Here is a 55,389-nt window from a genome sequence, read left to right as displayed (position 1 = left end):
AGGCGGCCAGCGCGATGGCGATGTCCGCGGCCACGCGGACGTTGTTGCGGGCCAGGTCGAGGTTGACCTCCAGCGAGACGCCGCCCGACGCGCGCACGATGTACCCCAGCAGGAACGGGGTGACCGCCTTGCCGCGCACGCCCGCCTCCGCCGCCGCGGCGAAGGCCTGCTCGAGCACTCTGTCGTGCTCAGCAGGATCCCACTGCTGCTCCACCGGGATCGGATTCGCGACGAGCAGCCCGGGACGATCGAGGCGCCCATCCGCGGCGGCCTCCTGGGCCCGGAGGATCGCGGCGACCTCCTCGGGGGAGTCCACTCGCCAGTCGAGCGGCAGGTCGCTGGCCGCGAGCCAGAACAGCGGGAACACGTCGGTGCGGTAGCCGACCACCGGCACGCTCAGCGTCTCGAGACGCTCGAGGGTGGCCGGCACGTCGAGCACCGACTTGACCCCCGCGGACACGACCGCGACCGGGCAGCCGGCCAGGGTGCTGAGGTCGGCTGACTCGTCGAAGGTGGAGCTGGCGCCGCGGTGCACACCGCCGAGGCCACCCGTTGCGAACACCCGGATCCCGGCGCGGGCCGCGAGGAAGGCGGTCGCGGCGACGGTCGTGGCGCCGCTGGAGTGGCGGGCCGCGAGGATCGGCAGGTCGCGCACGCTCGCCTTGGCGAGGTCCTCCTCGGCGATGCGGCGCACCCCCTCGGCGTCCAGGCCGACGCGGGGCACTCCGTCGAGGACCGCGATGGTGGCGGGCGTGACGCCCCGGGAGCGGAGGATCTCCTCGAACTCGACGGCGGCCTCGTGGTTGCGGGGCCGGGGGAGGCCGTGGGAGATGATCGTCGACTCGAGGGCGACCACCGGCCTGCCCTCCTGGAGGGCGGCGGCAACCTCGGGGGAGGGCTCGAAGGGGGACATCCGCTCACCCTACCGAGCGGACCTCCCCGCCCGAAGTGCCCGTTCCGGCGCGAAGTGCCCGCTGCAAGGGGCACTTCGCGCCGGAACGGGCACGTGGGCGAGGGAAGGGTGTCAGTCAGATCTTGACGTCACCTGCGAGGTGGACGTGCACGCCGAGCTCGGCGAAGACCGCCGCCTTCGCGAGCAGCGCCTTGTCCGCGGTCTCGGAGTCCGGCGCGTAGACGACCTGGGCGTGGTTGGCCTTGTGGCGCGACATCAGCTGGTCGCGGGTCACGCCGTGCAGCACCGCGTGCTGGATGGGCCACTCCGGGTTCGTGGCCTGCAGCCGGCGGTTCGTCTCCTCCTCGGGCAGCTCCACCGCGGTGCCGCGACCGATGTCGAGGTGCAGGGCGCCATCCATCACGTAGACCCGGGACCAGACGATCTCGCCGGGCTTCGCGACGCCGGAGATGGTGCTGCCGCCGAGCGGGAAGAACACCGGGCTCTGCCGCTTGCCCACCGCGCCCTGGTAGCCGTCGGCGAAGTGCGAGGGCGGAACGGAGCCGGAGATCTCGAAGACCCAGACGAACTGGCCGTCGTAGTCCTCGCCCCAGCGCACGTCGTGCAGCGTGTTCGCCGGGTCCAGTCCCATGGCGGTCCAGACCCGGTCGGTGATGAGGGTGTCCACCGCAACGCCCTCGTCCACCTCGTTGAAGTGGGGGAGCGCGCGTCCTTCCCAGAGCACTCGGGAGCCGTCCCGGCTTGTCACCGGCGGCCGGTCCACGTTGTTGAGCAGGCCCTCGGCCAGGTCGCTGGCGGGCGAGAGGTCCTTGAGGCCCTGCTGGTACTGGATGCCGATCGCGTCGACGCCGAAGTCGTCGGCGATGCGCAGGGCGGCGATGTACATCTTGTACTGCCAGTCGAGCTGCGCCTGCGTGAGCTCGGTCTTCTCGTCCGAGCCCAGCTCGAACGTCATCCCCTTGGCGAGCAGCCACTCGCCCACCGCGGCGGCCTCCTCGTCGGTCACCTTCTGCATCTCGGCCCAGAGCGCGCTCTGCGAGAGCCGCTCCTTGTAGATGCCCGTCGTGTTGAGCAGCTCGTCGTCGATGATCGCGTTGTACATCCCCATGCAGCCCTCGTCGAACACCCCGATGATGGCCTTGTCGCGCAGGAGCTGGTCGGCGATCGCCTGGCCGAGCTCCTTCTCGGGGGAGTCGGGCAGCTCGGGCAGGTCGCGCACGTGTGAAGCGTCGTGCGCGATGGTGCCGGTCTCGATCCAGCTGCGGATGCCCTGCTTGAACCAGTCGTCGGTGAAGTCGACGCTCCAGATGGTCGAGTAGGCCACGCCCATCTTGGTGAGTCCACCGTTGAGGTTGAGGAGACCCACGAGGCCGGGCCAGTCGCCCGCGAAGTTGGCGACGGTGAGGATCGGTCCCTGGTGGGTGCGCAGACCGCTCAGCACGTGGTGGCTGTACTGCCACACCGCCTCCGCCACGATCAGCGGGGCGTCGACGGGGATGCCCTTGAACGTCTCGATGCCCATGCGCTGGCTGCTGATGAAGCCGTGTCCGGTCTTGGGGTCGATCGGGTTGGCGCGGACGATGCTCCAGCCGAGCTCGCCGAAGGCCGTGCCGAGGGAGTCCTCCATCGCCTTCTGGGTGGGCCAGCCGGCGGTGTTGGCGCTCTCGCGGAGGTCGCCGCTCGCGATCAGGTACGCGGTCCTGGGGGCCGCGGTGGGCCGCGTCGCCGGTGCGGGAAGGGTGTACGTGGACATGCCGTTCCTTTCGTTGTCGTTCAGGAGGGAAGGACGGTGAGCCGCCGGTCAGCCAGCGGATGCGCGAGCGGCGGGGCCGAGGAGTGCTCGTCGTGCCGCCGGTCCGAGAGGGCGTCGGGGAGCGTGCCGGGAGGCCGCCGGACGGGACGGGCGAGGTGGGCGGGCGCCGGAGCGGCTTGCCAGCGGCGGAACCTGAGGGGCCTGCCGATGGCGGAACCGAGGCGCTCGCCGGAGCGGCAGGCGAGGATCGTCCCGCGGCGGACGCCTCTGGCGCCCCCGAGCACTGCCGGAACGCTCACCCATCCTCCTTGATCGACAGCGGAGTTTCAGCGTGCCAGAAATCGATTTCCCGGGCAAGCACTCAGCCGGGGATCGGCGCGCGCAGCGACGAGGCCACGCCGTCGAGGACGACCCGCCGAGGTGGCGAGGCGTCTCCGCCGATCCGGGCGAGGAGCAGGCGCGCGGCCTCCTCGCCGAGCTCCCGTGCAGGCAGGGAGACGATGGCGACGCCGGCGGGGACGAGGGCCGAGTAGGGGAGGTCGCCGATGATGGCGATCCCCTCGGCGGACAGCGACCCGGGGGCGGCCGTGACGGCGGCGAGAGCCCCGGCTCCCATCAGGTTGTTGGTGACGACGATCCCGTCCACGCGGGGCAGGGAGCGCAGCAGCCGCCCCGCTTCCTCCCGACCGCCGTCGAAGCGGAAGTCCGCGTGGCGCAGGAGGGACGGATCGGGCGTTCTGCCGGTCGCCGCCTCGATGGCGTCCCGCCAGCCCTGCGCGCGGTCCTCCGAGGTGTCGACCCCGGCCGGTCCGGTGATGCAGGCGATCCGGGTGCGGCCACGCTCCAGGAGTGCCGCCGTGGCCGCCCGGCCTGCACCGATGCTGTCCGCGGTGACCGTGTCGATGTCGTGACCATGGGGGCTCCGATCGACGGCCACCACCGGGCGACCGGCGAGACTGCCCAGGTCGCTGGTCTCGCCGGCGGGAGCGAGGATGACCCCCGCCATCTGCTCTGCCGCCGCGATCCGGAGGTAGGTGGACTCTCGGTCGGTGTCCTCGTCCGTGTTGCACAGCACCACCGAGTAGCCGGCAGCGCGGGCGGTGTCCTCGACGCCGCGGGCGAGGGCGGTGAAGAAGGGGTTCTCGATGTCGGGGATCACGAGGGCGATCAGCTCCGAGTGCCGCCGGCGCAGGGAGCGGGCGGTGCGGCTGGGCGTGAAGTCCAGTTCCTCCGCCGCAGCGCGCACCCGGCCGGCGAGATCCTCGGCCACTCTCGTGCCGTTCAGCACCCGCGAAACCGTGGCAGGCGAGACCCCGGCGAGCGCCGCGACCTCGTAGATGGTTGCCATGGTGAGGCCACCCTAGTGCGGCTAGCGTGAGCGGATGACGTCGCTGTGGCTCGACCGGAACACCCCTCTCGCCGAGCACGGAGCCACCTATCCCGCGTCGGACTTCGCCCCCGGCGCCGAGTACGACGCGGTCGTCGTCGGGGCCGGCCTCACCGGGCTGGTGACCGCCCTGCTGCTCGTCCGGGCGGGCAAGCGGGTGGCCGTGATCGACGCGATCGGAGTCGGCGGGCTCGCCACCGGCAACACCACGGCCAAGCTCAGCCTGCTGCAGGGCGCCCGGTATTCGGCGATGCTCGCGAAGACCGCCCGGAAGAACGCCGCCGCCTACGTGGAGTCCAACCGGGAGGGCTTCGAGTGGCTGCTGCGCTACCTCGACGACCACTCGGTGCCGTACCAGCGCCGTGACGCCTATACCTATGCCGGAACGCCCGAAGGGGCGGCCGACGTGGACCGCGAGCACCTGGCCGCGCGTCGGCTCGGGCTCCCCGTGGAGAAGGTCACCGCGCTGGAGCTGCCCTTTCCCGCCTTCGGGGCGGTCCGGCTCAGCGACCAGGCCCAGTTCGATCCGATGGACGTGCTGCGCGCGATGGCGGCCGACGTCCGCTCCCGCGGCGGCACCCTGGTCGAGGGCGTCCGCGTCACGCGGGTGCGCGCGGGCGGTTCGGATCGTCCCAGCGTTGTGGTCACCACCGAGGGCGACGTCCTGGCCGCGCAGGTCGTCCTCGCGACGGGCATGCCCTTCCTCGATCGCGGCCTCTACTTCGCCAAGCTGGAGCCGTCGCGCTCCTACGCCCTCGCGTTCCGGGTGCCCGCCGGGGAGGTCGCGCCAGACTTCGGCATGTACCTCTCCCTCGACGCGCCCGGCCGGAGCCTCCGCACGACGCCGGTCGTCCCGGCCGACCTGCCGAGCGCGCTGCACGGCGCGGACATCCTGATCGTCGGAGGCAACGGACACCGGGTGGGGGCCCATCCGCATCCCCGGGATCTCGTGACCGACCTCGAGACCTGGACGCTCGCGCACTTCCCCGGTGCGGAGCGCACGCACGCCTGGTCGGCGCAGGACTACCGGTCCGCCGACCGGATCCCCTTCATCGGCCGGCTGCCCCGATCCCGACGGCGCGTCTACCTGGCGACGGGCTTCGACAAGTGGGGGATGGCCAACGCGGTCGCGGCCGGCATCCGGATCTCCGCGGAGATCCTCGGCGGGCACCTGCCCTGGGCGAAGGTGATCGGGCGGCGGGTCACGCGGCCCGGCGGCTTCGCGACCGGCGCCCGGGTCAACCTCGAGGTGGGCGCCCTGGCGGTCACGGGCTGGGCGCGAGCGGAGGCGGCCCGCGAGCCTGCCCCGCCCTCCGAGGGGCGAGGGGTCGTCGGCAGTGCGGGAGCGAAGCCGGTCGGCGTGTGCACCGTGGGCGGGGTCTCCCGGCGGGTCAGCGCCGTCTGCCCCCACCTCGGCGGGGTCGTCACCTGGAACGACCAGGAGCTGTCCTGGGACTGCCCGCTGCACGGCTCGCGGTTCCGTGCCGACGGGACCCGCATCGAGGGTCCCGCCACCGAGGATCTCGCCCCGGCCTGAGCCGCGCCGCGCCTGTGCCGCCGGGAGCGGTCCGGCGCGCTAGAATAGACCCCGGAATCCCGCAATCTGCACGAACCGACCCCGGCTTTCGGGTTGCTCGGCTCGACAGGGAGATCCTCGATCGGCGCGTCCTGAAGATGAGGACCGACCGCTCGACCCGAACCCCGCCCTGTGCGGACCTATTCGAGGAGGACCATGGCTCGATCGAGCCAGGCGCAGGCGACGCGTGCGCGAGGCGGCAAGACCGCTGACAACGAGGGGATCATCCCCGTCCTGGCGCGCGCCGTGCGCGAGATCGAGGGCGCCGCACAGCGGGGCCCGGTGAGTCCCGCGAACCGCACCAAGTTCCAGGTGATCGCGCTGCTGATGCGTGAGGAGCGCCAGCGGGCGAAGGCCGACACCGAGGTCACCGAGCCGGAGCGCGCCGAGCTGCTGAAGCGGCTGGACGGCGTCGCGACGATCCTCGCCAAGACGGCGGCCCGCGACACCTCCCTCATCGCCCTGCTGGAGAGCGACAAGGCGCCGAGCGACGCCGCAAGGTCGCTGCGCCGGCGGATGCTCGAGGACGCCGGCATCGAGGTCGCCGAGGAGGAGCCGGAGCAGGGGCCGGCCGCGTCCGGCGAGGCAGCCGAGCGCCAGGTGATCCCCGGATCGGTGCGCGCCCGCCAGCTCGCCAACCCGTTCCTGGCCCCCGACCTCGATGCCGCATACGTGCCGCCGGTGCCCGCGCGGCGCCTGGCGAACTGGGAGCTCATCGGCCCGCTCTTCAAGAGCTTCGAGTACGGCTCCGGCGGCAACGCGGCGACGATGGTGCTGCCCGACCCGACCGATCGCGATCGCTTCGCGCCCGCCGGCCTGCAGCTGATGGACCACCAGTCCCGCTTCCTCGAAGGCGTGCAGCGCGGTCACCGCACCTTCCTGCTCGCGGACGAGCCGGGCCTCGGCAAGACCGCTCAGAGCCTCATCGCGGCCTCCGTCGCCGACGCCTATCCGCTGCTCGCCGTCGTGCCGAACGTCGTCAAGATGAACTGGGCGCGCGAGGTGGAGCAGTGGACGCCCACCCGCCGCGCCACCGTGATCCACGGCGACGGCGAGGATCTGGACGCGTTCGCCGATGTCGTCGTCATCAACTACGAGGTGCTCGACCGGCACATGAGCTGGCTCCGCACCCTCGGCTTCAAGGGCATGGTCGTCGACGAGGCGCACTTCATCAAGAACCTCACCTCGCAGCGCTCGCGCAACGTGCTGTCGCTCGCGGCGAGCCTCCGCGAGCGCAACCGCGACCCGCTGATGATCGCCCTCACCGGAACGCCGCTCATCAACAGCGTCGAGGACTTCCGCGCCATCTGGCAGTTCCTCGGCTGGATCGACGACAAGGGACCGCGGCCGACGCTGCTGTCGCGGCTCGAGGAGACCGGGCTCACGCCCGCCGACTTCGGCTTCTTCCCGGAGGCGCGCAAGGCCGTGATCGACATGGGGATCGTGCGCCGCCGCAAGATCGACGTCGCAGCAGACCTGCCCGCCAAGCGCGTGGTCGACCTGCCGGTCGAGCTCGACGACGACCTGGGCCGCTCCATCCGGCAGGCCGAGCGGGAGCTCGGCTCGCGCCTGCTGACCCGGTACCGGGCGGTGCTCGGCAACCGGGGCACCGACCCGGCCTCCGTCAGCCGCACCGAGCGCGCCGAGGTCGTCCGTCTCGTCGCGCAGGCCGAGCTCGACGAGTCGAAGGCGGCCAAGACCGGCGAGAACGTGTTCACGATGGTGCGGAAGATCGGCCAGGCGAAGGCGGCTCTCGCGGCCGACTACGCCGCCCAACTGGCGCGCTCGGTGGGCAAGGTGGTCTTCTTCGCCAAGCACATCGACGTGATGGACCAGGCGGAGCAGATCCTGGCCCGCCGCGACATCCGAACCGTGTCGATCCGGGGGGACCAGACGGCCCTCGCCCGGCAGAAGGAGATCGACGCCTTCCAGAACGATCCGGACGTGCGGGCCGCGGTCTGCTCGCTCACCGCGGCCGGCGTCGGCCTCAACCTGCAGGCCGCGTCCGACGTGGTCCTCGCCGAGCTGTCCTGGACGGCCGCCGAACAGCAGCAGGCGATCGACCGGGTGCACCGCATCGGCCAGGCGGTCCCCGTGACCGCGTGGCGCATCATCGCTGCGCACACGATCGACTCGAAGATCGCCGAGCTCATCGACAGCAAGGCCGGCCTCGCGGCCCGCGCCCTCGACGGCGACGACTCCGACGTGACTGCGGAGAGCTCCATCCAGCTGCAGGCCCTGATGCTTCTCCTCGACGAGGCCATCGACTCGGGCCGCCGCCGCTAGTCGAGAAGTGCCCGTTGCGGCGGCAAGTGCCCGCTATAGGGGCCACTTCCCGCCGCAACGGGCACTTCGTCGCGCGCTAGTCGGCGAGGTGCAGGACGTCCAGGATCCAGGCGAGCTCGAACGCCCGCTCGCGCCAGGCGCTGTAGCGGCCGCTGACGCCGCCGTGGCCGGCGCTCATCTCCGTCTTGAGGAGCACCGGAGCGCCCACCTCGCGCAGCTTCGCGACCCACTTGGCCGGCTCCACGTAGAGCACCCGGGTGTCGTTGAGGCTGGTCATCGCCAGGATCCGCGGGTACGGCAGCTCCGCCACGTTCTCGTACGGCGAGTACGACTTCATGTACTCGTACACCTCGGGATCCTCGAGCGGATTGCCCCACTCGTCCCACTCGATCACGGTGAGCGGAAGCGACGGGTCGAGGATCGAGGTCAGCGGATCCACGAACGGGACGCTGGCGAGGATCCCCGCGAACCGGTCCGGCGCGAGGTTCGCGACGGCGCCCATCAGGAGGCCGCCCGCGCTGCCGCCCTCGGCGACCAGTCGGCTCGGGGTCGCATATCCTTCCCGGATCAGGTGGTCCGCCGCCGCGATGAAGTCCGTGAAGGTGGTGCGCTTCGCGAGCAGCCGCCCCTGCTCGTACCACTCGCGGCCCAGCTCCCCGCCGCCGCGGACGTGGGCGAGGGCGAAGACGACACCGCGGTCGAGCAGCGAGAGCCGTGAGGGGGAGAACGAGGGATCCATGCTCGCCTCATAGGACCCGTAGCCGTACAGCAGCACCGGCGGCGGGCCCGCCGTCTCCGGCCGGTCGAAGGCCTCGCGGCGCGCGACGAGCGAGATCGGAACCATCGCCCCGTCCTCCGCACGGGCCCAGACCCTGCGCTGGTCGTAGTCGGTCGGGTCGTAGCCGCCGAGCACCTCCTGCCGCTTGAGCAGCCGGAGGCGGCCGGTGCGCACATCGAAGTCGAAGACCGTCGACGGCGTGACGAAGGATCCGTAGCCGAGCCGCAGGGTGGGCTGGCTCCACTCCGGGTTGGCGCCGAGATGCGCGGTGAAGAGCGGCTCGTCGAAGTCGATCTCGTGCAGCAGGCCAGGCCCCACGGAGGAGGGAGCCGCGAGGCCGGGCAGGGCGAGGAGCCCCACCCGCGCGAGCCCCGCCCGCCGGAAGGAGACGGCCACGTGGTGCTCGAACGAGCTGACGTCCTCGAGTCGCGTCTGCGGGTCGTGGGCGAGCACGACGGCCCGTTCGCCCTGAGGATCCGCCGCCGGGACGGAGACGAGCTCGAAGTTCGTCGCGCCGTCGTTGTGCAGGATCAGCAGGCGGTCCTCGCCCTCGAGCACCGCATGCGAGATGGAGTACTCCACGCCCTCCCGGCGCGGCCACACCACCCGGAACTCGCCGGTCGGCTGGTCCGCGGGCAGCAGCCACGCCTCGCTGGTGACCTTCGAATCCAGCTCGATCGTGAGGAACCGGCGGGACCGGGACATGCCGACGCCGACCCAGAACCGCTCGTCGGGCTCGTGGAAGACGGCGGTGTCCTCGCCCCCTGCGCCCACGTCGTGCCGCCACACGGTGTCGGGCCGCCACGCCTCGTCGACGGTCGTGTAGAAGATGTGCCGGGCGTCGAGGGAGAGGAGCGCGCCGGGCGCGGTGTCCTCGATCACGTCCGGCAGATCCGCGCCGGTCTCGAGGTCCCGGAGGCGCAGCGTGTACCGCTCGTGGCCGACCAGGTCCACCGCATAGGCCAGCAGGCGGCCGTCCGCCGACACGTCGAAGCTGCCGAGCGAGAAGAAGTCGTGCCCCTCCGCCTCGAGGTTCGAGTCGAGGAGCACCTGCTCGCCCTCGACCGGCACCCCCGGCTCGAGGGTCGGCGGCGTCCAGTCGTCGGGGGTCGTCACGGGCGCACGGCAGGCGATGCCGTACTGCTTCCCCTCCTCGCTGCGGGTGTAGTACCACCAGGCCCCCTCGCGAGAGGGCACGGAGAGGTCGGTCTGCCGGACGCGGCCCTTGATCTCCTCGAAGATCCGCTCACGCAGCGGCTCGAGCCCCGCCAGCGACTCCTCCGTGTAGGCGTTCTCCGCCTCGAGGTGCGCGAGCACCTCCGGGTCGTCCTTGTTCCTCAGCCATTCGTAGTCGTCGACGACGGTGTCGCCGTGGTGGCTCCGAGAGGTGGGGACGCGCTTGGCGACGGGAGGAACGCTCACGCCCCCAGGCTAACCAGTCGCTCGATGGCCGCCGTCGGGATGGGGAGCCAGTCCGGCCGGTTGCGCGCCTCGTAGACCGCCTCGTAGAGCGCCTTGTCCAGTTCGAGCGCCGCGAGGAGGCGACGATGCGCGTCGAGGGACGCGCCGATGCCCTCCTGGTAGCCCGACAGGAACCCCTCGCGGGCGGAGGCCGCCCATTCCTCGGTGGCCCGCGCGTGCTGCACGCCCGGATCGCCCTCGCGGGAGGCGCCTGCGGCGTAGTCGAAGGAGCGCAGCATGCCCGCCACGTCCCGGAAGGCCAGGTCGGGCTGCGACCGCTCCGCCATCGGACGCAGCGGTTCGCCTTCGAAGTCGAGCAGCACCCAGCCCCGATCGGGGACCAGCAGGACCTGGCCGAGGTGGTAGTCGCCGTGCACCCGCTGCAGCAGCGGCCACGGCTCCGCCGCAGCCTCCGCGAAGACGGCGTCCATCGCCGGGGCGCGCTCGGCGAGGCTCGGCACGACCTCGAGGGCCGCCTGGAGCCGGGACCGCATGCTGGCGAGCAGGGCGGAGACCCGCGCGGCGTCTGGCTCGGCGGTCGGCAGCGCCGATGCCAGCACCCGGTGGACTTCCGCGGTCGCCTGCCCGAGCGCCCGCGCCCGCGCGGCGAAGTCCTCGCCTGCGTCGACGGCTCGCGTGGCGACCCGCCAGGCGTCCTCGGTGCCGGGCAGGAACTCCTGGGCGAACGCCAGGTGCCCCGTGGCGCCGTCTCCCCATGAGCCCCGAAGGGACCCGATCGACCGGGGCACGCGGTCGGATCCGGCGGCCGCGATGGCGGTCTGCAGCACCACGTCGGGGTTGTCGCCGGGGTGCAGCACCCGGAAGAGCTTGATCATCACCGGTTCGGCGTCGGCGCCCGTGTCGTCGGCGGTCCGCACGATGATCGAGGTGTTGGACTGCTCGCCGCGGAGGACCTGGGAGGAGCGATAGGTGAGGGGAGGGCCGCCCGCGGGCTCGCCTTCGGCGCTGGCGCCCGTTCCGCCCGCATAGCCGCCGGCCGACACGAGGGTGAGCAGTGCGGCCGCGAAGGCCTCGTCGTGCGGCCCGTCGTAGACCGCCCCGTCCTGCACGGTGAGGATCGGCTCGCGACCGGGGACGGCGGGACGCGTGACGAGCGGCACCTGGTAGAGGGCGCCGCCACGCCGGTCGTGCACGAGGAGCACCTCCACGCCGGCGGCGCCGTCGGGCCTCCATCGCCCGACCTGGGCGAGCTCGGGCGTGCCGCCCTTGCCCGAGAACCACCGCTGCTCGGCGATCCAGGTTGCGAGGTCCGGGTGGAGGGAGCCGCCCGGGGAGGAGAGCCGGGAGCTGTCGCTGGTCACGCGGCGCTCAAGCGGCGGGCGCAGGGCCGTCGGCTGGGCCGGTCCCGGTGGGCAGCGGGGGCAGGTCGTTCGACTCGAGCTCGCCGTTGACGAGCTCCTCGTCGAGCTCGCCGGAGTCGCCGGGGCCGCCCTCCGGGTGCTGGTCGGGAACGCGCTCGTCGCTGATGTCGTCCATGCCCCGAGCCTAGGACGACGCCAGAGGGAGCGCCCCCTCTTGACTTGCGCAGCGAAGGGGGCACACGGTGGGCGACCCTGCTGGGCGCTCCAGGCGCCGCTAGGCGAGGGTCGACTGGATGCCGGCGACGACCATGCCGAGCCCGTCCAGCAGCAGGGCGATCGACGTGAGGCCTCTGCGGGGATGGGGCCTCGCCGGCCACGCCAGCCCGCCGGCCAGCGTGAGCAGCCCGAGCCCGCCCGCGGCGATGAACGCGGCGAGCGTCGCCGTCAAGGCGGGGGGAGTCTTGCCCGCCCCGGTCGCCTCGAGCAGGCCGATCTCGGGAGAGACGACGATGGCCACGATCGCGAGGACCACCATGCCGATGGCGAGGAGCAGCTGCACCGGCGCGAGCCAGCGCATCCGGCCGGGGCGCTTCACTCGAACGCGGGCGTCGAGGGTCACGAGCAGCCCGATCGCGAACATCGCGAGGAACGGCACATAGCGCAGGGCGAGCGACCCGAGTTCCACGCTCACACCTCTCCTCGGACAGGATCCCGACGCTAACCCGGGCGCCTCCCGGGTTGCTGGACGTCCGCTGAGGAGGTGCTCAGGCGATCGGCATGCCGCCGATCGGATCGTTGTAGGCGGAGTCCGCGCGGGCGTCCGCCTCCTCCGCGAGCTGCTGCTCGTGGGCGGGCGTGGTGTCCTCGCCGTCCTGCTCGGGGGAGTGCTTCGCCTCGAACGCGTCGGCGGCCCCGACGCCCTCCGGGCCGCCCGTGCTGTCCTTCTCGTCCATGCGTGCGACGCTACGCCCGCGACCCGCCGCGGCATAGCGGCCGCCGGTTCGGGCGCTGGGCGCCCCACTCGATAGAGTCGTGCCGTGTTTCTCCACTCTGGCGGCGGATATCGCGGGGTTCCCCGATGGATCTGACCCTCATCGTCGTCCTCGTGATCGCGCTGGCCCTCTTCTTCGACTTCACCAACGGCTTCCACGACACGGCGAACGCCATGGCGACCCCGATCGCCACGGGCGCCCTGAAGCCGAAGGTGGCGGTGGCGCTCGCCGCCGTCCTCAACCTGGTGGGCGCATTCCTCTCGACCGAGGTCTCCAAGACGATCTCGGGCGGCATCATCCGCGAAGGCGGCGGCGGAGTGCAGATCACACCGGAGTTCATCTTCGCCGGCCTGATCGGCGCGATCGTCTGGAACCTCGTCACCTGGTTCTTCGGGCTGCCCTCGTCGTCCAGCCACGCGCTCTTCGGCGGCCTGATCGGCGCGGCGCTCGTGGGAGCGGGCGTCGGCGCCATCGACTTCGGCGTCGTGGCCTCCAAGGTGCTCCTCCCCGCACTGTTCGCTCCGCTGATCGCGGGCCTCACGGCCTTCACGGCCACCCGCATCGCCTACGCGATCACCCGCCGGCACGATGGCAGGCCGGACGGCCGCGGCGTGTACCGGTACGGCCAGATCTTCTCCTCGTCCCTGGTCGCGCTCGCGCACGGCACCAACGACGCACAGAAGACGATGGGAGTGATCACGCTCACCCTCATCGCCGCCGGCATGCAGGAAGCGGGGGAGGGGCCGCAGTTCTGGGTCGTCGCCTCGTGCGCCGTCGCCATCGCCATCGGCACCTACTCGGGCGGCTGGCGCATCATCCTCACCATGGGCACCGGCCTCACCTCGGTGAAGCCCGCACAGGGCTTCGCCGCGGAGACGAGCACGGCGGCCACGATCCTCGCCTCGAGTCACCTCGGGTTCGCCCTCTCCACCACCCAGGTGGCCTCGGGCTCCGTGATCGGCTCGGGCCTGGGGCGCCGGGGCTCGTCGGTGCGCTGGGCGACCGCGCGCCGGATCGTCGTGGGCTGGCTGTTCACGCTCCCCGCCGCCGGCGTCGTCGGAGCGCTGGCCGCCTTCATCACGCAGCTCGGGTTCGTCGGCATCGTGATCGACGCGATCCTCGGTCTCGCCTTCATCGTGGCGATCTTCGTGCTCTCGAGGAACGATCGCGTGGACAGCGCGAGCCTCGAGAAGGAGGTCAACGCGGCGGGTCAGATGGTCAAGATCAAGAAGGTCAAGCCGAAGAAGCCACCGAGGAGCCAGACCGCATGACCATCGACTGGAGTGCACTCCTTCTCGTCGGCCTCGTGGCGATCGGCTCGGCGGCGGTCGTCGTCACGCTGTTCTCGATCGGAATCAAGCTGCTGGCGGTGCCGCCGGCGGACCAGGCGGTGGTCGTCGGCAAGCCCAGGGACGACGAGACCGACGACGTGAGCGATCCCACCCGTCCCCGCTCGGCGACCCTCGGCGGCATCGTCTTCTTCGTGCTCAGCGCGATCGGGGTCCTCTTCGGGGTGTATCTCATCATCCCGGCGCTGCACGGCTGAGCGGCGCATGAGCTCCTCGCGTGCGGTGCGCTTCTCGCGCTTCGGCGGACCCGAGGTGCTCGAGCTGGTGGAGGTCCCGGTCCCCGACGTGCCGCCGGGGCGGGTACGGGTCCGGGTGGAAGCCGCCGGGCTGAATCCGTTCGACACCAAGCGCCGCCGCGGGCTGACCGGGGAGGTGCGCTTTCCGGCGGGCAACGGCAGCGACTTCGCGGGCACCGTCGATGCGGTCGGCGAGGAAGTCGACGGATTCGCCTTGGGCGACGCCGTCCTCGGCCGGGCGCCGTTCTCCGCGCAGGCGGACCACGTCCTCGCCAAGCCGGATGCCCTCGTGCGCCGGCCCGCGACCCTCCCGGTCGAGGTGGCCGCCGCACTGGACACGGCGGGCCGCACCGCCTGGGACACCGTCGCATTCGCCGGGGTGGGCCGCGGTGACACGGTGCTCGTCAGCGCGGCCGCGGGCGGGGTCGGGGTGCTCGCGGCCCAGCTGGCGCGACGTGCGGGCGCGATCGTGATCGGGACGGCAGGCACCTCCAACGCGGCCTTCCTCACCTCCCTCGGCATCGTTCCCGTGCGCTATGGGAAGGGCCTGGTGGACCGTGTGCGGGCCGTCGCGCCCCAGGGCGTGACGGTGGTGCTGGACAACTCCGGCCGGGAGACGATCGAGGCAGGGCTGGCTCTCGGGACGGCCCCGGAGCGGATCGTCACGATCGCCGACCGGGACGCCGCGGCCGAGCTCGGCACCGCCGACCTGCCGAGGACACCGGCCGACTCCGGCACTCTCGCGGCCGTCGCGGCGCTGATCGCCGACGGGGAGCTTCGGCTCCCGATCGATCGCGTGTTCCCGGTGGAGGAGGTCGTGGCCGCCTACGAGCACCTGGAGCGCGGCCACCTGCGCGGCAAGGTGGTCCTGCGCTTCTGACGCCCTAGATGGGGTTGGCGGTATTGTCCTGGTCCTCGTCGACCGGGAGGTCCATCGAGGGCTGTCTCGTGAGCGCGACGCCCGCGGGATCGATCGAGGGAGTGCCGAGGCCGCCCGCGCCGCTCTCGCTCGGCACGTCGGTGCCCGAATCCTCGCTGAGGGAGTCGCTGATCCTGTCGTCCATCGCCACAGCGTAGCTCTGCACGGTGAACGGGGGCGTCCATGGGTAGGGTCGCATCGTGAACAACGACGTTGCACCTCCCGATGCCCCCGCGACCCGGACGGAGCGCGACTCGCTCGGCTCTCTGCAGATCCCGGCGGAGGCCTACTGGGGGATCCACACCGCCCGCGCCCTGAGCAACTTCCCCATCTCCCGCCGGCCGATCTCGGTGTATCCGCACTTCGTGCGCGCATTCGGCTCGGTCAAGCTCGCTGCAGCCCGCGCCAATGCGGAGCTCGGCGTGCTGACCGCCGAGAAGGCGCAGCTCATCGAGGCGGCGTGCGAGGACGTTCGCGCAGGACTCCTCGACGACCAGTTCGTGGTGGGCGTCGTCCAGGGCGGTGCGGGGACGAGCACCAACATGAACGCCAACGAGGTGATCGCGAACCGTGCGCTCGAGCTCGCGGGGCACCCGAAGGGCGCCTATGAGTTCCTGCATCCGCTCGATGACGTGAACCGCAGCCAGTCCACCAACGACGTGTACCCGACCGCGCTCAAGGTGGCGCTCTGCACGGGGCTCGATCAGCTCCTCGACGAGCTGGACCTGCTCCGGCTCGCCTTCGCGTACAAGGGCCGGGAGTTCGCGCACGTGCTCAAGGTGGGGCGCACGCAGCTGCAGGACGCGGTGCCGATGACGCTGGGGCAGGAGTTCCGCAGCTTCGCCGTGACGCTGGGGGAGGACCACTCCCGGCTGCGGGAGACGTCACCGCTGCTGTACGAGCACAACCTCGGGGCGACCGCGATCGGCACCGGGATCACGGCCGATCCCCGGTATGCCGCGGCGGTGAACCACCAGCTGAGGGCGATCACCGGCTACGACCACGTGACCGCGCAGGACCTCGTCGAGGCCACCTCGGACGCCGGGGTGTTCATGACCCTGTCCAGCACCCTCAAGCGGTCGGCCATCAAGCTGTCCAAGATCTGCAACGACCTGCGGCTCCTCTCGTCGGGGCCTCAGGCCGGCTTCGGCGAGATCAACCTGCCGCCGCGCCAGGCGGGGTCGTCCATCATGCCGGGCAAGGTGAACCCGGTGATCCCCGAGGTGGTCAACCAGATCGCGTTCTCGGTTGCGGGGGCCGACGTCACCGTCACCATGGCGGCGGAGGCGGGCCAGCTCCAGCTCAACGCGTTCGAGCCGATCATCGCCCACTCGCTGCTGCAGAGCCTGACCTGGCTGGAGAACGGGTGCCGCACGCTGCGGGTCAACTGTGTTGACGGCATCACCGCGAACGAGCGCAGGCTCAGCCAGATGGTGGGGTCCTCGGTCGGGATCGTCACGGCGCTCACGCCCTACATCGGCTACACCGCGGCGGCGGCCCTCGCCAAGCAGGCTCTCGCCGGGCAGCGGGACGTGGCCGACCTCGTGGTCGAGTCGGGACTGCTCACCCGCGAGGAGGTCACCGGACTGCTCGCACTCGAGCGCCTCGCGGGGCAGCCGACCACGACAGCGCCGATCCCGGTGCTGCCGCCCGTGCAGCAGTTCCCTGCGCCCGCCGAGCGCTGACGGGTGCCGCGCTAGCGGGTGCTCCCGGCCGGGCCCTCCGGGTCCGCTGCGACGTCGCCGGCGCCGAACGACACGGGTGCCTGCTCGTCGGCCGTGACGCTCGCGTCGTCCTCGGGTCCCGGCACGTCCTCGAGCGGAGGCGCGACGACCGTGGTCGCCGTCTCCTCGACGGACGTGGTGGGACCGGACGTCACGACGGTCTCCTCGAACACCTGGGTCACGGCCCCGGTGTCGGTGGACTCGTCCTCGTCGTCGAGCGACGCGAGGGCGTCGTCGCGTGCCTCGGCGGCGCTGCGGATGGCACGATCACTGCGCTCCTTGAGCTCGTCCGCACGGTCGCCCACGCGCTTCTGCACGTCGTTCGCCGTGCCGGAGACTCGGCCGCGCGCGTCGGTGGCGGCACCGGTGACCCGTGACGCGGCGCCCTTCGCGGCGCCCGAGGTGCGGTCGGCGAGGTCCTTCGCCGCGCCCGAGGTGCGGTCGGCGAGGTCCCTGGCGGAGTGGCTCGTGCGGTCGGCGAGGTCTCGTGCTGTTGTCACGGTGCGGTCGGCGACGTCCCTGGCGGTCGTGACCGTCTTCTCGGCCAGATCCTTGGCGGTCGTCGCGGTCCGGCCCGCGAGATCTCTGGTGACCTCAGCGGTGCGCGCGGCGGCGTCCACGGCGGCCTCCCGGAGGACCGGCGCCTGCTCCTTGGCGTAGCGGAGGGAGTCCTCCCGCGCCTTGGTCACGCGCGGGTCGTTCCAGACCCCGTCCGCCTTCTGCTTGAGCTGGAAGTACCGATCACGGCCGGCTCGGCTGCCGAGCACGTAGCCGAGTCCGGCGCCGACGGCGAAGAGGATGCGAAGGCGCATCGGTCATTCCTCCTTGAGGGGGTTGCCGGGGGTGGCGGAGCCGGAGCCGGATCCGCCGTCGAACTGGAGCGGCTCGCCGGGGGTCGCGTTCTGGCGGCTCTCGGCGGCGGTGTGCGCCGCGTCGGGGTGCAGCGGGTCGCCCGGCGTGGCCGCGAGGCGGCTCTCCTCCGCCGTGCGGCCGTCGTCCTCGAGCGGATCGCCCGGGGTGGTGAAGTCGGCGTCCTCGGGAATCGAGAAGTCCGCCTCCACGCTCGATCCGTCCGGGTTCTCGCGTGTCTCGTCCATGGCGCCAGCCTACGCCGGGGCGCTCCCGGTCGCCGGTGAGGTTCCCGGGGTTGCATCCGCGGACCGCTTCCGCCCCTGCTCGGCCTCCTCGCGGAGCGCTCGTCCCTCTGCCTCGTCCCGGGCGAGCGAGCGGGCGATGACCAGGTTGCGGGCGGTGTCGCGCATCGGAACGCGGATCGTCGACTCCGATTCGATGCCCATCCGCAGCTGGCCCACCCGCACGAGTTCGGCGTCGAGTCCCGCGCCGAGCACCAGCATCAGGTTGCTGAGATAGAGCCACAGCAGCACCACCAGGCCCCCGCCCACCCAGCCGTAGAGCTCGTCGTAGTGGGCGATGCTCGTGACGTAGAGCCACAGGCCGCCGGTCCCCGCGGCCCAGCCCGCGAGGGCGAGGAGAGCGCCCGTCGAGAACCAGGGGACCGTCTGCCGGTCCACCGTGGGCGTCCAGTAGAAGAGCAGGGCGATGAGGGCGGAGGCGAGGGCGACGAGCGCCGGCCAGCGCGCCACGTTCCAGACCGTGACGAACGGTTCGCCGATCCCGGCGACCTCGGCGACGGCGTCGACCACTCGGGGCGTGCCGAGCAGCAGGAGCAGCGCGGCCGAGAGCCCCAGGGTGAGCAGGAAGGTGACGACCAGCATGAGCCCGCGGAACTTCCAGATGCGCCGCCCCTCCTGCACGCCGTAGAGCGTGTTCACCGCGCGCCCGAAGGCCGTGGAGTACGCGGAGCCGGTCCAGAGGGTCAGGGCGAAGCCGATCAGGAAGGCACCGCCCGGATTGGGGAACTCGGTGAACTGGCTGAGCGGGCTGCGAATGGTGGCGACCATCTCGTCGGAGGCGACCTCGCTGAGCACCGCGAGCACGAAGCCGACCGGCTTCGTGCCGTCGACGAGCGCCAGTGCCGACATGATCGCCAGTGCGCCGGGGAACAGGGTGATGGCGGAGAAGAACGTCAGTCCCGCCGCCGCGTCGTACCCGCGTGCGCGGATGAACGTGTGCCCCGTCCGCCGCAGCGCGTACCTCCACTCGCGCACCCCGAGCAGTCGCTCCTTCACTCGCGCACCACCGAATCCGGATCCTTGTCGGGCCGCCAGCCGCGCCAGGACGGCTGCCGCAGCCGGCCGGGGCCGGTCCACTCGGCGAACTCGACCTCGCCGACGAGCCGAGGGGCCACCCAATGGGCGTCCTTCGCGTCGGCACGCGGGATGTCGGTGAAGGGGCTCTCGGTCTGCTCGAGCGGCGCGAGCCGCTCGGCGATGGCGGCGAGGTCCCGGGAGGTGAACCCGGTGCCCACCTTTCCGACGTAGGTCAGCCCGTCGCCGCCCGGGATTCCGAGGAGCAGCGACCCGATGCGCCCGCTGCGACCGCCCTGCCCGGGACGCCAACCGCCGATCACGACCTCCTGCATCAGGTGATGCTTGATCTTCACCCAGGACGGCGATCGCCGGGCGGCGGAGTACAGCGAGTCGCGTCGCTTGGCCACGATTCCCTCGAGCCCGAGCTCTCGGCTGGCGTCGAGGGCCTCGTGCACGGTGCTGTCCGATCCGGCGAACTCGGGCGGCACCTGCACGACGCCGGCGGAGGAGACGGTCCGGGTCAGTTCCTCCCGTCGCGTCGTGTAGGGCAGCGCAGTGAGTGCGCGGCCGTCCGCCTCCAGGAGGTCGAAGACCATCAGATGCACGGGCGCGGAGCGGCGGGCGGCTTGGATGTCGGCGTCCCGGATCAGGTTCATCCGCTGCTGGAGCAGCCCGAAGTCCGGGCGGCCGCCACGGCCGATGGCTACGATCTCCCCGTCCAGCAGCGCGGTCGCGGCCGACACGGCTGCCGGCACACCGGCGAGCTCCGGGTAGGCGGCGGTGAGGTCGTTGCCGTTGCGGCTGACCACCCGCACCCCGCCGTCGCGCACCTCGACCAGCGCGCGGATGCCGTCCCACTTCATCTCGAAGGCCCAATCCTGACCGCTGCCGACCGTGTCGACCGAGCCGAGCGTGGCGAGCATCGGTCCGCGCTCGAGCACCTCGCGCACCGCCGACTTGCCCACTTCGGTCGCATTTCCTACCGATTCTGCGACCGAAGTGGGCAAATCGGCGGGATGGGAGGTGACCGGGAGCTTCATGCGGTGCATCAGCCAGTTCTTCTCGTCGTCGGGGGTGTGACCGGTCTTCAGCAGGGCGACCTTCACCGGGCCGCCCAGGGGGCCGCCCGCGCGCCCGTGCAGAGTCACGATGACCTCCGCGTCCCGCCACTTCTCCAGCTCGTAGGTGCCGGCGTCCCAGATGGTCACCTCGCCGCCGCCGTACTCGCCGGCGGGGATCCGGCCCTCGAAGGTGCCGTACTCGAGCGGGTGATCCTCGGTGTGCACCGCGAGGTGGTTCTGCTTCGGGTCCTCCGGCACGCCCTTCGGCACGGCCCAGGACACCAGCACGCCGTCGCGCTCGAGGCGGAAGTCGTAGTGCAGTCGACGGGCGTGGTGCTCCTGGATGACGAAGCTGCGGCCGTCGGACGGGGTCGTCGGCGAGCCGGCAGGAACGGGCTCCGGCGTCTTCGCGGCATCCCGCATGCTCCGGTACTTGGCGAGCCGGTCGGCGCTCTCGGCCGTGGTCTCGAACTTCGCCATCCGCTCGGGGGTCGGCTCGAGCACCCGGCCGGGATCGAGCTCGGCGAGCAGGTCGCCGTCGCGGGCCACCCGCTCGAGCATCTCGTCGAAGCGCAGGTGGGCGAGTCCGGGGGAGTCGAGCTCCTCCCACGTCCGGGGCGCCGCCACGGTGGGGTGCGCCCGCCCGCGCAGGGAGTACGGGGCGATCGTCGTCTTCGCCGCGCTGTTCTGGCTCCAGTCCACCAGCACCTTGCCGAGCCGGAGCGACTTCTTCATGTCGCTCACCACCAGGTCCGGATCGTCCGCCTCGAGCGCCCGCGCCAGCTCGTGCGCAAAGGTGGAGATCTGCTCGCTGGTGCGGGTGCCGTCGAGGTGCGCATAGAGGTGGATGCCCTTGCTGCCGCTCGTGACGGGGAAGCAGACCAGGCCGACGCCCTCGAGGATGGGGCGGATCCGCCGCGCGATCTCGGCGCATTCGGCCAGTCCGGTGCCCGGCCCTGGATCGAGGTCGAGCACGAGGCGATCCGGGTTCTGCGGCGTGCCGTGCGCGTCGAACCGCCACTGCGGCACGTGCAGCTCCAGCGAGGACACCTGAGCCACCCAGGCCAGGGTCGCCCGGTCGTTCAGGATCGGGTACTCGATCGTGTGCGACTTGTGATGCTGCACCTGCCGCCGCACCCAGTCGGGCGCCCCGTCGTCGATGTTCTTCTGGAAGAACACCTCGCCGGGCTTCGCTTCGGTGCCGACGCCGTTCACCCAGCGCTTGCGGGTGAGCGGCCTGTCCCGGGTGTGGGGGAGCAGGACGGCCGAGACGCGCGTGTAGTAGTCGACGACCTCCGCCTTCGTGGTGCCCGTTTCCGGGTAGAGCACCTTGTCGAGGTGAGTGAGCCGCAGACGGCGGCCGTCGACCTCCACCGTGTCGCCGCTGGAGCGCGCCATGACCCCTCCGTCCTGGTGCCGAACCGGATTGTCAACGCTACCGCTCGCCTGATCAAACGGGGAATACTGGAGGTATGAGGTCCATCTGGAAGGGCGCGATCACCTTCGGCCTGGTCAACGTGCCCGTCAAGGTCTACAGCGCCACGGAGGACCACGACGTCTCCATGCACCAGGTGCACGACAAGGACGGCGGGCGCATCCGCTACCAGCGCATCTGCGAGATCGACGGCGAGGTCGTCGAGTTCAGCCACATCCAGAAGGCGTACGACGACGGCGATCGCACGGTCGTGATCACGCCGGACGACCTGGCGAGCCTCCCGGTCGAGCAGAATCGCGAGATCGACGTGGTCGAGTTCGTGCCGACCGACCAGGTCGACCCGATCATGTTCGAGCGCAGCTACTACCTGGAGCCCGACTCGCGCTCGCCGAAGGCCTACGTGCTGCTGCGGGAGACCCTGCAGCAGACGGACCGCACCGCGATCGTCAAGTTCGCGATCCGGCAGAAGATGCGCCTCGCGGCGCTCCGCGTTCGCGGCGACGTGCTGGTGCTGCAGACCCTCCTCTGGGGCGATGAGGTGCGTGAGGCGAACTTCACGTCGCTGAGCGAGAAGGTCGCGATCTCCGAGAAGGAGCTCAAGATGTCCTCGTCCCTGGTGGCGAGCTTCGAGAGCGACTTCACGCCCGGGGACTTCACCGACGAGTACCAGGAGCAGCTGCGCAAGCTGATCGACGCCAAGCTCGAGCAGGGCGATGCGATCGACACCCAGAAGACGTTCGGCGAGTCCGGCGACGAGGACGAGGGCGGCGAGGTTCTGGACCTCATGGAGGCCCTGCGCCGCAGCGTCGAGCGGAACCGCTCGGCCAGGAAGGGCGGCGACGAGGAGCCGGAGGACGCTCCCTCGGACGAGAAGAAGCCGGCCAAGGGCAAGAAGGGCGGCAAGGGCAAGAAGACGGAGTCGGCCGACGATGATGAGGCGCCCGAATCGGCGGATGAGCCGAAGCGGGCGGCGCCCAAGCGGAAGCGCGCCTCCGCCTGACCGCAGCCCGGTGTCCGGGATTCAGCTGTCCCGGATGCGCTGCGCGGCGGGGAGCACGAGCCACACCGACACGACGATGATCGCGGTCACGACGCCCGCCACAACGCCGGCCGTGCGGCCGAGGACGACGTCGAAGATCAGCAGCACGACCCCCGTGATCACGAGCCCGACGCACAGCAGGATCGCCTGCACCAGCCGGTCCGCGACGGTCACGATCTCCTTCTTGGCGCCCTGCCGGAACAAGGCGCGGTGCAGGCTGACCGGTCCGAGTCCGAGCGCGGTGCTCAGGGCGGCGAGGGCGATGAGCGCGAGGTAGACCGTGACCTGGAAGGCGTCGAGGTCCTGGAACTTCGGCTGGAAGGCGAGGGTGAGCAGGAAGCCGGTGAGGATCTGGGTGCCGGTCTGGGTGACCCGCAGCTCCTGGAGCAGCTCGTTCCAGTTGCGGTCGAGCCTCTCCGCCTCCGACTCGTTCCGCCCGTCATCCCTGGCGCCCGACGAGCGGTCGCTGCGCTTTCTGTCCGCCATGCCCGAAATCCTAGAGTTGACCGCATGACCGACCAGGTGATTGACAAGCTCCGCGCCGTCTTGGGAGAGGCGCTCGTGCTCGAGCCCTCACGCCTCGACGCGGTCCGTGAGGACAAGAGCGGCTTCCGCAGCGCTGCGGCGCCGCTCGCCGTCGTGGAGGCCAGGTCGGCGGAGGACGTCGCCGCCGTGCTCCGCATCGCGACCGAGACGAGGACGCCCGTGGTCCCGCGGGGTGCGGGCACCGGCCTCGCGGGCGGCGCGATCGGGGATGCGGGATCGATCGTGCTCTCACTGCGGGGCATGGACCGGATACTCGAGGTCGACGTCGCGGACGAGGTGGCCGTCGTGGAGCCGGGCATCCTCAACGGCGATCTCAATGCCGCGCTCCGGGAGCAGGGACTGTGGTGGGCGCCGGACCCGGCGAGCAAGGCGATCTCCACGGTCGGCGGCAACATCGCGACGAACGCGGGCGGCATCCTCTGCGCCAAGTACGGGGTGACCCGGGAGGCGGTCCTCGCGCTCACGGTGGTGCTCGCCGACGGCCGGACGATCGAGGTCGGGCACCGGACAGTGAAGGGCGTCACCGGATATGACCTCGCCGCGCTGCTGATCGGCTCCGAGGGAACCCTCGGGGTCATCGTGCGGGCCACGCTCAAGCTGCGCCGGCTGCCGACGGGCGACGTCGCCACGCTCGGGGCGTACTTCCCGAGCGTCCGCGCCGCCGCGGCGGCCTCATCCGCGATCACCGCGGCGGGCCTGCGTCCCGCTGCCCTCGAGCTGCTGGACGCGGCCTCGCTCGCGGCGATCGAGGCCTACCTCGCCGGCGAGGCGGGAACGGTGCCGGCGGCGACGCGCGGGGGCGCCTACCTGCTCGTGCAGACCGACGGCGACGGAGCGGGGGTGGAGGCCGCCGAGGCGCTCGGCATCCTCCTCGAGCACGGGGGAGACGCCGAGCTCACGACCGACCCCGAGGAGGGCGAGCGGCTGCTGAGGATCCGGCGAAGCGCGCATCCCGCGTTCGAGCGCCTCGGCCGGGTGCTGATCGAGGACGTCGCGGTGCCGCGCTCGCGGCTCGTGGACATGTTCGACGCGGTCGAGCGGATCGCCGCCCGTCATGGCATCGCCATCCCGACCATCGCCCACGCCGGTGACGGCAACCTGCACCCCAACCTGGTCCTCCCACCCGGCGGCGAGCAGGACGGGACCGTGCCGGACGTCGTGTGGCTGGCGGCGGGGGAGCTGTTCGAGGCGGCGCTCGCCCTGGGCGGAACCCTGACCGGCGAGCACGGGGTGGGACTGCTCAAGCGGCGGTGGCTCGAGCGTGAGCTGGGGCCGGACCAGTACGAGCTGCAGCGGAGGATCAAGGCAGCCTTCGACCCGCTCGGCATCCTGAATCCCGGCAAGGTGTTCCCCTGACCGCGGCCCCTGCCGTCCTCCACCCGGCCCTGGGCAGGAGTGCCGCGGGAACCTAGGCTGAGGCCATGGAATTCCTGCCCATTCCCTCCGACGGCGCTCTCAGCGACGAGGCCCGCACCGCGAGGAATCAGCAGCTCGACGCCCATGGGCGGCCCATCACCAACACGCGCGCCACCCTCCTCGGCCACGTGCCGAGCTTCCGTGCCTACCTGGAGTGGTACACCCTGCGGGACGAGCTGGCGGCGGTGCTCGGCGATGCCGGCGTGAGCCTGTTCGCCTACGCGATCTCGGACGAGAACGGCAGCACCGTGTGCTCGCTGTTCTTCCGCCGGGTCCTTCTCGATGCCGGCCGGGATCCCGAGGGGCCGCCCCGCGGCCAGCGTGAGCGCCTGCTCGCCGCCTTCGGCAGGCAGCTCGCCCGCGACCCGCACGCGATCCCGGACGAGCTGTACGACGCGCTGTCAGCCGAGTTCTCGGCGCCGGAGCGCGTCCTCCTCGTCGCCTTCGCCGGGCTCATGGTGGCCACCAACGTCTTCAACACCGTCGGCAGGGTGCCGCTCGACGACGATCTCAGGCCGCATCGCGACCGCGAGGCTGAGGTGGAGATGGACTCCCTGAGCACCGGCGCCGAGTGACGCGCCACCGCTGACGCCGACGAACGCGACCCTCCGGCCATCCTGCAACGGCGTGCCGTTGCCGTTCGGCCGTACGGATGCGCTCGTCTGCGCGGGGAGGATGGCCCAGGGGTCAGAAGAAGATCTGGCCGCTCATCCGCCACCGCAGCCAGGAGACCGCGTGGAAGAGCGTGGGGTGCGAACCGTCGTACGGGGACACCGTGATCGACTCGTCATGCCACGGGAACACCACGAACTCGAGCTGCCCGGTCGCGACCGACACCCGAGCGCGGACGAAGCCCAGCGGACGCTCAGCCCCTGGCACCTCGACGATCCACTGGTCGTCGTCGATCTGCTTGGCGAAGGGGTGGTACTGCCTGCTCTGGTCGTACTGATCCATCGGGCGATCTGCTTCCGCAGTCCTGTTGATGCTCATGGCTGGCTCCCCTCGCACGACGCCGTGCAGTGCTCAACCGTACTCCCGCCATTGGGGTACGACAACAATAATTCGACAGGCTAATCGCGTCCGTGTGCGAGAAGTCAAGCCCCGTGCGTTCCGCGTGTTCCTGCGCTAAGTGGGCGTTTCGGGGGCGCGCGGACGGGGGCGTTTCGCGGGGTACGGCGCACGATTCCCGCTCCCGCGCCTGGCCCGCCCCATCAGAGGGCGCGATGCCGGTCGGAACAACCTTCGGAGGGCCCTGCTGCGCCGATATGGTGTCCCCATGACGAGCCTGAATGGCCACGGCGCTCCCGCCGGCGCTCCCGCCCCCGTCCACCCCCTCTGGGAGAACGGCCAGCCCGCGCGCGCAGGCACTGCTGCGGTGGTGCTCGCCGCGCTCGGCATCGTGATCGGGGCCTTCCTGCTGCTGGCGGTGCTGGCCTACTTCGCCGTGGCATTCGGGGTCGCCGGGGTGGGGATAGCGGCGGTGTCCGCCCTCGTGCCGCTCGTGATCGTGCTCCTCACGGTCCGCTGGATCGACCGCTGGGAGCCCGAGCCGCGAACGGCGCTCTGGTTCGCCTTCCTCTGGGGCGCCGGCGCGTCCGTCGTCATCGCGCTGCTGGTCGACCTGTCGCTGCAGATCTCCGCGTCGGCGGGCGGACCCGCCCCCAGCGAGTTCACCGCCTCCGTGGTGCAGGCGCCACTCGTCGAGGAGGGCGCGAAGGGCTTCGGGGTGCTGCTGATCCTGTGGTTCGCGCGCCGCTACTTCGACGGCCCGCTCGACGGAGTCGTGTACGCCGCCACTGTCGCGGGAGGCTTCGCCTTCACTGAGAACATCCTCTACTTCGGCAACTCCCTGGTGGAGGGCGGCAGCACTCAGCTGGGCAGCACCCTGCTCGTGCGCGGCATCTTCTCGCCGTTCGCGCACGTGATGTTCACGACCTGCACCGGACTCGCCCTGGGTCTCGCCGCCCGGCGCACCGGCCCCATCGGCGCGATCGGGTTCTTCCTGCTCGGCCTGATCCCCGCCGTGATGCTCCACGCGCTCTGGAACGGCGCGTTCTACTTCGTCACCGACCTGATCAGCTACTACCTGCTCGTGCAGGTGCCGCTGTTCCTGCTCGCCGTGGTGCTCGTCGTGCTCCTCCGCCGCCATGAGCGCGCCATCACCCGCGCGCACCTGGCGGAGTACGCGGAGGTCGGCTGGTTCACGCCGGGGGAGGTGGACCTCCTCTCCACCTGGACGGGGCGCCGCAGGGCGCTCGCCTGGGCGCGGTCGCAGCCCGCCGCTGCGGACGGCTCCAGCCGGGTGGGCGCGATGAGGCGCTTCGTGCGCGACTCCACCCGCCTGGCACACACCCGGCACCGGCTGGTCGTGGGCCGATCGGCGATCGGCTCGGCTCCCGATGAGCAGTCGCTGCTCGTGTCGATCAGCGAGGACCGCAGGGCACTGGTGAGCTAGCCCCAGGGCAGGGGCAGGCGCAGCAGCAGGACGACGCCGAGCGCCAGGCATGCCGTGCCGGCGAGGAGGAAGAGGGTCACCCACAGCGCGCCCGGCACGCCGGTGACCCGCGCCAGCTGGTCGGCGTCGCTGCTGCCGCGACGGGACCTTCCCTGCCGCCGTCGCGCTCCCTGCAGCTCGAGGGTGGTGCGCACCGAGCCCAGCAGGAGGAAGCCCGACACGGCCACCGCCACGAGCGGCAGCCAGTCCGCAGGCGCCAGCCAGGTCACCGCGAAGACTCCGCCGCCCGCGACGAGCGCCGACCAGAGCCCGAACCAGTTGCGGATCTGCACCAGCACGAGCACGACGAGGACGAGCAGCGCCCAGAGCGCGCCCGTCGCGTGCCCGAGACCCACGAGCCAGGCGGCGCCGAGCCCGACCAGTCCGGCCGCCGGATACCCGGCCAGCAGAGTGAGCACCATGCCCGGTCCGCTGGGCCTGCCGACGCTGACAGTGACTCCTGACGTGTCCGAATGCAGCCGTATGCCGCTCAGTCTGCGCCCGGTCACGGTCGCCGCGAAGCCATGGCCGGCCTCGTGCACCAGGGTCACCGCGTGCCGCGCCACCCGCCACACGGGAGTCAGGACGGCGGCTGCTGCCACGACCAGCGCGGCGATCGTCGCCGCCGGTTCCAGGGGAGCACTCGTCTGGAGCACCCGCCCCCACAGGTCCCCGAGTTGCTCCACCCGGCCATTCTCGCTTGACTGACCGCATGACTGATCTCAGTGCCAAGCCCGAAATCGACGCGCCGGAAGGCCCCGCCCCCACCTCGCTGGAGGTGACCGACATCGTGGTCGGCGACGGCCAGGAGGCCGCGCCCCGATCCACCGTCAATGTGCACTACCTCGGCGTCGAGTACGACACCGGCGAGGAGTTCGACTCGTCCTGGGGTCGCGGGCAGTCGATCAACTTCCCCCTCACCAGCCTCATCGCGGGATGGCAGCAGGGCATCCCCGGCATGAAGGTGGGCGGACGGCGGAAGCTCGTGGTGCCGGCGGCACTCGCCTACGGCCCCGCGGGAGGCGGCCACCGCCTGAGCGGCAAGACGCTGATCTTCGTGATCGACCTGCTCGGCGTCTCCTGACCTGAGCCCTCCCCCCGGTTCGCGAGCGTCAGGAGCACGAACGGATCGGGGCGGACAAAAAGAACTCGTCGGCCAGTGGCGGGGCGATGCCTCCGACGCGCCTGGTCCGACGAGTTCTTCTAGTGGTTCCAGAATGCGCCGATCCGCCGGGTGCGACAAGACCTTGCCGCGCCCCAGTTCGCCGCCCCAGTCGCCAGGCCGGCGCTTCTAGGCTGAGGCGATGACGGGCAGCGGTGAGCAGAGTGCGCGCCGGTCCGCCGCGTGCCGAGTGGGGAGGTGCTGACGTGCCCTTCTTCCGCGAGGACGGCAGACGGCTGGATCGCGTCGCGCTCCTGCAGCGCGCTCCCGGCACCTTCCAGCTGCTCCGACCCTTCAGCTACCTGGAGCAGGGCAGGCCGGAGGAGGAGCGCATCGTGGTGCGCGCGCACGACGAACACCGCCCCGCGAAGGGCTCGAATGCGACCGATCTCGCGTCGGTGCCGACGTTCCTGTGGGGTCTGATCTCCAGTCACGGCAGGCAGACCGCGCCCGCGCTGCTGCACGACCAGCTGTGGTGGGAGTCGCTGAATCCCGACACCCGGGTGTGGATCGCGCAGCGCCGTGAGGCCGACCGCATCTTCAAGGTGGCGCTCCGGGAGACGGGGACGACTCCGCTGCGCACCGCGCTCCTCTGGTCGGCCGTGTCGGTCGAGCGCTACTGGGGTGCCCGGCGCTGGCAGGCGGTTCTGCTCGCTCTGCAGGTGCTCGCCGGCATCGCGGCGATCTGGCTGGGGCTCTCCGGGCTCCTCGGCTGGCCCGGCCTCGCCCTTCTCGCCCTGCCGGCGCTGGCCTCGCTCGCCTGGGGACGCGACGGGTCACCGGTGCGGATCCTCAGCTATTCGGGCGTGCTGTTCCTGCCCGTCGCGATCGTGGCGATCCTCGGCCAGTGCCTGCTTCTGGTGCTGGAGCTCGCCGGGTGGCTGCTCGGCGGCCGACGGGGGCCCCGACCGAAGTCCGGTCCGCTCGGGCGAACCCGCCGCGCCAAGGAGCGTGCCGCTCGCCGGGTGCGGGAAGCGGGCGACGGGCGCTGACGCCGAACGCGCCGTCGCCCGAGCGCTGAGAGCGCTCGGGCGACGGCAGTGCGCAGCGGGGATCAGGCGGCGGCGCGGACTGTCCTCATGGCGGTCGCCCACGACTCCAGCTGGTCGAACATCACGATCGCGGCGGCCTCGTACTGAGGGCCGGGAGCGAAGGTCGAGAAGTTCTGGAAGTCGGTGAAGAGCGAGAAGCTGAGCTGCTGGCGCACGTCGGCGATCTGCAGCTCGGCGGAGATGCCCCGCAGGTGCTCGATCGCGCGGGCGCCGCCGAGGGAGCCGTACGCGACGAAGGCGGCCGCCTTGTTGTTCCACTCGGCGTAGAGGTAGTCGATCGCGTTCTTCAGCACGCCGGAGGTGCTGTGGTTGTACTCCGGGGTGACGAAGACGTAGCCGTCGTAGCCCGCGATCTTCTCGGCCCACGCCTTGGTGTGCTCGCCGGCGTACTGGCCCATCGAGGGCGGAACGGCCTCATCGAGGTGCGGGAGCGGGAAGTCGACGAGGTCGATGAGCTCGTAGGTCGCGGCGGTGCGGGCGCTCGCCTTGTCGAGGACCCACTTGGCGACGGCTTCGCCGTTGCGGCCGGGACGGGTGCTGCCGAGGATGATGGCGATCTTGAGGTCAGGCACTGTGCTCCTTGTTGGTTCTGGCGTTTGTTGACGCGTCACCAGTATGGAGGAAATAGGTGACGTGTCAACTTGACCCTGGTAGCCTGAGCCGGTGAGCGAGGTGAGCGACATCGGCGATGCCGACTGGGCGGTCTGGCGCTCGTTCGTCGCCATGCGCCGCGAGCTCGACCGTGCGCTGGAGCACCGGCTGCAGCAGGATGCCGGCATCTCCGGAGCGGACTTCGAGATTCTCCTCTCGCTCTTCCACGCCGCCGACAGTCAGCTCCGGGCCGGGAACCTCGCTGAGCTCCTGGGCTGGGAGAAGAGCCGCATCTCGCACCAGGTGACGCGCATGGCTGCCCGAGGCCTGGTCGAGCGGCGCGAGTGCCCGACCGATCTCCGCGGGACCTGGGTCGTGCTGCTGCCCGACGGCCGTCGCGCCATCCTCAACGCGTCTCGCGGGAACGCCACGGAGCTCCGCCGGCTGTTCTTCGACCTGCTCACCGAGGAGGAGAAGGCCGTGCTGGCCGCCGCGTCAGTGCGCATCGTCGACATGCTCAACCCGGCCTCCTGCGCGCGCGCCGACGAGATCCTCCGCGGCGAGCCGGAACAGCAAGCGGCGTCCTGACGGACGAAGTAGACTCGATCCCCGGATTTTCCACGAGCCGCGGTCGCGCCGTCAGGCGCACGACGCGGCCATGAAGTGGGGTGCAGGGTGACGACGGACGCGCGGACTTCGGGCATGGCCCGGGAGCTCGACCGCGAGCAGCAGTACCTGTCGCGGCTCTACGAGCGTCTCGATGCGGTCAAGGCGGAGACCAGGCGCGAGCTCGACCGGGTCCGGCTCGGCCAGCAGGGCGGCACGCACCAGAACCGATCCGAGCGCGACGCGATGGCCCGCATCTTCGAGGACCGCCTGGCCCAGCTCCGGGAGGTCGACGATCGGCTCGCCTTCGGCAGGCTCGAGGCGGAGGACGGGGACCTGCGCTACATCGGCCGGATCGGCCTGCGCGACGAGGAGCTCCAGCCCATCCTGCTGGACTGGCGCGTGCCTCAGGCCAGCGCCTTCTACCAGGCGACCGCCGCGCAGCCGCTGGGCATCCGCGCCCGCAGGCATCTCAGCACCGACGGGCGCGCGGTGACCCGCATCGAGGACGAGGTCTTCGGCGTCGGCAGGCCGGACGACGACCGCCCGCTGTCGGGGGAGAGCGCGCTGATGGCCGCCCTCACCGCCCAGCGCACCGGGCGCATGCACGACATCGTGGGCACGATCCAGGCGGAGCAGGACCGGATCATCCGCTCCGAGCTGCGTGGCGTCCTCGTGGTGCAGGGCGGCCCAGGCACGGGCAAGACGGCCGTGGCGCTGCACCGGGCCGCCTACCTGCTGTACACGCACCGGGAGCGACTCTCCTCCTCGGGACTCCTGGTGGTGGGCCCGTCCCGCAGCTTCCTGCAGTACATCGAGCAGGTGCTGCCGTCCCTCGGCGAGACGGGCGTGGTGCTCTCGAGCGTCGGCCAGCTCTACCCGGGGCTCGACACCCAGGTCGAGGACGAGCCGCGAGCCGGCGCGCTCAAGGGCTCCACGCGGATGGCCGAGCTGCTCAAGCGGGCGGTGCAGTCCCGTCAGGTGGCGCCGGCCGGGCCGCAGACGGTCGACGTGAACGGCGAGCGCCTGGTCGTGGAGCCGGAGCTGATCGCTCGAGCCATCCGCCGTGCGCAGGAGACGCGCAAGCCGCACAACGAGGCCAGGGTCACCTTTGTCGGGACCGCCCTCGGCGCCCTCACCTCGGCGCTTGCCGGGCAGCTCCGGGCGGACGGCGACACGCTCGAGGAGGACGACCTCCGGATGCTGCGGGAGGATCTGCGCACCAGCCACGACGTGCGGGTGCTGCTCAACACGGCGTGGCTCCCGCTCACGCCCCAGAAGCTGCTCGCCGACCTCTACGCCCGGCCGTCCTGGCTCGCCAGGCTCACCCCGACCTGGCCGGAGGAGCGCCGCGCACTGCTCGCCCGGCCCCGCGAGGCGCCCTTCACTGTGGCGGACGTCCCGCTCCTCGACGAGGCCGCAGAGCTGCTCGGCGACGCACCCAGCGAGTCCGGTGCCCGGGAGGAGGCGGAGCGACGCCAGCGGTCCATGGACCTGGAGAACGCGGAGAACGCCATCCGCAACATGGATGTCGAGGGGATGGTGAGCGCCGAGGCGCTCGCCGACAACTTCGCCGAATCGGGGCCGCGGCTGACCGCGGCCGAGCGGGCGTCCACCGACCGCACCTGGACCTACGGCCACGTCGTGGTCGACGAGGCGCAGGAGCTCTCACCGATGCAGTGGCGGCTCCTTCGCCGCCGGGCGCCGCTCCGCTCCTTCACGATCGTCGGCGACATCGCCCAGGCGAGCTCGGTGTCCGCGGCGTCCAACTGGGCCGACGCCATCCGGCCGCTCACGAACGACTTCCGCCTCGAGGAGCTGACGGTCAACTACCGCACGCCCGCACAGATCGCCGGCATCGCCGAGGAGTCCGCCCGCCGGCACGGCCTCGCGATCACCGCCTCGCGCTCGGTGCGGGAGTCCCAGTGGGAGCCGATCGACCTCACGGTCGACCAGGACCGGCTGCCGGCCGCCGTGGTCGACGCGGTCGCCGGGGACCGCGACATCGACGACAGCGGCACTCTCGTCGTCGTCGCCGCCGCGGGCCGCGTGCGCGCCCTGCACGACGCGCTCGCGGCCCGGTTCGGCGCCGACGTCGGCTTCGGGCTCGACACGCTGTCCCGGCCCATCACCGTGCTGAATCCGCACACCGCGAAGGGCCTCGAGTTCGATGCCGTGGTCGTCGTCGACCCGGAGGGGATCGTCGCGGCAGAGCCCCGCGGAGCCAGCTCGCTCTACGTGGCCCTCACCAGGTCCACGCAGCGGCTCACCGTGGTCCGGCCGTCGGCGCCCTGACGCTGCCCGCCTGACGCCGCCGAGCCGGAGCGTCGCAGAAGGCGCGCCGCTCGCATCGCGCCTTCTGCGCGATTCCCCTGCCGACGCCAAGGAGCGTCACCCAGGATGGGGGGATGTTCCGGCGTCATCCCCTCCTCACCGTGGTGACGTTCGCCTACCTCGGCTTCGTGGGCTGGGTGACGCTGTCGCCCGAGCTTCCGCTCGGAGACGGCACAGACGGGTTCGTCCGGACGGTGCTCGACGTGCTCAACCGCCTGCCGGGCACGCACTGGATCGACTACGCCGACGTCGAGTTCGCCGCGAACATCGCCATGTTCTTCCCCATCGGGATGTTCTTCGTGCTCCTGCTCGGCCGCGGCAGGTGGTGGCTCGCGATGCTCCTCGGCATCGGGCTCTCCCTGGTGATCGAGGTGGCTCAGTACCTGTTCTTCCCCTCCCGGGTGGCCGACGCCCGAGACGTGCTCTCCAACTCGATCGGGGCCGTCCTCGGAGCGATCGGCGTGCTGATCCTCACGGCAGCCAAGGCGCGCGAGCTCCGGCGGGCCGCGCGTGCACGCCAAGTGGACAGGCGGCGCCCGGTCCTGCAACGGTAGGGCGGTGACCCAACCCCTCGCCCTCGACCCTGAACGCGTGCTCTGGAGCGTCGAGGAGGGCGCGAGAGCCGCCTCTCTCGCCGAGCGCGGGCTCCTGGTGCTCCTGCACGGCAGGCACGGGGACGAGCACGACCTGTTCCCGTTCGCGGCCGCCTTCCGCGAGGACTGGGTGGTCGCGTCGCTGCGTGCCCCGATCCCCGCCGAGGGACAGGCGTCCTGGTTCCCCAGCCGCCTGCCGGTGCCCGAGCAGGAGGTCGCGGCTGCGCTCGCCGCCCTCGCCCAGTGGCTGGAGAGACAGGGAGCGGCCCGGGTCGCGATGCTCGGCCACTCCCAGGGCGGCGCCACCGTGCTCGAGCATCTGGTGCGCTTCCCCGGCCGGCTCGCCGCCGCTGTCCTGGTGGCGCCCCTGGCCGTGTCGCCGCCCCCGGTCCCGCCGGTGCCCGCCCCACCGGTGCTCTGGCAGCGCGGCGACGCCGACGACGCCATCACCCCCGAGCTGGTCGCCGACCTGCACGCCTGGCTGCCCTTTCGCGTGACCGAGCGGATCTACCCGGGACTCGACCACCGCGTCTCCGACGAGGAGATCGCCGACGCGGCCGCGTTCCTGCGGCCCTTCTCGGGAGCAGCCCGATGACCGGCATCGCCCGACTCGTCCAGGCGCACGTGTCGCACACGCCGGACTTCCCGGAGCTCGGGGTGCTGTTCCGCGACCTGTCCGCACTCTTCGCCGATCCGGTCGCCTTCCGGGCGACCATCGACGCCATGTCGGCGCCCTTCGCGGGGCGGTTCGACGTCGTCGCGGGAGCCGAGGCGCGCGGCTTCCTGTTCGCGGCCGGGATCGGCTACGCCACCGGCACCGGCGTGCTGCCGCTGCGCAAGCCCGGCAAGCTTCCGCCGCCCGTGCGGACCGAGGTCTACGCGCTCGAGTACGGCACCGCGGAGCTGCAGATCCGCGAGGGGACGGTGTCGGGCGCCCGGGTGCTGCTCGTCGACGACGTGCTCGCGACGGGCGGCACGCTGCGCGCCGCGCGCCGCCTCCTCGAGAAGGCGGGCAACACCGTCGTGGGCGCCAGCGTGGTGCTCGAGCTGGCGGACCTCGGCGGGCGCGCCGCACTGCAGGGCTTCGAGGTGTCAGCGCTCCTCACCGAGGCGGGCTGAGCTCAGTCCTCCGGATCGTCGGGGTCCAGCGGCGCGTGATGGTCGAGGCCGGCCACGCCGATCCGCCAGTACCCGTCGACCTTCGCCCGATGCTTGTCGAGGCCTGCCTCCCGGCGCAGATGGCGGCGTGCAGGGACGAGGGCGGACGCCTCGCCGGCAGCCCAGACGTAGGTGTGCGAGTCGATGCCGGGCGAGGCGACGGCGGCGAGCGCGTGCTCGGGGCCGGTGCCGATGCGGGTGATCGCGACTCGGTCGCCGGTGGGCAGCGGGTAATCGAGCACGTCGGGGGAGTCCGACTGCACGAAGGCGAGAATCTCCGCCCGCCAGCGCAGCGCCTCGATCCATCGGGCGAGGGCCGCGAGCGAGGACTCGTCGGCGAGCAGCACGGCCTTGCGGACCCCCGCCGGCGCCAGCCGCGAGCCGCGCGGCCCCGCCACCACGAGCGGGTCGCCGGGCTGAGCCGTCGCCGCGAAGCGGCTGGCCGGGCCCGCGTCGCCATGCAGCACGAAATCGAGATCCAGCTCGCCCTCGCGCACCCGGGCGGGCGTGAAGTCGCGGGCGATGCGCTCGCCGGGCGGGGCCGGGAAGATCAGCTTCACGTGATCTTCGGGACCCGGGGCCGCGAAGCCGGCGAGGGCGTCCCCGGCGAGGGTGATCCGCGCGATCGTCGAGGTGAGTCGCTCCCGGCGCAGCACCCGGAGCTCGCGCGCGAGAAGCTCGTGCCGGATCCTCTCGCGGGCGAAGTCGGCGGGGTTCACGGGGGCGATCGACATGCGTCCATTCTCCCGCGCGCGCTCAGCCCCGCACGCAGCTCCCCGAGGACACCGGCTTCGTGAGGCCGGGCGCCCGGTCCAGCACGGGCCCCACCTCGTCCAGGGTCATGGCGTAGCCGACGTTGGCGGTGTCCGCGCTCTTGGCGAAGACCACGCCCGCGACCTGCCCGTCCGGGGTGAGCAGGGGGCCGCCGGAGTTGCCCTGCTGCACATCGGCGGCGAGCGTGTACACCGACCGCGGCGAGGACGTGTCGCTGTAGATGTCTTCGACGTCGAAGGTGTCGACGGAGAGCACCTTCGCGCCGTTCGAGGTGAACGGCCCGCCGAACGGGTAGCCCTCCACGACGGCCGGGTCGCCGTCGCCGAGGTCGGGCGCCGGCGCGAGGGCGGGCGCGTCGAGGCCGTCCACCGCGATCACCGCGAGGTCGTTGATCGGGTCGAAGTACACGATCCGGCCGGTCGCGACCCCGTCCTGCCGGGTCTCCACCACGGGCTCCTGCACTCCGGACACCACGTGGGCGTTCGTGATGACCCGGCCCGGCGCAACCAGGAATCCGCTGCCCGTCTGGCTCTGGCCGCAGGCGTACGCGTTGCCGCTGATCCGCACCACGGATCGGGATGCGGCATCGAGCGCGGCGCTGTCGGTGTCCAGGTCGGGCAGCTCAGGGGTCTCCCGGGGACCGCCGAGCGCCTGGGTGAGCTGGGGGATGCCGTCCTCGATGACGAGCGACCGGAAGCGGGCGAGGGCTCCCGTCACCGGGTCAGGCGTCATGGCGTCGATCGTGCCGAGCACCGCGGACTCGGCGATCGGCTTGGCCAGCAGCGGCACCCCGAAGGCGCCGAGCCCGGACGCGACGGTGGAGGCGACGAGCGCGGCGACGACGAGCGTCGCGATCCCGCCCAGCACCTTGTCGACCGCCCGCAGCGGCCCCCTGGCCACGGTGTGCGCGAGGAGACCGCCCACCAGGGCGCCCAGGGCGTTGCCCGCCACGACGAGCGCGAGCACGAGCGCGAGGGAGGCGAGCACCCGCCAGGCGGGGTCCGGCACGATGCCGGCGAGCACGGGCAGCAGCAGGATGCCGGCGGCTCCGCCTGCGATCATGCCTGCGATGGGGAAGATGCTGCGGAGGAGCCCGGCCCGCAGCCCGTAGAACAGGTAGCCCACCAGGAGGAGTCCCAGCAGGACGTCGAGGACGAGCGTCATGGCCATCCCTCCCTTCGCCCGTGCGGGTGCCGTGTCAAGGGTGCCGCATCTGGAAGCGGGAAGCCCGAGAAACGCCCGGGCACCTGGCAGGCCGGCCGTGCGAGCATGGCGGAATGGGCGAGAGCATCACCATCGACACGACCGGCGGCCGCATCCCCGCCTACCGAGCCGACCCGGAGGGGCGCGTGCGGGGCGCCGTGCTGCTCATCCACGAGGTGTGGGGGCTGGTCGCGCACATCCGCGACGTCGCGGACCGCTTCGCGGCCGAGGGGTACCTCACCGTCGCCCCCGACATCCTCTCCAACGCGGGCGTGCCGCCCGAGGTCGGCGCGGAGCTGCAGTCGCTGGTCTTCTCCGCCGACGAGGCCGCGCGTGTCGCCGCGCAGCCGCGGATGCGGGAGGCGCTCAGCATCGCGCGCTCGCCCGACTATGCGGAGTGGGCGACCGGGGTCCTCGTGCAGGTCGTCGACTACCTCGACGCGCAGTCGGGCGGGCACGGGCGGATCGCCGCTGTGGGCTTCTGCTTCGGCGGCACCTACGTCTACGCGGTCGCGGCCGAGGACACCCGCATCCGGGCGGCAGTGCCGTTCTACGGCACGGTGCCGGAGGAGGCGACTCTCGGCGACATCCGCTGCCCGGTGCTCGCGTTCTACGGCGAGCGGGATGAGCGCCTCACGTCGCGGGTGCCCGAATACGAGGCCGCCATGACGGCCGCGGGCGTCGCCTACACGCCGATCGTCTATCCCGGCGTCGGCCACGCCTTCTTCAACGACACCAACCCGACCACCTACTCGGAGGATGCCGCAGCGGACGCCTGGCGCCGAACGCTCGACTTCCTCGATGGCTGAGGCTCCATGGCGCGGCGTGCGGCCCCGAGTGCCGGCTCGGGGGGCCGGGGCGATGGGTTCTCGGTTCGCTCCCAGGTTCAGGCCAGAGAGTTCTCGATCGTGTGTCTTGTGGAGAGGGAAGTGTGACGCCTAGACGCTTGATCGGCGGGAGCCTGCGAAGGATCGGCAGGATGATCGATCCTCCGCCTCCGCCCGCAGTCGGGCCCGCCGCTGCGGGGTTCGACCTGTCGGGGTTCACGACGAGGGACTTGGCCAACGTGCGACTCCGCGGCTCCGCTCGGCTGGACGTCGAGCCGCCCGTCTTCTTCCTGCGCCGCGGCACCTACAAGAGCCACACCCGGATCGGCGCGTTCACCTATGTCAACAACGGCATGGTGGACAAGTGCGTCTCCATCGGGCGCTACTGCTCGATCGGGCGAGACCTGAAGCTGGCGGAGATGAACCATCCGCTCGACTGGCTGAGCACCTCCGTCTTCCAGTACCAGCCCGACCGGTTCGGCTGGCACGAGTCGGCCGACTCCTATGAGACGCGCTCCGCCCGAGGACTGTTCGGCGGCGGCACCAGCATCGGCAACGACGTCTGGATCGCCGCAGGAGTCACCATCATGCGTGACGTGACGATCGGCGATGGCGCGGTGATCGGCGCTGGAGCCGTCGTCACGAAGGACGTGGAGCCTTACACGGTGGTCGGCGGGATCCCCGCGAAGCCCATCCGCGTTCGATTCCCGCCTCATGTCGTCGAGCGGCTGCTCGAGCTGCGCTGGTGGGACTACAGCCCCAACCAGCTCTCCGGCGCCGCGTTCGACGACATCGAGGCGGCGATGGACTTCGTTCAGGGACTGCGCGAGGCGGGGGTCGAGCCCTACCGGCCCGAGGTGGAGGTGCTCACCAACGAGACGCTGGGGCGGGGCTGAACACTGCTAAACTCTCGTGTTGCCGTCAAACGGCCGCGGATAAAGAGCGCTCGCACATCGGGTGACGAGCACCGCGCAACGAGGAGAGAGGGGATCCCATCTATGGCACTCGAAGCAGACGTCAAGAAGGCGATCATCGAAGAGTACGCAACCCATCCCGGTGACACCGGATCCCCCGAGGTCCAGGTCGCGATGCTGACCCGCCGGATCAAGGATCTGACGGAGCACCTCAAGGAGCACAAGCACGACCACCACTCACGTCGTGGTCTGCTGCTCCTCGTTGGCCAGCGTCGCCGGCTCCTGGGCTACCTGCAGGACATCGACATCAGCCGCTACCGGTCGCTGATCGAGCGTCTCGGACTCCGCCGCTAAGGCGAGTCGCAGCACTCTTCGCGGATACCGCGAGCTTCTTGGACGGGCCGTCCGCCGACCGCATCGCGGAAGGCGGGCGGCCCGTTTCGCGTCCGCGCGACGGACGCAGACTTACTTGCCGCTCCTGGCTGGGAGACCTCAAAACTGCCGTTGTCCCAGCAGCGGGGTCTGCCGGTGCCGTTGACTACGATTGTCGGTGCCATTGCAGTAGCTAGGGCGTCGATTTCACTTGAGGCCCAGATGTGGAGCAACCTCTAATGGTCAGTCGTAAAGCGTGGTCGATCCAGCTGCTTGCCGAAGAAAGTGGGATGGATGCCGAAGAGGTACTTATCGCGCTCTGGGGAGCCGGTATTGAGTACCCGCTACAGCCCTCACACCGCGTTCGAGCGTCTGATTCCCGCGCTGCGGAACGGGCAGTTGGGATCGTTGCGTCGCAGCAAAAGAATGTATCCTATTGGTTGGATGCGCTTGGAGTAACGCGGGAAGAGTTGGCGAGCCGCCTCGCCGCGGTGGGCATAAGTCTCGAAGCTCGCGCGAGGACCGTGCCGAAGGGCGCAGTCCGGAAGCTGCGCGGCCTTCAAGGCGCGTCCATTCCGGTCGGCGCCAGGGAGGCGGAAGCTCAAGTTCCCCGTCCGCCCGCGCCCGCGTTCCAATGGCTACCCGTCGGGTCGATTCGAAACTGTGAGTTCTTGAGCGCCGACGAGATACGCAGCGTGCATGAAGCTCTCACCGAGGATTTCGCTGAATCCGAAGATCCAATTCTCCCCCCCGGCGTGAAGAGTATGGATCTGCTCGAAAGCGCTGCCACTCGCCCCGCAACATCTCTTGGCGGCGTGTACAAGTATCCGACCGTCGAGTCGGCCGCGGCCGCGCTTCTTCACTCCCTTGTCCAGAACCATCCGTTCCACAATGGAAACAAGAGAACCGCGCTTGTGTCCATGCTGGTCTTTTTGGATCGCCATAACCTGCGGTTGGAATCGACGCAGGATGAGCTGTTCAAGTTCATGATCCGAGTTGCTGCCCACCGATTGCTCGACGATAAGTTCGCGTACGACCAGATAGCCGATCGAGAGGTGTCGGCTATTGCGACGTGGGTGTCGAGAAACTCCCGCACGGTGCGCAAGGATGAGCGAGCTATAACCTGGCGGGAACTCAGCCGCCGGCTACGCGACCAACGTTGTGAAATTCTGCAGGGTCGGGGCGAGAAGATCGTCATCACCCGGGAGATCAAAGGTCGACGACGCTTTTTCGGTGTGGGAAGACTGGAAAAGCTCGAGTCCTCCTTCATCAACACCGGCGACGGACGCGAGGTGCCGCGATCGGTACTAAAGCGCATCCGCCAGGAATTGCTGCTGGACGCAGAGCACGGGGTGGACTCCGAGATGTTTTACGGAGGCGTCAAGGACTCGGACTTCTTTATCGCGGAATATTCGAAGCTGTTGAAACGGTTGGCCCGAGTGTGACGGGCGGGTGCCGATTTGGTGGCATCGCGAGGACCGCATAACCTGCACCGGCAACCCGCCAGCCGAGCTGCGGAAGATGAAGGACCCGTACGTCGTCAGTTCGTACGGAGCCGCTGCCCTGAGATGGCCTCTCTGCAGTCGCCGTCTTGCTGAAGCTCAACGTTGCTTCCCTGGGCTGATCGCGACGACGGGAACGGCCGGCTGAATGCCGCCGGTGCTGCGGGCCCCGCGGCGCATCGACCCCGAAGGTTTAGCGACCTCCGCTCTGCCGCCGAAGGAGTGCGCCTCGGCAGCCCCCTCCGGGCTAGAGGGCTGCACCCGGTCAACCTCCCGGGTTCCTCGGGGGGACGAGGGAGAGCCCGCGGGTAGGGTGGGGTCACATGGCTGGCGAGGCGGACCGGGACCGCAGACGGCTCAGCCGGATGCCGAACCCGCGCGTGGTCGTGGCCGTGCTGGCCCTCGCCGGGATGAGTGCCTCATTCATGCAGACGATCGTGCTGCCGATCCAGGCGGAGCTTCCCGAGCTGCTGGACGCCAGCCGGGAGGACACGGCATGGGTGATCACGGCGACGCTGCTGAGCGCGGCGGTCGTGACTCCCATCGCCGGCCGGCTCGGCGACATGTACGGCAAGCGGCGCATCGCCCTCGCCCTGCTCGCGGTGCTGGTGCTCGGCTCGGTGATCGCGGCGCTCTCCCACGACATCAACCTGCTCATCGTGGGCCGTGCGCTGCAGGGCGCCGTGGTGGGCGTGATCCCGCTCGGCATCTCGATCCTGCGCGACGTGCTGCACGAGGACCGGCTGGGCGGCGCCATCGCCCTGGTGAGTGCCACCCTCGGCGTCGGCGGCGCGCTGGGCCTGCCGATCAGTGCGCTGGTCAGCGACAACTTCGACTGGCACGTGCTCTTCTGGCTCGCCGCCGGTCTCGGAGTGATCGACGTGGTGCTCGTCGCCATCTTCGTGCCGGTCAGCACGCTGCGGAGCCCCGGCGGCTTCGATCTTCTCGGCGCGATCGGTCTGGCCCTCGGGCTGTCGGGCGTGCTGCTCGCCGCGTCCCGCGGCAACGAGTGGGGCTGGCTGTCGCCCCTCACCCTCGGCCTCGGTCTCGGCGGCATCGCCCTGCTGCTGGCGTGGGGCTGGTACGAGCTCCGAGCGCCGAACCCGCTGGTCGACCTCCGGGTCGCGGCGCGCGCCCCCGTGCTGCTCACCAACCTCGCCTCGGTCGCGATGGGCTTCGCGCTCTTCTCCTCCAACGTCGCGTTCCCGCAACTGCTCGAGCTCCCGGTGGAGACGGGGGTCGGACTCGGTCTCAGCCTGCTGACCGCCAGCCTGGTGCTCATGCCGTCGGGGCTGGTGATGATGGTGATGTCGCCGATCTCCGCCCGCCTCACCCGCACGATCGGGCCGCGGGTCCTGCTCGTCGGCGGCGCGCTGTTCCTCGTGCTCAGCTATGCGCTGTCGCTGCTGGCGGTCCGGGAGGCCTGGCAGGTGCTGCTCATCAACGTGGTCATCGGGGTCGGGATCGGCCTCGGCTACGCCGCCATGCCGACGCTCATCATGCGATCGGTGCCGGCCAGTGAGACGGCGGCGGCGAACGGGCTGAACGCGCTCATGCGCTCGCTCGGCACGAGCTTCGCGTCCGCGGCCATCGGCGCGATTCTCGCCGTGACGAGCGTGCAGGTCGGCGACGCCCAGGTGCCGTCGGCGGAGGGCTTCCGGCTGGCCTTCGTGCTCGGGGGAGTGGCGGCACTGCTCGCCGCGGTGCTGGCGTTCTTCATCCCGCGCTCGACGCGCGGCATCGAGCGCCGCCCCTCGCTCCCCGACGCCTAGCGCTCCCCGCGCCCCGCGGCCGCCCGCCGCTGGACGCAACCGTGCGGCCAAAGCGCAACGGCGTGCGGTTGCGGTTCGGCCGCACGGTTGCGGTTCCGGGAAGGAGGGGCCGGCTCAGGAGTCGGGGAGCGGGTGGCCCTCCGGGGCGGAGACCTCGCGGTAGGCGACGGAGGCCGCGTTGCTGCGGATCTCGAACATGGCGTTCGAGTCCCAGTCCGAGACGTCGTAGGCCAGCGAGGTGATCTTGCCCGGGTAGAGGCCGGCATCGAGCTTCGCGGCGAGCCAGTTGGCGCCGCAGCCGGACCAGCTCGCCGCCGCGGCGGCCGCCGCCGCCTCAGCGATGCCTGCCGATGCCCGGCTCGTGCGCAGCAGCGTGTCCGGGTCGCCTGCCCGGTCGACGAGGGCGTCGAGGCAGGACACGAGGGCGTGCCGGGCGGAGCCGCCATCCGGTCGGAAGGCGGCCCACATGAGCTCGTTGCTCGCCGAGCCGAGAGTGCTCGTCAGCTGGTCGTGCGCCAGCTGCGCGACGGTCAGGCGCGGATCGAGGCGCAGCACAACCTGATCGGGCGAGGCGAGCACGACGAGCGTCCCTCCGGACGGGATCATCGGCTCGGCTGAGGAGACGACGCTCGCGAACGACGCGTTGGCCGAGGACATCGGCGTGCGGAACACGGACACGTTCCCGAGGACCGTCCAGACCGCGCGCGTGCGGTTGAGCACGAACATCGCGGTGTGCGCCTCGTTGGTGCAGACCACCAGCCGGGCGATCGCGTCGCCCTGGGCCGGGAAGTCGAGCTGCTCCGGGAAGGCCGCCGCGCACTCCGGGTCCCGGATACCCCCGGGCTCTCCCGGCGTCGGACTCAGCAGGGCGGGAAGTCCGAGCACGGCGACGGCGGCGGCGATCACCGCGACCGACCCGAGCGCACTCATTGCGTCCTCCTGGAGACCCAAGCCTCCGCCGTTGCCGGTCGCCCCGCCACCCCCTGGCGGAGATTTCCGCGGAAGGTTTCGCCAGAGGGGCCGTCAGTGCGGATCGTCAGGCAGCGCGGCGCAGGTCGCCGCTGTGCGACGGCTTGATCCTGCTGCCCGCCGGGAGTGCCGAGTCATGCGGCACTCGCGCGGCCGCGCCGACGGTGCTGCCCGCGCCGATCCTGCTGTGGCTGCCGACCTGGGCGCCCGGGCCGATGACGCTGCCCGCACCCACGTGCACGTTCGCTCCCAGCACGGCGCCGCGACCGATCGTCGTGTCGCGCTCGATCCAGGTTCCCTCGCCGATCCGCACGTCGCGGTCGATCCGGGAGTCCGCCTCGATGTAGGCGGACGGAGCCACGTACGCCGAGGCGTCTGCCTTGGCGGTGGTGGCGATCAGGCCACGGCCGTTGGCGTGGCGACGGTACTTGAGGACGACTCCGCGGTCCTCGAACTCTTCGAATTGCTTTCCCATATCCCTGATGACAACGCCGGATGCGGCCTCAGGATTCCCGGCTTCCGGGGCGGATTCGAACCCGGTCGCCGTCGAAGGGAAGCCCCGCCGCCGCGCTCGTCGACTGGCCGTCGGCCCCCGAATCGGATAGACCTGCGGAATGACGAATGCGGAACAGGTCAGCGACTGGATGGACGGCTACGTGCGGGCGTGGCTCACCAACGACCCAGAGGACATCCGGTCCCTCTTCACGGAGGACGCCGAGTACAGCTACGCGCCGTGGGAGGAGCCGCTGCAGGGGCAGGACGCCATCGTCGCCGACTGGATCGAGAACAAGGACGAGCCGGAGGACTGGAGCTTCGAGTGGAAGCCGGTCGCGGTCGACGGCCGCACCGCCGTGATCGAGGCCCGCACGCCCTACCTCGACGGCCGCACCTACTGGAACGTCTGGATCTTCACGCTGGAGGACGACGGGCGCGTCTCCTCGTTCACCGAGTGGTACATGCAGGAGCCGCAGGAGATCCCCAGCGTCGACTGACCGCGCCGTCGTAGGGTCGGCAGATGGCGGAGAACATGTACACGGCCACGCTCGACGGCGGCGAGGGCACCGAGACGCTCGAGCTGGAGCTGATCCAGGGCCAGCCGCAGAAGACGATCACCCGCAGCACCGAGGTGGACGGCGAGCAGGTCGAGGAGATCTGGCAGCTCGACCCCGACGCCCCCGACTACACCTACCGCCCCGGCGGGTACGAGGGCCGCGACTACTCCTGATCCTCAGCCGCTGACCGTGCGCCCGGGCCTCCCCGACGGGACGGCGGACGGCGGCTAGTCCGGCCCGCGGAGTCCCCGGGAGCGGGCTCGACCGACGTCGCGCCGTCCGGCACGGCGGGCTTGTCGTCCAGGGCGAGGCCGACCGCCTCGAGCAGGTCGCGCTGGCCGAAGATCCGGAAGTGCCCCGACGAGTGCAGCACCACGTTGGTGGCGCCCTCCAGGCGGCTGCCGCCCGGGATGTGCGGGTCGAACGCGCCCCAGATCGACGTGATCCGCGAGTTCGCCTCGAGCTGCTCGCCGAGCATCCGCAGGGTCGGATCCGCGGGGGAGAAGTCGCGGATCGACCGGAGCAGGAACCAGCGGGCGTAGACGGACCCCGAGAACGGGGTCGAGATGGCGATCATCCGCGCGATGCGGCCCGACGGGTCCCTCCGGAGCATCGCGTACTTGCCGATCAGTCCGCCCTTGCTGTGGGCCACGACGAGCACGTTCCGCAGGTCGTGCTCCTCCAGGTACTCGGCCACGAGGTCGGCACTCGAGGCGACCGTCGCGGTGTTCCAGTGCAGTGTGGGAACGACGTGCACGGGTGATCCCCGCTTCCGCACGAGGTCCGCGACCGGACGCATGAACTGCCACGTCTCGTAGATCCCGGGGATGAGGAGCACGGGCCGCCCGGTCAGCTCGGGCCCCCGGTAGTGCGAGGGGTCGATGCGGAACAGGAAGCCCTGCACCTGCCAGTAGGCGACATAGAGGTAGTCGAGCAGCCAGTACCAGGCGTGGCCGAGGGTCCTCACCGCGCCGCCTCCATCCCCGCCGCCGTCCCGTGCCGGGCGTGGGCGAGGATCTCCCCGGCCACCCGCGCGGGCGCGGTGTACATCACCACGTGCGCGGACCCGGGCACCTCCACCAGACGGGAGCGGGGGATGAGCCGCGCCATGTCCTCGGCCCAGTCGTGTCGGCAGATGGGGTCGCGGGCCCCCCGGATGAGGAGAGTGTCGGCAGCGAGAGCGGGCAGGGCCTCCTCGGTCTTGTAGCCGAGCATCACGGGCACGGTCTTCAGGTACCAGCGCGGGCCGGTCCGGGCGTAGTCCCGCAGGACGGCCCAGTTGGACGGCGGCGTCTCGAACAGCATGTCCTCGGCGAGCCGGAGACCCTGCAGCAGCGCGGACCGCTCACGCGGGTCGACGACGCCGCCCATGCCGACGATGCGGGGGAAGAGCTCGGGGCGCTGCAGGGCCGCTTCCACGACGATCTGGGTGCCCATCGAGTGGCCGACGAGAAGGGGAGCGGCCAGCCCGGCGCCGACCACGTATGCCGTCAGCATCGCGGCGTGCTCCTCGATGCTCATCGTGGTGCTCTGCCTCGGCGCACTGCCGAAGCCGGGAAGCTCGACGGCGTGCACGCCGCCGGACCTGGCGAGGAGGGGGGCCAGCCGGGTGAAGTATCGGGTGGCGACACCGATGCCGTGCACCAGCACGAACTGCGGACCTTTCTCCCCGCCGAGTCGCTTCACGAGCATCGTGCGCCCGTCGTGCTTGAATTCCTCAACACTCCGCCAGCGCATGACCCGAGCCTATGGTTCGCCTCGTCGAAGCGGCTGGGGAGCGACAGGGGGTTGAGATGAGGACGCGCGTCGGTGCACTTCCCGTGACGCCCTTCGTGGCGGCGCCCGCGCCGCGCACCCTGCGCGATCGGCCGGCGGGATCGGCTCCCATGGAGGCCTGCCTCGCCGTGCACGAGGACCGCAGGAGTCCGCTCGAGCGCCTCGTCGGCATCGCCCCGCTCCGCGCTCATGCGCAGGAGCTGCGCGACCGCGTGGGGCTCGAGGAGGAGTCCGGCGCGGCTCTCGTCCGCCTGCCCGCCGACTGGACCGTGCTGCACTCCGTCGCGGTGCCCGGGGGAGGAGTGGTCCCGCACCTGCTCGTCGGGCCGGCCGGCGTGTTCGCCGTGCTCCCCGAGTCGCGCCGCGACGCATCGGTCTGGGTGTCGGGCGACCTGGCCTCGGTCGACGGAGCGTCCTCGGATGCGCTCCGCGACGCGGAGCTGATCGCGGGAGCCGTCGGGGAGTCGCTCGGCCACCTCCTGCCGCCTGGCGTGCCGGTCGTGCCGGTCGTCACCTTCCTCGAGCCGCGGCGGATCCTTCTGCGCAGCGCACCGCGCACCGTGCATGTCCTCGCCGCCGCCGGCCTCGTGCCCTGGCTGCGCTCGCTGCCGGAGATCTGCTCGGCGCTGCAGGTGGACCGCCTCGCCGACGCGGCGGAGCTGCCGGCAACCTGGAGCGCAGGCGAGGTGCGGGATCCCTCGGAGCTGCGGGATCGGTTCGACCGACTCGAGGTCGAGGCGGTCCAGGCCGATCGGCGCTGGCGGGTCACCGTGCGGGCTCTCGCCGGAGCAGGCGGAGTGGTCTCCCTCGCCTCCGCGCTGATGATCGCCGCCCTCCTCGGGAACCTCCTCCCGAACTGATCGACGGGCGGCGCAGGGCCGGTACGCTGGCCGACGCCAGACATCCGACTTCTCCAGGAGCATCGCTGTGACCACCTTCCGCCGACTCGGGCCGCTCGGCGCCGAGATCCCCGTCGTCGATGTCGACGGCACCGCCTTCGACCTGCGCTCGCTCACCGGCGACCTGGACGGCGCGTTCCTTGCGGCAGGCGGCTTGGACCGCGCCCGGCGGGCCGCCGCGGCCGGGGACCTCGAGGAGCTTCCCGGTGCCGAAGATCTGCGGGTCGGCGCCCCTGTCGCCCGGCCGGGCGCGGTGCTCTGCATCGGCCAGAACTATGCCGCGCACGCCGCCGAATCCGGCAGCCCCACCCCGACCATCCCCATCCTCTTCTTCAAGCACCCCAACACCGTGGTGGGGCCCTACGACGACGTGATCCTCCCGCCCGGCGCGACCGAACTGGACTGGGAGGTCGAGCTCGGCGTCGTCCTCGGCTCGCGCACGAGCTACCTGGGCTCCCCCGACGAGGCCCTGGCCCACGTCGCCGGCTACGTCGTGAGCCACGACGTGTCCGAGCGGGTCTGGCAGCTCAAGGAGTCCGGCGGACAGTGGTCCAAGGGCAAGATCGGCGAGACCTTCAACCCGCTCGGTCCCGTACTGGTCCCCGCGGACGAGGTCGGCGACCCCCAGCGGCTCCGGCTCTGGTCGAGCGTCAACGGCGAGCCGCGCCAGGACTCGAACACGAGCGACATGGTCTTCTCGGTCGCGGAGCTGGTGCACCACCTCTCCCAGTACTCCGTGCTCGATGCGGGCGACCTGATCAATACGGGAACGCCGGAGGGCGTCGCCCTGTCCGGCCGGTTCCCGTACCTGAAGGCCGGCGACGTCGTCGAGCTCGGCATCGAGGGGCTCGGCGTGGCCCGGCAGACCGTCGTGGCCCGCGGCTAGACGTGCGCTGGGGCGGGCGAGCGCCGACCGGCTTCGCCAAGGGCGATGACGGCGCGGGGAAGCTGGGCGACTACCGCTTCGACCTGATGCCGAACAACGACCGGGTGCGCATCCGGCTTGCCGGCAGCGACGCGCACCAGGACCTCCTCCGGGAGCTCGCGGCGATCGAGCCGCTCGAGACCGCGGGCGGCGCACGGACCCCGGAGGAGGAGCGCATCGACGCGCCGATCGTGATCCGCGTGTTCGGCGGCGGGCGGATCGTCGGGCCCGTCGGGACCGTGCCGCGGGGGCTCGAGGCGCCCGTGGTGGAGGCGCTCAGCCGCCTCGAGCGGGCGGGTCGCAAGCCGCGGATCCCGGTCGAGATCGTGCAGACGAAGCAGGGACTCCGCGTCGAGCTGCTGCTCGGCCTGACCCGGTAGGCGCCCGCCCGGGCCCGCCCGCAGGGGCTCCGGCACCCGGCTCTGGAGTGCGGGGAATAGAGCGCACTGTCGCGCGGTTGGACCGAATATCGATGCGAACGCATGGATACGGAACGGCGAAAGGGACGAGCGATGCAATTCGGGATCTTCACGGTGGGGGACGTCACCCCGGACCCGACCACGGGACGCACGCCGACCGAAGGGGAGCGCATCAAGGCGATCCTCGCGATCGCGGAGAAGGTGGAAGAGGTCGGACTCGACGTCTTCGCCCTGGGCGAGCATCACAACCCGCCGTTCATCCCGTCCTCGCCCACCACGCTGCTCGGCTACATCGCCGCGCGCACCTCCACGCTGCTGCTGTCCACGAGCACCACGCTGATCACGACCAACGACCCGGTGAAGATCGCCGAGGACTACGCCACCCTGCAGCACATCTCGGACGGCCGCCTCGACCTCATCCTCGGCCGCGGCAACACCGGCCCCGTCTACCCCTGGTTCGGGAAGGACATCCGGCAGGGCATCCCGCTGGCGATCGAGAACTACGCGCTGCTGCACCGGCTCTGGCGCGAGGACGTCGTGGACTGGAGCGGGAAGTTCCGCACCCCGCTGCAGGGCTTCACCGCCACCCCGCGGCCCCTCGACGACGTGCCCCCGTTCGTCTGGCACGGCTCCATCCGCTCGCCCGAGATCGCCGAGCAGGCCGCCTACTACGGAGACGGCTTCTTCGCCAACAACATCTTCTGGCCGAAGGAGCACTACATGCAGCTGATCTCCTTCTACCGCCAGCGCTTCGAGCACTACGGGCACGGCACCGCTCAGCAGGCCATCGTCGGGCTCGGCGGTCAGGCGTTCATGCGCAAGAACTCGCAGGACGCCGTGAACGAGTTCCGGCCCTACTTCGACCAGGCCCCCGTGTACGGCAACGGCCCGTCCCTCGAGGAGTTCACCGCCCAGACGCCGCTCACGGTCGGCAGTCCCCAGCAGGTCATCGACCGCTACGCCGGCATGCGCGACCACTTCGGCGACTACCAGCGCCAGCTGTTCCTGATGGACCACGCAGGCCTGCCCCTGAAGGTCGTCCTCGAGCAGCTCGACCTGCTCGGCGAGGAGGTGGTGCCCGTGCTGCGGAAGGAGCTCGAGAAGAACCGCCCCGCCGCGGTCCCCGATGGTCCGACCCACGCCTCGCTCGTCGCCGCCCGCGACGCGGCCGCCACCAGCTCCCCGATCGCTGCGGCTTCCGCCGCGACCCGCTAGGAGGGACAGCATGACCGCACGCACCCTGGCCGTCGTGTCGGCGGGGCTCAGCAAGCCCTCGTCCACGCGGATGCTCGCCGACCGGCTGGCCGACGCCACCGCCCGCCGCCTCCGGGAGACCGGCGACGACGTCACCGTCGAGGTGGTGGAGCTGCGCGACCTCGCGCACGACATCACCAACAACCTGCTCACCGGGTTCCCGAGCAGCACGCTCGCCGCGGCGATCGAGAAGGTGGCCTCCGCGGACGGCCTGATCGCCGTCACCCCGATCTTCAGCACCAGCTACAGCGGGCTCTTCAAGTCGTTCTTCGACATCCTGGAGCCCGGTGCGCTCTCCGAGCAGCCCGTGCTGATCGGCGCCACCGGCGGCTCGCCCCGGCACTCGCTCGCGCTGGACTACGCCATCCGCCCACTCTTCACCTATCTGCACACCACGGTCGCGACCACCGGCGTGTTCGCGGCGACGGACGACTGGGGCAGCTCGGACGACACGGTCAAGCCGCTGCCGGAGCGCATCGATCGTGCGGCGGCGGAGTTCGCCCAAGTGGTGCGCCGGTCCACCCGCACGTCCGAGCTTCGCGACCCCTTCGCGCTTCCGGCCGGGTTCGACCCGACCGGGGTCGGCGGGGCCCAGTAGCGGGCGACGGCCCCGATTCCGCCCCAGCAGGGGGCGCGCGGGCGGGATGCCGGGTTAGGGTCGGACGGTGCCGGTCCGGGGGAGTGCTGCGACTCCGCCGACCCGTGACGCCGCGGCCCGATCCGGGCTCCGAGTGAGCCGACGGGCCGCCTTCTGGCTCGTCGGCGCCGTCTTCCTGGTGGCGATGGCATTCTCCACGGCCCCCACCCCGCTCTACACGCTCTACCAGGCGCGCGGGGCCTTCGGCGACCTCCTGCTGACCGTGATCTTCGGGATCTACGTGGCGGGAGTCATGCTGAGCCTGTACTTCGCCGGCCACCTCAGCGACACCCTCGGCCGTCGGCCGGTCCTGCTCGGCGGCCTCGCGCTCGAACTCTGCTCGGCCGCGCTGTTCCTCGCCTGGCCCGAGGTGCCGGGCCTGCTCCTCGCCCGCTTCGTCTCCGGGGTCGGCATCGGCGCGCTGGCGTCGACCGCCACGGCGTTCCTGCACGACCTGGAGGATGCGGAGCGGCCGGAACTGGCCGGGGTCGCGTCGGCCGTGGCGAACCTGGGCGGCAGGGGCGCCGGCTCGCTGCTCGCGGGCGCCCTGGCCCAGCTGCTCCCCGCACCTCTGGTGACCCCGTATCTCGTGTTCGTCGTCCTGCTCGCGGCGGCCGCGCTGGTCGTGCTCGTGCTGCCGGAGACGATGGAGGCTTCCTCCCCGCGCCCGCGCTACCGTCCCCAGCGGGTGTCTCTTCCCCGGGGCGGCATGGCGCCGTTCCTGGCCGCCGGCGCGGCCGGGTTCGCGGTCTTCAGCGTGTTCGGCTTCTTCACCTCCGTTGCCCCCAGCTTCGTGGCCGCGAGCCTCGGCCGGGAGTCGCCGCTCGCAGCCGGCATCACCAGCTTCGCGGTGTTCGGGGCGGCGGCCCTCGGGCCCGTCCTGTTCGCCCGGCTGGCCGCTCCGCACTCGCTGCGGCTCGGCGTCCTGCTGCTCGCGGCGGGCCTCGCCGCGCTCACCGTGGGCGCCGACCGCGAACTCCTCCCGCTCTTCGCCGGCGGCGGGATCCTGATGGGCGCAGGCGTCGGCCTGCTCTTCCGGGCGGTCGTCGCCGTCGCGGGACGGCTCTCCACCCCGCAGTCCCGTGGCGAGGTCACCGCCGCCCTGTTCCTCGTGTCCTATGCGGGCATGGTGGTGCCCGTGGTGCTCCTCGGCGCCGCCCTCACGGTGCTCCCGGCGCCGGTGGCGCTCTACGGCTTCGCCGCCGCGCTCCTCGTCCTCGCCGTGGCATCCGGGCGGTGGATGCTCGCCCATCCGGGCACGGTGCACTCTGGTCCCCGGGACGCCGCCTGATAAGATGCTGAAGTCGCCCGCCCTTACGGTGCGGGCGCCACCGGAGCAGATCGGCAGGAAGCTGGTCGTTAGTGGTGGGTTTCCGGAAGCGGGGCGAGGCGCCCCGTCGTTCCGGCGGCCTTCTACTGATGACCAGAAGTCCGGACTCGGACTAGCCACGCTCCTTCCTGCTGTCCTGTCTGCTCCGGCGCACTCATGTGAGGAGACGACCTCTTGGAAGGTCCAGAAATCAAGTTCGCCGAGGCCGTTCTCGACAACGGCAAGTTCGGCACCCGCACCATCCGCTTCGAGGCAGGACGCCTCGCGCAGCAGGCCCAGGGCGCAGCAGTCGCCTACCTCGACGAGGAGACGATGCTGCTGTCCGCGACGAGCATCGGCAAGCACCCCAAGGACCAGTTCGACTTCTTCCCGCTGACGGTCGACGTCGAGGAGCGGTCATACGCGGCCGGCAAGATCCCCGGCTCGTTCTTCCGTCGTGAGGGACGCCCCTCCACCGAGGCGATCCTCGTCTGCCGCCTGATCGACCGGCCGCTTCGCCCGTCGTTCGTGGAGGGCCTCCGCAACGAGGTGCAGATCGTCATCACGGTCCTCTCGATCGCGCCCGACGAGTTCTACGACGCCCTCGCCATCAACGCGGCGAGCATGTCCAGCCAGATCTCCGGCGTGCCGTTCGACGGCCCGATCGCCGGTGTGCGCCTCGCGCTGATCGACGACCAGTGGGTCGCCTTCCCCAAGCACTCGCAGCTCGAGCGGGCCGTCTTCGACCTCACGGTCGCGGGCCGGGTCGTGAAGGACGCGAAGGGGGTCGAGGACGTCGCCATCATGATGGTCGAGGCCGAGGCCACCGAGCACGCCTGGGGCCTCATCCAGGGCGGCGCGACCAAGCCCAACGAGGCTGTCGTCGCTCAGGGGCTCGAGGCGGCCAAGCCGTTCCTCAAGCAGCTGGTCGAGGCTCAGGCCTCGCTCGCCTCGCAGGCGGCCAAGGAGGTCCGGCAGTACCCGGTCTTCCTGCCCTACAACGACGCGGCGTACGAGGCCGTGTCCGCCCTCGCGTTGGACGAGCTCGCCTCGATCTACCAGATCGCGGGCAAGACGGAGCGTCAGAACGCCGACGACGCGCTCAAGGAGCGGGTCAAGGCGGCCATCGCCCAGAAGGTCGAGGCCGGCGAGCTCGGCGCCGACGTCTCTCCGATGGTGAGCGGCGCGTACAAGGCGGTCACGAAGAAGGTCGTCCGGGACCGGATCCTCCGCGATGGCATCCGCATGGACGGCCGGGGACTCGCCGACATCCGTCCGCTCGACGCCGAGGTCGCGGTCATCCCGCGGGTTCACGGCTCGGCCATCTTCCAGCGCGGTGAGACGCAGATCCTCGGGGTCACGACGCTCAACATGCTGAAGATGGAGCAGCAGATCGACTCGCTGGCCCCGGTCACGAAGAAGCGCTACCTGCACCACTACAACTTCCCGCCCTACTCCACCGGTGAGACCGGTCGGGTCGGGTCGCCGAAGCGTCGCGAGATCGGGCACGGCTTCCTCGCCGAGCGCGCGCTCGTGCCGGTGCTGCCCGCCCGCGAGGAGTTCCCCTACGCGATCCGCCAGGTGTCCGAGGCTCTCGGCTCCAACGGCTCGACGTCGATGGGCTCCGTCTGTGCATCCACCCTCTCCCTGCTGAACGCCGGTGTGCCTCTGCGCGCCCCGGTCGCCGGCATCGCGATGGGCCTCGTGTCCGACACGGTCGACGGGGAGACCCGCTACGCGGCGCTCACCGACATCCTGGGCGCCGAGGACGCGCTCGGGGACATGGACTTCAAGGTCGCCGGCACGAGCGAGTTCGTCACCGCCATCCAGCTCGACACGAAGCTCTCCGGGCTCCCGTCGTCGGTGCTCGACGGTGCGCTCAAGCAGGCGAAGGAGGCTCGCACGGCGATCCTGGCGGTCCTGAATGCGGCGATCGATGCTCCCGACGAGATGGCGCCCACCGCGCCCCGCGTCATCAGCGTTCAGATCCCCGTCGACAAGATCGGCGAGCTGATCGGCCCGAAGGGCAAGACGATCAACCAGATCCAGGACGACACGGGCGCCGACATCTCCATCGAGGAGGACGGCACGGTCTACATCGGCGCCGTCGACGGCCCCTCGGCCGAGGCGGCCCGCTCGGCGGTCAACGCGATCGCCAACCCGCACAACCCCGAGATCGGCGAGCGCTTCATCGGCACCGTCGTGAAGCTCGCCACCTTCGGCGCCTTCGTCTCGCTCATGCCCGGTCGTGACGGCCTGCTGCACATCTCCGAGGTGCGCAAGCTGGCGGGCGGCAAGCGCGTCGAGAACGTCGAGGACGTGCTGGGTGTCGGCCAGAAGATCCAGGTGGAGATCACCAAGGTGGACGACCGCGGAAAGCTGTCGCTCGCCCCGGTGCTCGCCGAGGACGAGGCGGAGTCCGCTCCGGCCGACGCCGAGTCGGTGGACGCCTCGATCTGAGCACCACCCGTTCCGGAGGCCCGTCCCGCAGCAGCGGGGCGGGCCTCCGCCATTCCCGGACTCCGTTCCCGGACGGCGAACTCGGCAGGCGGCCTCGGCACGATTGCCGGCTCTCTCGATGCCGTGCAGTGACCGTCCGGTCCGCCCACACGGTGGCGCGGACCCGCGCGCCCACCCGGGGGGGCGCATATGCTTCCACTTCCTCGTAAAATCAAGGGAGCGACCGATCGCCGGAGGGAGGCGGGATGGAATCCGTGGCTCCCACGCCTGTCTCACGGCAGATCGGCAGCACCGGCGTCGGCGTCTTCCCCTACGGCATCGACGGCTCGATCTTCGGCTGGACCGCCGGTTACGACGCGGTGATCGACGTGCTGGATGAGTTCCATGGGGCGGGCGGCACCCTGATCAGCACCGCCGACCACTATGCGGGAGGCCGCAGCGAGGTGATGATCGGCTCCTGGCTGGCGCGCCATCCGCAGCGTGAGCGGGTGGTTATCGCGACCAAGATCGGCCGGCACCCGGACGCGCCCGGGCTTCGGCGGCGCAGCGTCCTCGACGCGGTGGACGCCTCGCTCGAACGCCTGCGGACCGGCTACATCGACCTGCTCTCCTTCGACGGCGACCATCCCGAGACCCCCCTCGAGGAGTCCCTCACCGCGGTCGCCGAGCTGATGGCGGCCGGCAAGGTCCGCCACCTCGCGGTCTCCGACTTCTCCGGCCCCCGCCTGGTCGAAGCGCAGCGGGTGTCGACCACCATCGGCCTCCCCTGGCCCGAAGCGGTCTTCGCGGAGTACAGCCTGATGGAGCGCCGCCGCTACGAGCAGGAGCTCGCGCCCGTCGTGGAGACCTACCGGCTCGGCATGCTCGCCCGGCTCCCGCTGGCCAGCGGCTACCTGCGCGGCGACTTCCGCACCCGTGACGACCTGCCCAGCTCGCCGATGTTCGCCGGGGCGCTGCGCTATGTCGGCAGGCGGGGGAACAAGGTGCTCGAGACGCTGGAGGGCATCTCCCACGAGGTGGGGGAGAACATCGGCCGGGTCGCCCTCGCCTGGGTGCTCAGCCGGCCCCACGTGTCCGCGGTCGTCGTGCGGGCGAAGGACGGACCCGCCCTCCTCGACATGCTTCCCGCCGTGGAGATCACCCTCACCCGCCACCAGCTCGCCCTGCTCGACCGGGTCAGCGGCTGACCCGTCGCCCCGGTAACGATCAGGAGATCGTCGGGGTGCCGAGCCCGCTCGACGCGTAGGCTGATCGGACAGCAGCAGCGACGTCGCAGTTCGTCGTGACTGCAGGCGGAGGCGCGAGGCATCCTCGGCGCCCTACCCGCCCTGCAGAGAACGGGAGGGGAGCATGGCGGAGCCCTCCCGCGCCCCGGTGTACGCCCAGGTCCCGCTCTGGGACTGGCCGCTCGACGAGACCCCCGTCGCCGCGTCGCCCGCCCAGCCGGCGCAGGAGGCGGCCGGACAGGCCGGTCAGGCCTCGCAGGTGGCGCCGACCGCCACCGTGCTGGAGCGCCCCGCCGCTCCGGACCGGCCGGGCGAGGAGCCCGCGGTCGCGGAGGCGCTCGGCGTGATCACCCGGTCTCTCGCCGGCATGGCCGCGACCGAGACGCGACCGCTCCTCGACGAGCCGTCGAAGCGCTACCGGCTGCGCCGCTTCGACGACACGGACCTCGCGGTGTTCCCCGTCATCCTCGGCGGCAGCACCTTCGGCTGGACCGCGAGTGCCGACGCCACGACGGCGATCCTCGACACCTACACGGAGGCCGGCGGCAACGCCGTGGACACGGCGGACTCCTATGCCGCCGGACGCAGTGAGACGCTGATCGGCGCATGGCTCCGCTCCCGGCGGAACCGGGACGGCATCGTGCTGTCCACCAAGGTCTCCCGCAGCGCCGAGCATCCGGGGCTGTCGGCCCAGAGCATCGTGCGCGCCACCGAGGCGTCCCTCGCCCGGCTCGGCGTCGAGACG

57 protein-coding genes (2 of these 57 cut by a window edge) are annotated in these 55,389 nt (G+C 71.3%); 33 read left to right on the top strand and 24 right to left on the bottom strand.

The genetic code is table 11. The features are described 5' to 3' along the window. The 4 genes from JWR33_RS10680 to JWR33_RS10665 form a co-directional block, all read right to left on the bottom strand. Nucleotides 1–913: the 5' portion of a pseudouridine-5'-phosphate glycosidase gene (locus JWR33_RS10680; protein WP_297411833.1), read on the bottom strand. Its footprint begins 2 nt before the window's first position; only the first 913 of its 915 coding nucleotides appear in the window; its start codon is at nt 911–913; the stop codon is cut by the window's left edge — 1 of its three bases falls inside, at nt 1. Between the two features lie 115 nt (nt 914–1,028). Next, nucleotides 1,029–2,666, bottom strand: a complete 1,638-nt coding sequence (locus tag JWR33_RS10675) for a fucose isomerase (RefSeq protein ID WP_297411832.1) — start codon at nt 2,664–2,666, stop codon at nt 1,029–1,031. 20 nt (nt 2,667–2,686) lie between these two features. Next, nucleotides 2,687–2,965, bottom strand: coding sequence for a hypothetical protein (locus JWR33_RS10670; RefSeq protein WP_297411830.1), 279 nt, complete (start codon nt 2,963–2,965; stop codon nt 2,687–2,689). Between the two features lie 62 nt (nt 2,966–3,027). Continuing rightward, nucleotides 3,028–4,014 (bottom strand): LacI family DNA-binding transcriptional regulator, encoded by a 987-nt coding sequence (locus tag JWR33_RS10665; protein ID WP_297411829.1) that lies wholly within the window; start codon nt 4,012–4,014, stop codon nt 3,028–3,030. Between the two features lie 34 nt (nt 4,015–4,048). Here JWR33_RS10665 and JWR33_RS10660 point away from each other — a divergent pair, with 34 nt between their 5' ends. Beyond that, nucleotides 4,049–5,590: an FAD-dependent oxidoreductase gene (locus JWR33_RS10660; RefSeq protein ID WP_297411827.1), complete on the top strand. Its 1,542-nt coding sequence runs from the start codon at nt 4,049–4,051 to the stop codon at nt 5,588–5,590. A 195-nt stretch (nt 5,591–5,785) separates the two neighbouring features. Continuing rightward, the gene (locus JWR33_RS10655; protein ID WP_297411825.1) at nt 5,786–7,915 is read left to right on the top strand and encodes a DEAD/DEAH box helicase; all 2,130 of its coding nucleotides are present in this window, start codon (nt 5,786–5,788) and stop codon (nt 7,913–7,915) included. Nucleotides 7,916–7,991: 76 nt separating this feature from the next. Here the strand turns inward: JWR33_RS10655 and JWR33_RS10650 are convergent, their stop codons facing one another. The 5 genes from JWR33_RS10650 to JWR33_RS10630 form a co-directional block, all read right to left on the bottom strand. Beyond that, nucleotides 7,992–10,115 (bottom strand): S9 family peptidase, encoded by a 2,124-nt coding sequence (locus JWR33_RS10650; RefSeq protein ID WP_297411820.1) that lies wholly within the window; start codon nt 10,113–10,115, stop codon nt 7,992–7,994. After that, on the bottom strand, nt 10,112–11,476 hold the full coding sequence (locus tag JWR33_RS10645) for a phosphotransferase (RefSeq protein WP_297411818.1): 1,365 nt from the start codon (nt 11,474–11,476) through the stop codon (nt 10,112–10,114). Before JWR33_RS10645 ends, JWR33_RS10650 begins: the two co-directional genes overlap by 4 nt. Nucleotides 11,477–11,483: 7 nt before the next feature. Next, on the bottom strand, nt 11,484–11,651 hold the full coding sequence (locus JWR33_RS10640) for a hypothetical protein (protein WP_297411816.1): 168 nt from the start codon (nt 11,649–11,651) through the stop codon (nt 11,484–11,486). A 99-nt stretch (nt 11,652–11,750) separates the two neighbouring features. Then, a complete protein-coding gene (locus JWR33_RS10635; RefSeq protein ID WP_297411814.1) occupies nt 11,751–12,167 on the bottom strand; it encodes a hypothetical protein in 417 nt (138 codons plus the stop codon). A gap of 73 nt (nt 12,168–12,240) precedes the next feature. Then, nucleotides 12,241–12,429: a hypothetical protein gene (locus JWR33_RS10630; protein WP_297411813.1), complete on the bottom strand. Its 189-nt coding sequence runs from the start codon at nt 12,427–12,429 to the stop codon at nt 12,241–12,243. Between the two features lie 125 nt (nt 12,430–12,554). Between JWR33_RS10630 and JWR33_RS10625 the strand changes: the two genes are divergently transcribed. Genes JWR33_RS10625 through JWR33_RS10615 form a run of 3 tightly spaced genes read left to right on the top strand, consistent with a single transcriptional unit; the run spans nt 12,555 to nt 14,933 of the window. Continuing rightward, nucleotides 12,555–13,739, top strand: coding sequence for an inorganic phosphate transporter (locus tag JWR33_RS10625; RefSeq protein ID WP_297411811.1), 1,185 nt, complete (start codon nt 12,555–12,557; stop codon nt 13,737–13,739). Continuing rightward, nucleotides 13,736–14,014: a hypothetical protein gene (locus tag JWR33_RS10620; RefSeq protein ID WP_297411808.1), complete on the top strand. Its 279-nt coding sequence runs from the start codon at nt 13,736–13,738 to the stop codon at nt 14,012–14,014. The genes JWR33_RS10625 and JWR33_RS10620 overlap by 4 nt, the downstream gene beginning before the upstream one ends. Nucleotides 14,015–14,021: 7 nt before the next feature. Next, a complete protein-coding gene (locus JWR33_RS10615) occupies nt 14,022–14,933 on the top strand; it encodes an NADP-dependent oxidoreductase (protein WP_297411806.1) in 912 nt (303 codons plus the stop codon). Between the two features lie 4 nt (nt 14,934–14,937). Here the strand turns inward: JWR33_RS10615 and JWR33_RS10610 are convergent, their stop codons facing one another. Continuing rightward, nucleotides 14,938–15,117: a hypothetical protein gene (locus tag JWR33_RS10610; protein ID WP_297411804.1), complete on the bottom strand. Its 180-nt coding sequence runs from the start codon at nt 15,115–15,117 to the stop codon at nt 14,938–14,940. Nucleotides 15,118–15,172: 55 nt separating this feature from the next. On the opposite strand from JWR33_RS10610, the gene JWR33_RS10605 reads away from it, so the two are divergent. Then, the gene (locus JWR33_RS10605; RefSeq protein ID WP_297411802.1) at nt 15,173–16,657 is read left to right on the top strand and encodes an aspartate ammonia-lyase; all 1,485 of its coding nucleotides are present in this window, start codon (nt 15,173–15,175) and stop codon (nt 16,655–16,657) included. 11 nt (nt 16,658–16,668) lie between these two features. Here JWR33_RS10605 and JWR33_RS10600 read toward each other — a convergent pair whose 3' ends face one another. The 4 genes from JWR33_RS10600 to JWR33_RS10585 are packed head-to-tail and all read right to left on the bottom strand — an operon-like array spanning nt 16,669 to nt 21,326. Further along, the gene (locus JWR33_RS10600; protein WP_297411801.1) at nt 16,669–17,508 is read right to left on the bottom strand and encodes a hypothetical protein; all 840 of its coding nucleotides are present in this window, start codon (nt 17,506–17,508) and stop codon (nt 16,669–16,671) included. 3 nt (nt 17,509–17,511) lie between these two features. Beyond that, on the bottom strand, nt 17,512–17,793 hold the full coding sequence (locus JWR33_RS10595) for a hypothetical protein (RefSeq protein ID WP_297411799.1): 282 nt from the start codon (nt 17,791–17,793) through the stop codon (nt 17,512–17,514). A gap of 9 nt (nt 17,794–17,802) precedes the next feature. Beyond that, nucleotides 17,803–18,846 carry a YihY/virulence factor BrkB family protein gene (locus tag JWR33_RS10590; protein WP_297411797.1) on the bottom strand — a complete coding sequence of 348 codons (1,044 nt, stop codon included), beginning with the start codon at nt 18,844–18,846 and terminating at the stop codon, nt 17,803–17,805. Further along, the gene (locus JWR33_RS10585; RefSeq protein WP_297411796.1) at nt 18,843–21,326 is read right to left on the bottom strand and encodes an ATP-dependent DNA ligase; all 2,484 of its coding nucleotides are present in this window, start codon (nt 21,324–21,326) and stop codon (nt 18,843–18,845) included. Before JWR33_RS10585 ends, JWR33_RS10590 begins: the two co-directional genes overlap by 4 nt. 74 nt (nt 21,327–21,400) lie before the next feature. Between JWR33_RS10585 and JWR33_RS10580 the strand changes: the two genes are divergently transcribed. Further along, entirely contained in the window at nt 21,401–22,363 is a 963-nt protein-coding gene (locus tag JWR33_RS10580; protein WP_297411794.1) for a Ku protein, read from the top strand. 21 nt (nt 22,364–22,384) lie between these two features. Here JWR33_RS10580 and JWR33_RS10575 read toward each other — a convergent pair whose 3' ends face one another. Then, entirely contained in the window at nt 22,385–22,888 is a 504-nt protein-coding gene (locus JWR33_RS10575; protein ID WP_297411792.1) for a DUF6328 family protein, read from the bottom strand. A gap of 24 nt (nt 22,889–22,912) precedes the next feature. Here JWR33_RS10575 and JWR33_RS10570 point away from each other — a divergent pair, with 24 nt between their 5' ends. Together JWR33_RS10570 and JWR33_RS10565 are read left to right on the top strand one after the other, a co-directional pair. Then, the gene (locus tag JWR33_RS10570; protein WP_297411791.1) at nt 22,913–24,304 is read left to right on the top strand and encodes an FAD-linked oxidase C-terminal domain-containing protein; all 1,392 of its coding nucleotides are present in this window, start codon (nt 22,913–22,915) and stop codon (nt 24,302–24,304) included. Nucleotides 24,305–24,369: 65 nt separating this feature from the next. After that, nucleotides 24,370–24,939 carry a hypothetical protein gene (locus tag JWR33_RS10565; RefSeq protein ID WP_297411788.1) on the top strand — a complete coding sequence of 190 codons (570 nt, stop codon included), beginning with the start codon at nt 24,370–24,372 and terminating at the stop codon, nt 24,937–24,939. Nucleotides 24,940–25,051: 112 nt separating this feature from the next. Here the strand turns inward: JWR33_RS10565 and JWR33_RS10560 are convergent, their stop codons facing one another. Beyond that, nucleotides 25,052–25,354 (bottom strand): hypothetical protein, encoded by a 303-nt coding sequence (locus tag JWR33_RS10560; protein WP_297411786.1) that lies wholly within the window; start codon nt 25,352–25,354, stop codon nt 25,052–25,054. A 286-nt stretch (nt 25,355–25,640) separates the two neighbouring features. Here JWR33_RS10560 and JWR33_RS10555 point away from each other — a divergent pair, with 286 nt between their 5' ends. Next, nucleotides 25,641–26,819, top strand: coding sequence for a PrsW family intramembrane metalloprotease (locus JWR33_RS10555; RefSeq protein ID WP_297411785.1), 1,179 nt, complete (start codon nt 25,641–25,643; stop codon nt 26,817–26,819). Here JWR33_RS10555 and JWR33_RS10550 read toward each other — a convergent pair. After that, a complete protein-coding gene (locus JWR33_RS10550; protein ID WP_297411783.1) occupies nt 26,816–27,544 on the bottom strand; it encodes a M50 family metallopeptidase in 729 nt (242 codons plus the stop codon). The two genes, JWR33_RS10555 and JWR33_RS10550, sit on opposite strands and share 4 nt — an antisense overlap. 26 nt (nt 27,545–27,570) lie before the next feature. Between JWR33_RS10550 and JWR33_RS10545 the strand changes: the two genes are divergently transcribed. Then, complete coding sequence (locus tag JWR33_RS10545; protein WP_297411781.1) at nt 27,571–27,942, top strand: FKBP-type peptidyl-prolyl cis-trans isomerase; 372 nt, start codon at nt 27,571–27,573, stop codon at nt 27,940–27,942. A gap of 284 nt (nt 27,943–28,226) precedes the next feature. Continuing rightward, nucleotides 28,227–29,012 (top strand): DUF1353 domain-containing protein, encoded by a 786-nt coding sequence (locus JWR33_RS10540; RefSeq protein WP_297411779.1) that lies wholly within the window; start codon nt 28,227–28,229, stop codon nt 29,010–29,012. 62 nt (nt 29,013–29,074) lie between these two features. Here JWR33_RS10540 and JWR33_RS10535 read toward each other — a convergent pair whose 3' ends face one another. Next, nucleotides 29,075–29,644: an NAD(P)H-dependent oxidoreductase gene (locus JWR33_RS10535; RefSeq protein ID WP_297411776.1), complete on the bottom strand. Its 570-nt coding sequence runs from the start codon at nt 29,642–29,644 to the stop codon at nt 29,075–29,077. Between the two features lie 91 nt (nt 29,645–29,735). Between JWR33_RS10535 and JWR33_RS10530 the strand changes: the two genes are divergently transcribed. From JWR33_RS10530 to JWR33_RS10510, 5 genes are all read left to right on the top strand, one after another. Beyond that, complete coding sequence (locus JWR33_RS10530; RefSeq protein ID WP_297411775.1) at nt 29,736–30,251, top strand: MarR family winged helix-turn-helix transcriptional regulator; 516 nt, start codon at nt 29,736–29,738, stop codon at nt 30,249–30,251. Between the two features lie 114 nt (nt 30,252–30,365). Beyond that, nucleotides 30,366–32,564, top strand: coding sequence for a UvrD-helicase domain-containing protein (locus tag JWR33_RS10525; protein ID WP_297411899.1), 2,199 nt, complete (start codon nt 30,366–30,368; stop codon nt 32,562–32,564). Nucleotides 32,565–32,677: 113 nt separating this feature from the next. Then, entirely contained in the window at nt 32,678–33,157 is a 480-nt protein-coding gene (locus tag JWR33_RS10520) for a VanZ family protein (RefSeq protein ID WP_297411772.1), read from the top strand. Nucleotides 33,158–33,161: 4 nt separating this feature from the next. Next, complete coding sequence (locus tag JWR33_RS10515; RefSeq protein ID WP_297411770.1) at nt 33,162–33,791, top strand: alpha/beta fold hydrolase; 630 nt, start codon at nt 33,162–33,164, stop codon at nt 33,789–33,791. Beyond that, on the top strand, nt 33,788–34,315 hold the full coding sequence (locus JWR33_RS10510; RefSeq protein ID WP_297411769.1) for an adenine phosphoribosyltransferase: 528 nt from the start codon (nt 33,788–33,790) through the stop codon (nt 34,313–34,315). Before JWR33_RS10515 ends, JWR33_RS10510 begins: the two co-directional genes overlap by 4 nt. Nucleotides 34,316–34,317: 2 nt before the next feature. Here JWR33_RS10510 and JWR33_RS10505 read toward each other — a convergent pair whose 3' ends face one another. Together JWR33_RS10505 and JWR33_RS10500 are read right to left on the bottom strand one after the other, a co-directional pair. Beyond that, a complete protein-coding gene (locus JWR33_RS10505; RefSeq protein WP_297411765.1) occupies nt 34,318–35,088 on the bottom strand; it encodes a siderophore-interacting protein in 771 nt (256 codons plus the stop codon). 22 nt (nt 35,089–35,110) lie between these two features. Beyond that, nucleotides 35,111–36,292: a MarP family serine protease gene (locus JWR33_RS10500; protein ID WP_297411763.1), complete on the bottom strand. Its 1,182-nt coding sequence runs from the start codon at nt 36,290–36,292 to the stop codon at nt 35,111–35,113. 113 nt (nt 36,293–36,405) lie between these two features. Between JWR33_RS10500 and JWR33_RS10495 the strand changes: the two genes are divergently transcribed. The 5 genes from JWR33_RS10495 (at nt 36,406) to JWR33_RS10475 (ending at nt 41,718) form a co-directional block, all read left to right on the top strand. Then, complete coding sequence (locus tag JWR33_RS10495) at nt 36,406–37,140, top strand: dienelactone hydrolase family protein (protein WP_297411761.1); 735 nt, start codon at nt 36,406–36,408, stop codon at nt 37,138–37,140. 170 nt (nt 37,141–37,310) lie between these two features. Next, nucleotides 37,311–38,054, top strand: coding sequence for a CatB-related O-acetyltransferase (locus tag JWR33_RS10490; RefSeq protein ID WP_297411759.1), 744 nt, complete (start codon nt 37,311–37,313; stop codon nt 38,052–38,054). 102 nt (nt 38,055–38,156) lie between these two features. Further along, complete coding sequence (gene rpsO / locus JWR33_RS10485; RefSeq protein WP_297411757.1) at nt 38,157–38,426, top strand: 30S ribosomal protein S15; 270 nt, start codon at nt 38,157–38,159, stop codon at nt 38,424–38,426. A 257-nt stretch (nt 38,427–38,683) separates the two neighbouring features. Next, nucleotides 38,684–39,889 carry a type II toxin-antitoxin system death-on-curing family toxin gene (locus JWR33_RS10480; protein ID WP_297411755.1) on the top strand — a complete coding sequence of 402 codons (1,206 nt, stop codon included), beginning with the start codon at nt 38,684–38,686 and terminating at the stop codon, nt 39,887–39,889. A gap of 380 nt (nt 39,890–40,269) precedes the next feature. Then, nucleotides 40,270–41,718: an MFS transporter gene (locus JWR33_RS10475; protein ID WP_297411753.1), complete on the top strand. Its 1,449-nt coding sequence runs from the start codon at nt 40,270–40,272 to the stop codon at nt 41,716–41,718. A gap of 114 nt (nt 41,719–41,832) precedes the next feature. On the opposite strand, the gene JWR33_RS10470 is transcribed toward JWR33_RS10475, so the two are convergent. Both JWR33_RS10470 and JWR33_RS10465 read right to left on the bottom strand, forming a co-directional pair. Further along, nucleotides 41,833–42,648: a hypothetical protein gene (locus JWR33_RS10470; RefSeq protein WP_297411751.1), complete on the bottom strand. Its 816-nt coding sequence runs from the start codon at nt 42,646–42,648 to the stop codon at nt 41,833–41,835. Nucleotides 42,649–42,754: 106 nt separating this feature from the next. Continuing rightward, a complete protein-coding gene (locus JWR33_RS10465; protein ID WP_297411749.1) occupies nt 42,755–43,162 on the bottom strand; it encodes a transferase in 408 nt (135 codons plus the stop codon). Nucleotides 43,163–43,301: 139 nt separating this feature from the next. Here JWR33_RS10465 and JWR33_RS10460 point away from each other — a divergent pair, with 139 nt between their 5' ends. After that, on the top strand, nt 43,302–43,679 hold the full coding sequence (locus JWR33_RS10460; protein WP_297411747.1) for a nuclear transport factor 2 family protein: 378 nt from the start codon (nt 43,302–43,304) through the stop codon (nt 43,677–43,679). Between the two features lie 23 nt (nt 43,680–43,702). Continuing rightward, the gene (locus JWR33_RS10455; protein ID WP_297411745.1) at nt 43,703–43,912 is read left to right on the top strand and encodes a hypothetical protein; all 210 of its coding nucleotides are present in this window, start codon (nt 43,703–43,705) and stop codon (nt 43,910–43,912) included. Here the strand turns inward: JWR33_RS10455 and JWR33_RS10450 are convergent. Then, a complete protein-coding gene (locus tag JWR33_RS10450) occupies nt 43,903–44,706 on the bottom strand; it encodes an alpha/beta hydrolase (protein ID WP_297411743.1) in 804 nt (267 codons plus the stop codon). The two genes, JWR33_RS10455 and JWR33_RS10450, sit on opposite strands and share 10 nt — an antisense overlap. After that, nucleotides 44,703–45,476 carry an alpha/beta hydrolase gene (locus JWR33_RS10445; protein WP_297411741.1) on the bottom strand — a complete coding sequence of 258 codons (774 nt, stop codon included), beginning with the start codon at nt 45,474–45,476 and terminating at the stop codon, nt 44,703–44,705. The genes JWR33_RS10450 and JWR33_RS10445 overlap by 4 nt, the downstream gene beginning before the upstream one ends. Nucleotides 45,477–45,532: 56 nt before the next feature. Here JWR33_RS10445 and JWR33_RS10440 point away from each other — a divergent pair, with 56 nt between their 5' ends. From JWR33_RS10440 to JWR33_RS10400, 9 genes are all read left to right on the top strand, one after another. Further along, on the top strand, nt 45,533–46,375 hold the full coding sequence (locus tag JWR33_RS10440; RefSeq protein ID WP_297411740.1) for a hypothetical protein: 843 nt from the start codon (nt 45,533–45,535) through the stop codon (nt 46,373–46,375). A gap of 67 nt (nt 46,376–46,442) precedes the next feature. Then, nucleotides 46,443–47,300 carry a fumarylacetoacetate hydrolase family protein gene (locus JWR33_RS10435; RefSeq protein WP_297411738.1) on the top strand — a complete coding sequence of 286 codons (858 nt, stop codon included), beginning with the start codon at nt 46,443–46,445 and terminating at the stop codon, nt 47,298–47,300. A 2-nt stretch (nt 47,301–47,302) separates the two neighbouring features. Then, complete coding sequence (locus JWR33_RS10430) at nt 47,303–47,719, top strand: hypothetical protein (RefSeq protein WP_297411736.1); 417 nt, start codon at nt 47,303–47,305, stop codon at nt 47,717–47,719. 132 nt (nt 47,720–47,851) lie between these two features. Continuing rightward, on the top strand, nt 47,852–48,973 hold the full coding sequence (locus JWR33_RS10425) for an LLM class flavin-dependent oxidoreductase (protein ID WP_297411734.1): 1,122 nt from the start codon (nt 47,852–47,854) through the stop codon (nt 48,971–48,973). Between the two features lie 10 nt (nt 48,974–48,983). Next, entirely contained in the window at nt 48,984–49,610 is a 627-nt protein-coding gene (locus JWR33_RS10420) for an FMN reductase (RefSeq protein ID WP_297411732.1), read from the top strand. A 133-nt stretch (nt 49,611–49,743) separates the two neighbouring features. Continuing rightward, on the top strand, nt 49,744–50,940 hold the full coding sequence (locus JWR33_RS10415) for an MFS transporter (protein ID WP_297411731.1): 1,197 nt from the start codon (nt 49,744–49,746) through the stop codon (nt 50,938–50,940). 213 nt (nt 50,941–51,153) lie between these two features. Further along, nucleotides 51,154–53,418, top strand: coding sequence for a polyribonucleotide nucleotidyltransferase (locus tag JWR33_RS10410; protein ID WP_297411729.1), 2,265 nt, complete (start codon nt 51,154–51,156; stop codon nt 53,416–53,418). Between the two features lie 245 nt (nt 53,419–53,663). Continuing rightward, nucleotides 53,664–54,605: an aldo/keto reductase gene (locus JWR33_RS10405; RefSeq protein ID WP_297411727.1), complete on the top strand. Its 942-nt coding sequence runs from the start codon at nt 53,664–53,666 to the stop codon at nt 54,603–54,605. 163 nt (nt 54,606–54,768) lie between these two features. Then, nucleotides 54,769–55,389, top strand: the 5' portion of a protein-coding gene (locus JWR33_RS10400) for an aldo/keto reductase (RefSeq protein WP_297411725.1). It continues 606 nt past the right edge of the window; the window shows 621 of its 1,227 coding nt (coding positions 1–621); it begins with the start codon at nt 54,769–54,771; the stop codon falls past the right edge of the window.

This window comes from Naasia sp., assembly GCF_025465545.1.
Lineage (GTDB): Bacteria > Actinomycetota > Actinomycetes > Actinomycetales > Microbacteriaceae > Naasia.
Note: the sequence above shows the minus strand (reverse complement) of the source record. Positions and strands in the feature narration are given on the sequence as shown.

Bases quoted from the DNA above. Each gene is read 5' to 3' on its own strand.
- JWR33_RS10675 (WP_297411832.1), bottom strand. From the start codon at position 2,666: ATGTCCACGTACACCCTTCCCGCACCGGCGACGCGGCCCACCGCGGCC.
- JWR33_RS10505 (WP_297411765.1), bottom strand. From the start codon at position 35,088: ATGTCGATCGCCCCCGTGAACCCCGCCGACTTCGCCCGCGAGAGGATC.
- JWR33_RS10580 (WP_297411794.1), top strand. From the start codon at position 21,401: ATGAGGTCCATCTGGAAGGGCGCGATCACCTTCGGCCTGGTCAACGTG.
- JWR33_RS10455 (WP_297411745.1), top strand. From the start codon at position 43,703: ATGGCGGAGAACATGTACACGGCCACGCTCGACGGCGGCGAGGGCACC.
- JWR33_RS10475 (WP_297411753.1), top strand. From the start codon at position 40,270: ATGGCTGGCGAGGCGGACCGGGACCGCAGACGGCTCAGCCGGATGCCG.
- JWR33_RS10665 (WP_297411829.1), bottom strand. From the start codon at position 4,014: ATGGCAACCATCTACGAGGTCGCGGCGCTCGCCGGGGTCTCGCCTGCC.
- JWR33_RS10520 (WP_297411772.1), top strand. From the start codon at position 32,678: ATGTTCCGGCGTCATCCCCTCCTCACCGTGGTGACGTTCGCCTACCTC.
- JWR33_RS10660 (WP_297411827.1), top strand. From the start codon at position 4,049: ATGACGTCGCTGTGGCTCGACCGGAACACCCCTCTCGCCGAGCACGGA.
- JWR33_RS10465 (WP_297411749.1), bottom strand. From the start codon at position 43,162: ATGGGAAAGCAATTCGAAGAGTTCGAGGACCGCGGAGTCGTCCTCAAG.
- JWR33_RS10425 (WP_297411734.1), top strand. From the start codon at position 47,852: ATGCAATTCGGGATCTTCACGGTGGGGGACGTCACCCCGGACCCGACC.
- JWR33_RS10470 (WP_297411751.1), bottom strand. From the start codon at position 42,648: ATGAGTGCGCTCGGGTCGGTCGCGGTGATCGCCGCCGCCGTCGCCGTG.
- JWR33_RS10610 (WP_297411804.1), bottom strand. From the start codon at position 15,117: ATGGACGACAGGATCAGCGACTCCCTCAGCGAGGATTCGGGCACCGAC.
- JWR33_RS10630 (WP_297411813.1), bottom strand. From the start codon at position 12,429: ATGGACGAGAAGGACAGCACGGGCGGCCCGGAGGGCGTCGGGGCCGCC.
- JWR33_RS10510 (WP_297411769.1), top strand. From the start codon at position 33,788: ATGACCGGCATCGCCCGACTCGTCCAGGCGCACGTGTCGCACACGCCG.
- JWR33_RS10565 (WP_297411788.1), top strand. From the start codon at position 24,370: ATGGAATTCCTGCCCATTCCCTCCGACGGCGCTCTCAGCGACGAGGCC.
- JWR33_RS10545 (WP_297411781.1), top strand. From the start codon at position 27,571: ATGACTGATCTCAGTGCCAAGCCCGAAATCGACGCGCCGGAAGGCCCC.
- JWR33_RS10570 (WP_297411791.1), top strand. From the start codon at position 22,913: ATGACCGACCAGGTGATTGACAAGCTCCGCGCCGTCTTGGGAGAGGCG.
- JWR33_RS10615 (WP_297411806.1), top strand. From the start codon at position 14,022: ATGAGCTCCTCGCGTGCGGTGCGCTTCTCGCGCTTCGGCGGACCCGAG.
- JWR33_RS10655 (WP_297411825.1), top strand. From the start codon at position 5,786: ATGGCTCGATCGAGCCAGGCGCAGGCGACGCGTGCGCGAGGCGGCAAG.
- JWR33_RS10460 (WP_297411747.1), top strand. From the start codon at position 43,302: ATGACGAATGCGGAACAGGTCAGCGACTGGATGGACGGCTACGTGCGG.
- JWR33_RS10525 (WP_297411899.1), top strand. From the start codon at position 30,366: ATGGCCCGGGAGCTCGACCGCGAGCAGCAGTACCTGTCGCGGCTCTAC.
- JWR33_RS10560 (WP_297411786.1), bottom strand. From the start codon at position 25,354: ATGAGCATCAACAGGACTGCGGAAGCAGATCGCCCGATGGATCAGTAC.
- JWR33_RS10495 (WP_297411761.1), top strand. From the start codon at position 36,406: ATGGGCGAGAGCATCACCATCGACACGACCGGCGGCCGCATCCCCGCC.
- JWR33_RS10640 (WP_297411816.1), bottom strand. From the start codon at position 11,651: ATGGACGACATCAGCGACGAGCGCGTTCCCGACCAGCACCCGGAGGGC.
- rpsO (WP_297411757.1), top strand. From the start codon at position 38,157: ATGGCACTCGAAGCAGACGTCAAGAAGGCGATCATCGAAGAGTACGCA.
- JWR33_RS10480 (WP_297411755.1), top strand. From the start codon at position 38,684: ATGGTCAGTCGTAAAGCGTGGTCGATCCAGCTGCTTGCCGAAGAAAGT.
- JWR33_RS10595 (WP_297411799.1), bottom strand. From the start codon at position 17,793: ATGGACGAGACACGCGAGAACCCGGACGGATCGAGCGTGGAGGCGGAC.
- JWR33_RS10625 (WP_297411811.1), top strand. From the start codon at position 12,555: ATGGATCTGACCCTCATCGTCGTCCTCGTGATCGCGCTGGCCCTCTTC.
- JWR33_RS10445 (WP_297411741.1), bottom strand. From the start codon at position 45,476: ATGCGCTGGCGGAGTGTTGAGGAATTCAAGCACGACGGGCGCACGATG.
- JWR33_RS10490 (WP_297411759.1), top strand. From the start codon at position 37,311: ATGATCGATCCTCCGCCTCCGCCCGCAGTCGGGCCCGCCGCTGCGGGG.
- JWR33_RS10600 (WP_297411801.1), bottom strand. From the start codon at position 17,508: ATGCGCCTTCGCATCCTCTTCGCCGTCGGCGCCGGACTCGGCTACGTG.
- JWR33_RS10585 (WP_297411796.1), bottom strand. From the start codon at position 21,326: ATGGCGCGCTCCAGCGGCGACACGGTGGAGGTCGACGGCCGCCGTCTG.
- JWR33_RS10420 (WP_297411732.1), top strand. From the start codon at position 48,984: ATGACCGCACGCACCCTGGCCGTCGTGTCGGCGGGGCTCAGCAAGCCC.
- JWR33_RS10555 (WP_297411785.1), top strand. From the start codon at position 25,641: ATGACGAGCCTGAATGGCCACGGCGCTCCCGCCGGCGCTCCCGCCCCC.
- JWR33_RS10575 (WP_297411792.1), bottom strand. From the start codon at position 22,888: ATGGCGGACAGAAAGCGCAGCGACCGCTCGTCGGGCGCCAGGGATGAC.
- JWR33_RS10405 (WP_297411727.1), top strand. From the start codon at position 53,664: ATGGAATCCGTGGCTCCCACGCCTGTCTCACGGCAGATCGGCAGCACC.
- JWR33_RS10620 (WP_297411808.1), top strand. From the start codon at position 13,736: ATGACCATCGACTGGAGTGCACTCCTTCTCGTCGGCCTCGTGGCGATC.
- JWR33_RS10500 (WP_297411763.1), bottom strand. From the start codon at position 36,292: ATGACGCTCGTCCTCGACGTCCTGCTGGGACTCCTCCTGGTGGGCTAC.
- JWR33_RS10440 (WP_297411740.1), top strand. From the start codon at position 45,533: ATGAGGACGCGCGTCGGTGCACTTCCCGTGACGCCCTTCGTGGCGGCG.